Source organism: Pelatocladus sp., assembly GCF_059505505.1.
This window is the reverse complement of the sequence record NZ_JCACKS010000101.1, coordinates 110,336-168,006: the sequence shown is the minus strand read 5'-3', so window position 1 is coordinate 168,006 and position 57,671 is coordinate 110,336. Positions and strand designations below refer to the sequence as shown.

Below are 57,671 nucleotides of genomic sequence, written 5' to 3'. Positions count from 1 at the left end.
CCGCCGAAATTATGCCCCAATTTGTGAGATAAGTTTGTAGTAAGCACTTCAGTGCTTAAATTTAGAGGGCTAAAGCCCTCACTACAAACCTTCAGATTTATTTAATTTATTGAAGATGCTAGATGATTTCGATTTTGACCATTATAATGATTTTTTGGCTAGCTCATCACTACGAAATTGTAAACGGAATAGTACTTTACGATCAGCAGGGTTATCACGAGTTTTATCGGCTTCAATTTCTCCTCTTCCTGCGGCTAAAATTTTCTGACTTAAAGATGCTTTAGTCGAAAAAATCAAATCATAAAATATGAACTTATATACAGATGAAGCTCTCAGGACACTCAATTCCATATTCGTTTTATCATCTCCTTCAGAACTAGTGTGACCTTCGATCACAACACGAGAAATTTCGTTTTCTATTTCTGGTTTGGAGAAAATAACTCGACTATACACAGGAATAAATCTACGAAGGAAATCTTTTCCTTTTGGTTTAAGTTCTGTACTCCCTTGAGCAAAGAGAATTGATTCCTCAATACTAATATCTCCAGTTTCAGGATTAACCTGAACGTTAATATTATTGTTTTTCATTTCTCCAATCACATTACCAATCACTACTCGTTTAGGCTCATCAATTTGAGCTAACGCAGTGATAAAAAGCAGTACAAAGAACATTAGTAATCCAGACATTAAATCACCGATAGAAAGATATATACTTGCATCATCATTTTCGGTATTTTCTGGTTCGTAATCCCATGTAAAATTTTGCATTTTAATGGTTTCCGTTGAAGTGATTACGGTTATCGGTAGCTTTGACGAGAACATCAGCAGAATTATATAAGTTTTGACAAACTTGAGTTATTGCAGTATCTGCTTCATTGAAAAAATGAGTTTGTGTCTGTTCAAAATGATTTTTCCAAGCGTTTAATGAACTTTCAAAAGTGTGAGATAATGCCCGATACTCACGTTGTATATCTCTAAGTTGAGTCCCAAGATCACGAGCAATTTCTTGTAATTGTATTAGCCTATCACTTGAATTTAGTCCCATAGCATTTACCAGTTCGCCCACTTCTCTACTGGTACGACTGACTAAAATCATATCTTTTTGAACTTGCTCAGATAATTCTCTTCTACGCTGATATTCTTCTTGAAAAATATTATTGAGGTGGTTTACCACTCCTGATAAACCATCTCTGTGTTCTCCTAGTGTTTCCTCTAGAAGATTATTTTGCTGTTCAAAAAAATTATGCAAATTTGCGTGATATTCTTCACGAAATGCTGTTAAAGCTTCCTCAATCGTATGATGACAAGCCATAAGTTTATGATCAATATTTCCCAAAGTATTAAGTAAGTTATCTTTGGCTCTATTCATCAGAGAAGATGCTTCATTTCCAGTAGTTTGTAATTCTTCTTTAAAAGACGTATGAGCTTGAGAAAGAATATTAATCATTCCAGTACGAGTTTCTTGTAACATTTCTTTTTCGATCTTTGCTCGTTGTTGCAAAGCTTGTTCCAATTCTTCTCTAATCCCTCTAAACGTTGCGGCTGCATTTTCAGCACTTTCTTGAAATGCGGTTCTTTGTGCAGTCATTCCTTCAATACTTTGATTAACCGCACGATTTATTTCTACTGCTGTTTGTTCTAAAACACCTTTTGTATCTGTTTGAAATTGGCTGAGAGTGTGACTTAAGTCGTTAGCAAATCCTTGGAGTTGCGTCAATGTTTGTTGCTGAAAATGCTGAATTGTTGTGATAGATGTTCCCAAATCTCGGTGAAGAGTCAGGACTGCTTCAGATGCTTGCTCTGTTAATTCAGCACTTCTATCAAGTCTATCTGCTATCGGTTCTAATATCTGAATTCGTAAATCTTGAATTAGGTTCTCTAAAACTCTCTGTCCTTGATTTTCCTGTAATTCTCTTGTCTGATGCTGCTCTTGATGTATAGCTTTCAGTCCCGGTAAAAGAATTGTTCGTATTTGCTGACCAATTGCTTCTCCAATCAATTCTCCAATCAATTCTGCATTTGGTGGTTGTAGCCAAGATAAATTTTTAGCAACACGATTTAAATTATTAACAATCTGTTGAAGACTATTTGCTTCTTGAACTGCTGCTATTTCTTGAGTAGCTATCTCATCTAATTTTTCACGTAGACCGTCACGTTGATTTTGTTTGATAGAATCAGTGGTGAATAAAACTAAGGTAAAAACACTACCAGAGCCGAGTCCCATTAATGATGTTGAAAAAGCTGTTTTCATACCTGCAATTAATTGTTTAATAGCAGGCATTAATTGCTCAATATTTCTGGTATCTAAATTGACATTTTGCAATCCTTGTTGAATACCATAAAAAGTTCCCAAAACACCAATAGCAGTACAAAGAGTTGTGACAAAACGAAGAGAACTACGCGGTACAGAACGAGATAAAATAGCTGGATATTTAATCAGTAGATATTTATGATTTATGCGTTGAATTCTATGCTGTTCATCAGTTCCTAAATGTTCATTCAACCAACTACGAACTTCAACACTTCGATGATTTAAATTTTGACCCTTGAACCATTTAGTCAAAAGATTAATAGCAGTTTGAGTTGTACGAAACTTCAAGCAATAACAAAACATGCTATATAACTCAACACAAATTGCCAATATTAATAATATGGCTGTTGCGTAGTGAAAAGGAGTATTATCCCAAATAATGTCCCAAATTTTGAGCATATCCATATAGCTCTCCTTTTAATTTATATTTATTGATTGTTTAGTAAATTTATGTAATTCTTGCTCTGTGAGAAATTCTTTCGCTACTCTCACAGGGAGGTGTTCTGCATACAAGCGATCGCCTATCTTTTCCCGTAGTTGCAAGCTGTAAATTTCCTCACCTACTTGATTAGATTCAACTGAATCCTTAACTAGATAAACTTGATCAGGAGCATGTTCTCTTAGTAACCGTACCTGCAAGCACGTTTTTAAATCTCGTGTTGAAGTAGAGAGAGGAGAATCATCACCAAATAATTTTCGTGCAGCTTTCCAAGCATGATTAACTGCAACAATCTCTCTTACCAACTGTTCAACAGATGCTTGGAAAAGATGTTCAATTTTATCCATCGATATGTAATATTAATGCTTTGTTTCCGATGGTTTTATTGTTCCCGTAAAAGTATTGAATATAGCTTTAAATTTAAATAAAAAAATCTAAAATTTTTATTAATCCACATCGGTGATAATACTTTCGTCTGCACGACGTAGACTAGGAATCATTTCTAAGTATGGACGATATTGCTTGAGTAAAGCGATCGCACCAATATAATTACTGTACTCAGCTGAACTGTTTTCATAATATGATTCTTTGATAAACATGATTAAAATTATGAATTATAAATTATTATTTTTTTTAATTAAGGATGAAAAAAATAATTTTATCTTTCATCCTTTATCCTTAATTTTTCGACTAACCCAGCTTTTCAAACACCTTAAATAAAGGCAAATACATCGACATCAAAATAGTACCAACCATTCCTCCTAAAACGACAATCATAATAGGTTCCAAAACACTGGTAAGTGCTTTGACTGCTTGCTCTACTTCATCTTCGTAAAAATCAGCTATTTTCATTAACATGCCATCTAATTCACCAGTTTCTTCACCAATGCTAATCATTTGAATCGCCATAGGCGGAAAAACTTGCTCTTTTTGTAAGGCGATGCTAATCATTCCTCCTTGTTGAATTTCTGCCCTTGCTCCATCAATAGCATTTGAAACAACTTGATTACCAGAAGTATCTCGCACAATTTCTAAAGAAGTCAGAATTGGTACACCTGAACGAGTCAAAGCACCAAAAGTACGACTAAAACGAGCAACAGATGACTTTTGAATTAAGTCACCAAACAACGGCATTTTTAAGGAAAGACGATCAATTGTTTCCTTCCCAATACGGGTTTTATAGTACTGTTTATAAGCAATTCCTGATCCTATCAAAGAAACAATAACAACCAAAATTCGCCAACTCCGCAAAGTTTCGCTACAAAACATCATAAATTGAGTCAAGGGAGGTAATTCTGTTCCTAACTCTTGGAAAATTTTGGCAAAAATTGGAATTAGAAATACTGTCATCCCCACAAAAATAGAAACCGCAATAATACTAACCGCAACAGGATAAGCAAGCGCTGATTTAATTTGGTTTTGTAAACGAGCTACATCTTCTAATAATTTGGCTAATCGATTTAGTACTTCGTCTAGCACACCGCCAACTTCACCAGCCTGAATCATGCTGACATATAAACCATCGAAACAATCAGGATGCTTACGCATTGCATCCGAAAGATTTATCCCATTTTGGACATCATTACTAATATCCACAAGAGATTGTTTAAGTTTAGGATTACTACATTGCTCAGACAGTACTCCCAAACTTCTAACAATAGCTACTCCTGCATTCACCAAAGCCGCAAATTGACGAGAAAAAACAGCTTTATCCTTAACTGAAACCTTGACTAATGAAGTCTGAAATTTTTTCAGATCAAAATTTCCCAAACCTTCAGATTTTTTTAATTCTTGGACAACAAATCCTTGCTGTCTAAGTCTTGTACGTGCTTCTACCAAATTTTTCGCAAATAATTTTTCTGTTTTTGATTTCCCTTGCGAATCCCGAACACGAGCAACGAATGCAGGCATAAAATTCCTCTATCCGCATGAAATTAATAATAAATTGTTGCTTGTTATTTGTTGATTTTTGAGAAATACTTAAACAACAAAATTTTTAATGTGCTTTTACAGTTCCAGCAGTACCTACTTTTCCAGCAGCAGGTGATGCAGCAGGACCAATTAGACGTTGCACTTCATCTGACTTAGAAGTTTTAGACATTGCTGCTTCAAAAGAGATAATTCCTGATTTATACAAATCAGCTAAAACTTTCTCCAGAGTTTGCATACCCAATTTGCCACCCGTTTGAATAGCGGAGTAAATTTGTGCTGTTTTGCCTTCGCGAATTAAGTTAGAAATAGCCGGAGTAACTATCATTATTTCCTGTGCCATCACCCGACCAAATTCACCAGGTTTGGGATTTTTTTTAGAAACTAAAGTTTGGCTAAATACTGCTACTAGAGAGTTAGATAACTGTACCCTAACTTGGGTTTGTTTTTCATGAGGGAAAACGTCAATAATTCTGTCAACAGTCTGTGCTGCTGAACTTGTGTGTAAAGTACCAAATACTAAATGCCCAGTTTCAGCAGCAGAGATTGCTAAAGAAATAGTTTCTAAATCCCGCATTTCTCCCACAAGAATAATATCTGGATCTTCCCGCAAAGCAGCTTTTAAAGCATTGGCAAAACTTTTTGTATCCTCACCCAATTGTCTTTGATGAACAAGACTTTTGATTGGTTCGTAAACAAACTCTATCGGATCTTCAACTGTCAAAATATGTTCTGCTCGTGTGCGGTTAATTAAATCAACCATTGCCGCTAGAGTAGTTGTTTTTCCAGAACCAGTGGGACCTGTAACTAAAATTAATCCTCTAGGTTTTTCCGACATTTCTCTTACTACATCGGGCAAACCTAATTTATCAAAGTTAGGTATTTTAGAACTTAATGCTCGCAAACAAGCTGCATAAGAACCGCGTTCTTTATAGACATTGACGCGGAAACGTGCTAACCCCTTTACGCCATAAGAACAATCTAACTCCCAGTTCTGTTCTAATGTTTTTCGTTGGGAGTTATTGAGCATACTAAAAATTAATCTTTGGCATTGATCGCCAGATAGTGGCTCTTCTCCGATGGGCGTCAGTTTACCACTGATACGAAAATATGGTGGCAAACCAGCAGATAAATGCAGATCCGAACCACCCATTTCAATCATTTGCTCCATTAAATCTTCAATCATCATTTCCATAGTTTTTTCCCTTTGTTATTAGTTGGTTGTTGGTTGTTATTCAAATGACCAGTAACAAATGACTATTGACTAATCCTGAAAACGAGGTGTAAGACAATATGGACAATCCAACCATTCAGGCTGCAATCCAGCATTACAAGTCCTACAGGTAAGACTAGTTTTGCGTTTGGCTTTCAATTCTGCTTCTAGTCCTGTGTCAGTAAAGGTGACTCGTTCTACTTCTTCTAGAGTGGTTGAACCTTGACGTACTAAATCCAAGCTGTACGACAGTAGAGTTTTCATACCCTCTTCTACTGCAACTTCTTTGATGCGTTCTGTTGGTGCTTCTTCGTTAACGAGGGTTTGCAAATTTTCGCTGATTCGCATCACCTCATAAACGCCACAACGTCCTTTGTAGCCCACGCCATTACAGCTTGGACATAAATGACCTTGGGTTTTGGCTTCTTGAATTTGGTCTAGGGTCAGAGTATTAGCTTTATAAAAGGTTATTCCTACTTCCTGGGAAGCTGACAAACCATAGCGTGCAAGTTCTTCTACTGTGGGTGTGTAAGGAATGCGACACTCAGAACAAACACGCCGTACCAAACGCTGTGCTAAAACACCGATCAGCGAACTGGAAATCATAAAAGGCTCAATACCCATTTCTCCTAAACGAGCGATCGCACCAGGGGCGTCATTAGTATGTAAAGTAGTCAATACCAAGTGACCAGTTAATGCTGCTTCAATCGCTGTTTTTGCTGTTTCCTTATCCCTTGTTTCACCCACCAGCAGCACATCTGGATCTTGCCGCAAAAATGCTCGTAATGCAGTCGCAAAATCTAATCCTTTTTCTCTAATCACTTGTACTTGAGTAATTCCCGCCAAGCTATACTCAATTGGATCTTCTACAGTACTGATATTGATTCCCGGCTCATTTCTTTCTGCTAGTGCCGAATATAGCGAAGTTGTTTTACCAGAACCTGTTGGCCCAGTTACTAAAATTAACCCAAAAGGACGGCTCACCATTTCCTGGACAATATGTAATGTCTCTGGATCAGTAATTAACTTATCCAAACCTAGTTGAGTTGCAGAGTTATCTAAAATTCGCAGTACAACTTTTTCCCCGTAGCGACTGGGTAAGGTATTAACACGGAAGTCCACTTTACGTCCCTCGAACAATCGCCTAATCCGTCCATCTTGGGGTAAGCGTCGTTCTGCAATATCTAAACTGGCGATAATCTTAAACCGTGCAGTCACAGCAGGAATAATTTTTTTGGGCAAAGGGTCGAAAGCTTCCCGTAACACCCCGTCTTTACGAAAGCGAATCCGGAGGTTTTCTTCTTGAGGTTCTATGTGAATATCAGATACTTTCTCATGTAATGCTTTTGCCAAAATTCTGTTAACCAGATTGATTACAGGAGCATCCTCAGCACCTTTCATCGCTGCTCCCAAATCAGCCTCGGATTCCTCTGGAGCGTCGTCTAGGTTGAGGTTGTCTAGATTTTCTAAATCTTGATTAATATCTGTATATTTTTCTTGTTCTAAGTGCTTTTGCCGAACAGCTAAATCATCCAGGTATACATTGATCAACAATTGGTAGTCTTCTTGGGTAATTACCATGCGCTGCAAGGTCAACCCTTGGGGACGCAAAACCCGATTTAAGTCATCCGAAGCTTCTAGATTATCTGGATCGACCATCGCCACTAAAACAGAGGGTGGGTTTTGCTCCTCGTTTTTCGACAGTGGTACCAAGCGGTGACGACGACAAATATCAATTGAAATGAGACTATCAATCAGATGGGCTACTGTTGTGTTGCCTACTGAACTAATTTCCGGATCGAGGGATTCTACGCCGTAAAGTATTTTAAGTTCAAATAGCTGTTGTTTTTTATACTGCCTAAGTAATTCTGGTGATAATTGCCGTCCCGATATTGATTCGAGTACTTCTGTTAAAGGAATACCAGACTTACGGCTTTCAATCAGCCCTTGTCTCATCTGTTCGCTGTTGACAAAGCCAGATTGTACAAGTTTGTTGCCGAAGGGCGAAAATTCGACTCTGGTAGACAGAGCTGTACTACGCCGTTGTGGTGACGAGTTAGTCATAAATCAGCTATAAATAGCAGGAATCTCTCAATAGAGTATTCCCAAGCTGTGAACAAGAATTTACATACCATTTAATATAAATTGAAAATTGACAGACTACTAGCATCAGTATCTGCACATAATATGTCCAGCATTTGTCAAAATAGATGACGGTGATATCAATTCCAGGAGATATCGGCAACAAAATGCGCCTACTGTTGCAATCTCTAGCAAGAGACTACTTCTTGCGCTCTTGTATAGCAAGGTTAAAGACTCAAAGGCAGAGGTTTTCTCATTTTTTAACCTTTACTTTAGTCCTTAATTTTTTCTCAATTTCTACAAGAAGTTTAATGTATGACTGCAAAGATGGCGATAAATTGTCGTATCAAGCATCTGGGATAAGTACATAATGATGGACGAATATAAAAACAACACAAATCAGCAAGTGGGTGAACCAACAGAGGTCAAGCAAACAATGAATAGTGACTCCTCAGTTCCAATGAATGACAACGAACCTGGCACCGAGGTGACAGACGAAGTGACAACCGAAACTAACCTACCCGAAAACACAGTTACACCCAGCCAAGAAAATGGGGTTGCTGCTAGTCAGACAACAACAGTTGATACGGCTGCATCACCACAGATGAATCAACAAATCGAATCTCTCAAAGCTCAGTTAGAAGAACGTAGCAGCCAGTATATGCGAATTGCGGCAGATTTTGAGAATTACCGCAAACGCACAATCAAAGAAAAAGAGGATCTAGAAGTGCAAGCAAAGCGGAATGCAATTAATGAATTGCTACCAGTAGTCGATAATTTCGAGCGGGCGCGATCGCAAATCAAACCCCAAGACGATGGGGAAATGGGAATTCACAAAAGTTATCAAGGAGTTTACAAATTACTAGTAGATAGCCTGAAGCGCTTAGGTGTATCACCCATGCGTCCTGAAGGACAACCATTTGACCCCAACCTACACGAAGCAGTAATGCGCGAACCTACGGATGAATATCCTGAAGGAACAGTGTTAGAAGAGTTAGTACGCGGATATTACTTGGGCGATCGCGTGCTACGCCATGCAATGGTTAAGGTGGCTGCTCCTAAAGAAGATACGCCATCTTCAGAGGAAAATCAGTCTCCTCCTGTAACATAGTTAAATTGTTGTTTGTCATTTGTCAATAGACTAATAACCAATGACTAACTAGGCGCTCATTGCGTATAAAAACGCATAAAAGGTAGTCCGCGAAATATAACGCCCGAAGTTTTGTCGCCTTCCTCAGTGGAAATGCTTACGGAGAGACAGTTATCAATGGACAAATACCACTGAAATAACTGTCCTCCAAAAGCTGTTGCTTATACTTCGATAAATAAATACCCAGTAAAAATACTGCTATATATATGGGAAAAGTTATTGGGATCGACTTAGGCACTACCAACAGTTGCATCGCAGTTTTAGAAGGTGGTCAACCAATTGTTATTGCTAATTTAGAAGGCGGACGAACTACTCCTAGTATTGTGGGCTTTGGCAAAGGGGGTGAACGCTTGGTCGGTTCACTGGCAAAGCGCCAAGCTGTAACAAATGCGGAAAATACAATCTACAGTATAAAACGGTTCATTGGTCGTCGCTGGGATGACACAGATGCAGAACGCGATCGCGTACCTTACAACTGTGTCAAAGGTCGAGATGATACTGTTGATGTTCAAATTCGTGGACGTAACTACACACCACAAGAAATTTCCGCCATGATCCTACAAAAACTTAAACAGGATGCGGAAAACTTTTTGGGTGAACCAGTAACAAAAGCAGTAATTACCGTACCTGCTTATTTTACAGATGCTCAAAGACAAGCAACAAAAGATTCTGGTACGATCGCTGGACTTGAAGTACTGCGGATCATCAACGAGCCAACCGCAGCCGCTTTAGCTTTTGGTTTAGATAAGCAAGACCAAGAACAATTAATTTTAGTTTTTGATTTGGGAGGTGGTACTTTCGATGTATCCATCTTGCAATTAGGGGATGGTGTGTTTGAAGTTAAAGCAACGAGTGGTAATAATCACTTGGGTGGAGACGATTTTGATAACTGTATCGTCCGTTGGATGATAAATACATTTTTACAACAAGAAAAAATCGATCTTTCCCAAGATAAAATGGCCTTGCAACGCTTGCGGGAAGCAGCAGAAAAGGCAAAAATTGAACTCTCAAGCATGATGAGTACTTCAATTAACTTGCCGTTTATCACTGCGGATGAAACAGGCCCGAAGCATTTAGAAATGGAACTCGCCCGTGCTAAATTTGAAGAATTGACAGGTCATTTTATAGAAGACATCATCAAACCGATGGTGCAAGCACTCAAAGATGCAGACCTCAAACCACAAGATATTGATCGAATTATTTTGGTAGGGGGTTCTACTCGTATTCCTGCTGTCCAAAATGCCTTAATTAAATTTTTTAACGGCAAAACACCAGATCGCTCTATTAACCCAGACGAAGCAGTAGCACTCGGAGCCGCTATCCAAGCTGGGGTTTTGGGTGGCGAAGTTGATAATCTGCTTTTATTGGATGTTACACCTCTATCACTAGGAATTGAAACTTTAGGAGAAGTATTCACAAAAATCATTGAACGTAACACCACAATTCCTACCAGTAAATCCCAAATTTTTTCCACAGCTGTTGATGGACAAACCTCTGTAGAAATACACGTCCTTCAAGGTGAACGGGCGATGGCAAAAGATAACAAAGGCTTGGGTAAATTTCTACTCACAGGAATTCCTCCAGCACCCCGTGGTGTACCGCAAATCGAAGTTAGTTTTGAAATCGACGTCAACGGTATCATGAAAGTCTCTGCCCAAGACAAAGGTACAGGTAGAGAGCAGAGTATTCGGATTACCAACACAGGTGGCTTAAGCAGCAACGAAGTTGAACGGATGCGACAAGAGGCTGAAGTGTTTGCTGAAGAAGACAAAAAACGTATAGAAATAGCAGCATTGAAAAACCAAGCAGACAATTTGTTGTATAGTTACGAATCAACACTCAAAGATAATGGCAACTTAATCAGCAAACAGATGAAAAGTTTGGCAGATGAAAAACTTGCCCATCTCCAAGCAGCGATTTATGAATCAAGCATTTCTGTTGCAGAATTCAAACAGCGCTTAGAAGATTTTCAGCAAACTCTATTTAGCATTGGAGCTGAAGTCTACAACCGTGTTAACGATGGTCAAACAGATGATGTCATTTCATATACAGATAGTTCTTCTAGTCCTGAACAATCTGAACCATTGCATAGCACGCTGACACCGCAATTGAACTTTAATTTTGAAGATGAAAATACTCTACATGCTGATTATGAAGCCATAGAGTAGTGTTTAGTGTTAGTAGTTAGTTGTTGCTGGTTGTTTGGAACAAACAACAAAACTAACCACTATCCTTTTTTGCTAGATTATAGAAATGATTTGCTTTGTCATCAGACTCATGGGGGGTTTTCCACACCTATAAGTGCGGCTAGCCCCTCTAATTGATGGGCAGAGTTTTGCTCTCATACGTAGCACAATTGTAAAAGAGACAGCTTCAGGCTAAAGCTTTTGTCGTTTTTCACGGCATCGCGACAACGGAACCCCCGGTGCAACAAGAGCGGTACGCCGCCCAATGCACTGGCTAAGAAACCTCTAAGGGCGCAGTGGCTCCGCAATTGGCGCTGCTTCACGAAAAAAGTACCTGTTGCTGGCAACTTGCTGGTGATTTATATAAAAGGTAAAAGGTAAAATTATATTATTAAGAAAATTTAACTGTTGCCTTCTGCCTTCTGTTTGCCCAAACTTCTTGAGGCGATATTCGTCTCATGATTTTTAGAGGAAGTTGCAACTCAATAGAGTTGACGCCTTAAGTCTTGTGCGTCTACGAAGTTATACCTGCATAGCTGCTTTCTACCTTTTAACTTTCACCTTTGCTATATGGCCCGCGACTACTACGAAATTCTGGGTGTCTCTCGTGACACCGATAAAGAAGAAATCAAACATGCCTATCGCCGTCTAGCCCGGAAGTATCACCCAGATGTGAACAAGGAACCGGGAGCCGAAGAACGCTTTAAGGAAATTAACCGTGCCTATGAGATTCTCTCAGAACCCGAAACTCGTGCTCGTTATGACCGCTTTGGTGAAGCTGGAGTTTCTGCTGGTGCTGGTGTAGGCTACCAAGATGTTGATATGGGCGGTTTTGCCGATATCTTTGAAAGCATCTTCAGTGGCTTTGCTGGTGGTATGGGTACTCAAACCCAAAGACGACGCAGTGGTCCAGTTAGGGGTGATGACTTACGGCTAGACCTGAAGTTAGACTTTCGAGAAGCAGTATTTGGTGGTGAAAAGGAAATTCGCATTTCGCATTTAGAGACTTGTGAAGCTTGTAACGGCTCTGGTGCTAAACCCGGAACTCGCCCTCGTACTTGTTCTACTTGTAGCGGTTCGGGTCAAGTACGCCGTGTCACAAGGACGCCATTTGGTAGTTTTACTCAAGTATCGACTTGTCCCACTTGTAATGGCACAGGTTCGGTTATAGAAGACAAATGCGATGCTTGTGACGGTAAGGGTGCAAATCAAGTTACCAAAAAACTCAAAATTACTATTCCTGCTGGGGTAGATAACGGTACACGCTTACGGATATCTCAAGAAGGAGACGCAGGTCAACGTGGAGGTCCACCCGGAGACTTGTACGTCTACTTGTTCGTCAATGAAGACCAAGAATTCCAGCGAGAAGGCATTAATGTTCTTTCGGAAATAAAAATTAGCTATCTCCAAGCGATTTTAGGTTCTCGTTTTGAAGTAAATACGGTAGATGGGCCTGTGGAACTAATTATTCCACCTGGCACTCAACCAAATACGGTAATGAAATTAGAAAATCGTGGTGTGCCACGTTTGGGGAACCCAGTGAGTCGGGGCGACCACATGCTCACAGTATTGATTGATATTCCGAACAAGATAACTCCAGAGGAACGAGAATTGTTAGAAAAGCTAGCTAAAATTAGAGGAGACCGCACTGGTAAAAGTGGTATAGAAGGTTTTCTGGGCAATTTCTTTCATCAAAGATGAGTCTATTTTCTGTTTCAACTCCTGATGCTCAACTGGACTTGCGCGGCACCCCTTGCCCGATTAATTTTGTACGCACAAAACTTCGTTTAGAACAAATGCAACCCGGATATTTATTAGAAGTTTGGCTAGATCCGGGTGAGCCAATTGAGCAAGTTCCTGATAGTTTGATAATGGCAGGTTATCAGGTAGAACAAATTACAGATTGTGCGGGCTATTTTTCTTTATTAGTACGCCGTCCCATTAGTACCTCATGACGGAAGTATTACAAAATTCCTTCACGTTGTTGGGTACGGTATTAGCCGTGCAAGCTAATTTTTATCGAGTACAGCTAGATCTAGCAAGTGAGGAAAAAGATAAAGAGGACAAGGAAGACAAAAAGCTATTTTCTTCCTTATCTGTCCCTTCTTCTTTGTCTTGTGCATCCCTCCATCCCCCACTCCTCCTTTGTACTCGTAGAACGCGCTTAAAAAAAATTGGGCAGCAGGTAATGGTAGGCGATCGCGTCCTAGTAGAAGAACCAGATTGGGCTGGTCAACGAGGCGCGATCGCTGATGTTTTACCCAGAAAAAATCAATTGGATCGTCCAGCGATCGCGAATGTCAATCAAATTCTTTTAGTTTTTGCTGTCGCCGATCCCCCTCTAGAACCATATCAACTCAGTCGCTTTTTAGTAAAAGCTGAGTCTACAGATTTAGATGTCGTTTTATGTCTAAATAAAAGTGACTTAATTACAACTCAACAGCAAGATCAAATTAATGAACACCTGATCAACTGGGGTTATCAGCCAAGTTTCATCAGCGTATATAAAAGTATAAATATTGACAAATTATCAATCCAGCTCAAAGATAAAATTACCGTTGTTGCTGGTCCTTCTGGTGTTGGAAAGTCTAGTTTAATCAATGCTTTGATTCCTAGCATCAATCTGCGAGTAGGGGAAATTTCTGGGAAACTTGCTCGTGGTCGTCACACTACCCGCCACGTAGAATTGTTTGATTTACCTAGTGGTGGTTTGTTAGCAGATACGCCCGGTTTTAATCAGCCTGATTTGGATTGTTCACCAGAAGAATTAGCTGTTTATTTCCCAGAAGCGAGACAGAAATTAGCAGTTGCGAGGTGTCGATTTAATGACTGTCTACATCGAGATGAACCTGATTGTGCAGTCCGAGGGAATTGGGAACGTTATCAGCATTATTTAGAGTTTTTAGAAGAAGCGATCGCACGTCAATCTCAACTCAATCAGCAAGCTGATCCAGAATCTACTATTAAGGTCAAAACAAAAGGTAAAGGTAAGCAAAAGTATGAACCGAAATTAGAAAGCAAAAAATATCGTCAGAAATCTCGGCGGACACAATTACAAGAGTTGCAAGAGTTGTATCGAGAGAGTGAAGAATAGGGAGCGGGGATTGGGGATTGGGGATTGGGGATTGGGGAAGGTGAGGTTCCCTTTGCTTTTTTCGAGTGTAGAGTTCAAGCATCATAAAAGAATTGGTTAAAGCCTGTTACGATCCCCAGAAAGTCTTAAAATATTGTTAACTTCTGCCAAATCCCCAACCTTCGATATATTAATACCACCCCGAAATCATTATGGCTATCGGCTACGTTGCGCTAGTACTTCATGCACATCTGCCCTTTGTCCGGCATCCAGAAAGTGACTATGTACTGGAAGAAGAATGGCTTTATGAAGCTATTACAGAAACTTATATTCCCTTACTGCGAGTTTTTGAAGGTTTAAAGCAAGACGGCATAGACTTTAAAATCACTATGAGTATGACACCACCTTTGGTGTCGATGCTGCGTGATCCGTTGCTACAAGAACGCTACGACGAACACTTAGCAAAGTTGGAAGAACTTGTAGAACGAGAAATTGAGTATAATGCTCACAACGGTCATATTAAATATTTAGCCGAACATTACGCCAGTGAATTTAGCTCTACACGAAAAATCTGGGAGCAATATAAAGGTGACTTAGTAACAGCTTTTAAGCAGTTTCAAGATACAAATAATCTTGAAATCATCACATGTGGTGCTACCCACGGTTATCTACCACTGATGAAAATGTATCCACAAGCTGTGTGGGCGCAGTTACAGGTAGCCTGTGAACACTATGAGGAAAATTTTGGATGTCCGCCCAGAGGAATTTGGCTACCTGAATGTGCCTACTATGAAGGCTTAGAGCGAATGCTGGCAGATGTTGGGTTGCGCTATTTTCTGATTGATGGACATGGTATCCTCTACGCCCGTCCTCGTCCCCGCTTTGGCACCTATGCCCCTATTTTTACAGAAACTGGTGTGGCTGCTTTTGGACGTGATCATGAATCCTCCCAACAGGTATGGTCTTCTGAGGTAGGTTATCCTGGTGCGCCGGAATACCGAGAGTTTTACAAAGACTTGGGTTGGGAAGCTGAATACGAATATATCAAGCCCTACATTATGCCCAATGGTCAGCGAAAAAACACGGGCATCAAATATCATAAAATCACTGGTAGAGGTCTTGGTTTAGCAGATAAAGCCCTCTACGATCCCTATTGGGCAAGGGAAAAATCTGCCGAACATGCTGCTAATTTTATGTATAACCGTGAGCAGCAAGTAGGGCATCTCTATGGTATAATGCAGCGTCCGCCAATTGTGGTTTCCCCCTATGACGCGGAATTATTTGGACATTGGTGGTATGAAGGGCCCTGGTTCATTGATTATTTGTTCCGCAAGTCATGGTATGACCAACAAACATATCAAATGACTCACTTAGCTGATTATTTGCGCGCTCATCCGAATCAGCAAGTTTGCCGTCCATCTCAATCAAGCTGGGGGTTTAAAGGTTTCCACGAGTATTGGCTGAATGAAACAAATGCGTGGATATACCCACACTTACATAAAGCTGCTGAACGTATGATTGAGTTATCTAAAAGAGAAGCAGCAGATGAACTGGAATGGAAAGCACTTAACCAAGCAGCAAGAGAGTTGCTTTTAGCACAATCTTCCGACTGGGCATTTATTATGCGGACAGGGACAATGGTTCCCTATGCTGTGAGAAGGACGCGATCGCATCTGATGCGATTTAACAAACTCTACGAAGATATAAATATCGGCAAAATCGATAGCGGTTGGTTAGAAAAAGTTGAGTTTATGGATAACATATTTCCTAGTATCAATTATCGCGTCTACCGTCCGTTGTAATTTAAAAATACGACCACAGATGCACACAGATAGATAACTAGTGTGCATTTTCTCTGTTTAATAGTGTGAAACGCCATATTAGATGATTAACTTCTGGTATCTTTGTAGCTCAACATATATTTTCCATGCCATTGGTGCCATTGCTCGATATGATATTTTTCTGCAAGCTTAAACACTCATTCAATTAAAATTAAAACTAACTATGGCACAGAAATACCGCATTACCTTACTTCCTGGCGATGGCATCGGCCCTGAAATTATGGCTGTGGCGGTAGATGTGCTTAAAGTCGTGGAAAAAAAATTTGATCTTCAGTTTGAATTCCAAGAAGCAATGATCGGTGGTGCAGCAATTGAGGCCACAGGGGAACCTCTACCAGCAGCTACTTTAGATGTATGCCGCAACAGCGATGCAGTATTATTAGCGGCGATTGGTGGTTACAAGTGGGATTCCCTGCCATCTCATTTACGTCCAGAAGCAGGTTTACTTGGACTACGTGCAGGTTTGGAATTATTTGCTAATTTGCGTCCAGCAAAAATAATACCCCAATTAATTGATGCTTCGACTTTGAAACGGGAAATTGTGGAAGGCGTTGATATTATGGTGGTGCGCGAACTCACTGGTGGAATTTACTTTGGCAAACCCAAGGGAATTTTTGAAATGGAAACTGGTGAAAAGCGTGGTGTCAACACAATGGCGTACACCGAGTCTGAAATTGATCGCATTGGTAGAGTCGCATTTGAAACAGCACGCAAACGCCAAAGCAAACTCTGTTCAGTAGATAAAGCCAATGTTTTAGAAGTATCGCAACTGTGGCGCGATCGCATGACAAAGTTAGCAGTGCAATATCCGGATGTGGAACTCACTCATCTGTATGTAGATAATGCTGCTATGCAGTTAGTGCGCGCTCCTAAACAGTTCGATACTATTGTCACAGGGAACCTGTTTGGCGATATCCTTTCAGATGCTGCTGCTATGCTCACTGGTAGCATTGGCATGTTGCCTTCTGCTAGTTTAGGTGCTTCCGGTTTAGGAGTGTTTGAACCTGTTCATGGTTCTGCACCTGATATTGCCGGACTTGATAAAGCTAATCCCCTAGCCCAAGTTTTGAGTACAGCCATGATGCTGCGCTATGGTTTAAACCAAGCCGCCGCCGCAGACTACGTGGAACAAGGTGTGTTGCAAGTTTTAGCAAACGGCGCTCGAACTGGAGATATCATGTCTTCTGGGATGCAACTATTGGGTTGTCGTGCCATGAGTGAGGCTTTAATTCAAGTTTTGGAAGAATAATCTGCCCTAGTAGCAAACGAAAATTTTAGCAATCATTGCTGAAACTTTCGTATACACTATTAACACAAAACCTCATAACTATACTCAATAAGTTGTGTACGCTTTACGACAAGAACAAGTAAACTATACCAACCCTAAGAACCAGCCACCTTTGATTGATCCTGCCCTTATCAGAGCGGCTGGTAAAATTTACTACACTTACTGTGAAGTACACCCTGAAATGGCTGGACAAGCATTTGGTGTAGCAATTAACCGCGATACTCATAGGGGTAAGGTGATTTTTAATGGTCAACCAGCTCTGTTACCCGCAGAATGTTTTGTACCTTTGAATCAAATTGAATCGCATATGTATTAGTCATTGGTCATTGGTCATTTGTCATTGGTGTTGTACAAATGACATAGACGCGCAAGCGGTAAGACAAATGACAAAACACTGATTATGGATACTTTGATGCTTATCCTGGCAAGTTTAATTGTATTTGCCTTGGGTATTTCTATTGGCAGTTTTATTAATGTTGTGGTTTATCGGCTTCCTGCTGGTTTATCCCTGCTTTTTCCTCCTTCTCGCTGTCCCCATTGCTTAACCAAACTTAAGCCATACGATAATGTACCAGTATTAGGTTGGCTATGGTTAAAAGGCTGTTGTCGTTATTGCCAAGGTAAAATTGCTCTGCGTTATCCAGTCATAGAAGCGGTTACAGGATTGTTATTTTTACTAATTTTCTGGGTTTTCAATGTATCGTTGTTAACGATTGGCTACTGGGTATTTTGTAGTTGGTTACTAGCACTGTCACTGATTGATTTAGATACAATGACTTTACCAAACCGACTGACTAAATCAGGATTAGTTATCGGGATAGCATTTCAAACAGTAGTTGGTTTTTTACCTGATGCTAGCTGGGCAAGAGTAGCTAGTAACTTGATGACAGCGAGCCTGGGAATAGTACTAGGATTGTGGCTGTTTGATGCGATCGCTACAGTTGGTTCAATTATTTTTGGTAAAACTGTAATGGGTGGAGGTGATGCCAAACTAGCAGCCATGATGGGAGCCTGGTTAGGTTGGAAGTATTTACTCTTGGCTGCTTTTGTTGCTTGTTTGTTGGGAGTATCCGTCGGTGGCAGTATGATTATCTTATCGCGACGAAGATACGGATACAAAATGCCTTTCGGCCCATTTCTAGCTCTTGGATCTGTAGTGACTTTGTTTGGTGGCGAGACAATTTTGTCTAGCTACTTACGGTTGTTTGTAAATGGAACGTAAAAGGGAATAGGGACTTGCATGGAACATTTGCACATATATTCTTTGCAAAAAGCCAAAACAAAACCTTAGAAGGAGATGGAGAGAAAAAATACCCCATTTCAGGACACCCCCGCTTATCAACTTTCAACTGTAAACTTCATTACCCTTAATAGTATTAAACTTCTGTTAAGATTAATCCTGTAATGATGGATAACCTTCTTTACAAAATTAACAGTGTAAAAACTAAACTAATGCAGCAAAATAAAGCTGTTTGCTATATATCAACAGTTTATTATTGGACTGGGGGTGAAATTCTATCTCAGGGATAGTATATCCATAACTTTACAAGTCACTTTTGGATATGAAAGATTAAAACAAACCAATATTTCCCCTGACACGACTCTGAAATTTACCATGTCCAATAACCAACTTTATATTTTTCATACCTGAAAAGTTATAAACTTCTTGGCATCTCGAACAACACACTTGAACTAGTTTACTTATTTTCGTTAAGCTGACAAGCACAGATGCTCCCACCAGATCTGAAATATTGCTTATAAGACAAAGTTTGTTGTGTAGTCATTAGTGATTGAATCATTAGGACAAACTAAACATAAGTGACAATGACTTCACCAAAGAAATTAACCTGTTTTTGACATACTCTACTGGCATAAGAAAAAAATGGCAAACAACGAAGAATCACGTGGTTTAAAATCTCTGTTTGATTGGTTTGCAAACCGACGGAAATCAGGCCCTATCAGTCTAGAACGCCAAGAACGTGAAATCGCAGATGGACTATGGAACAAGTGTCCTAAATGTGGTGTATTAAGTTATGCCAAAGATTTAAAAGCAAATTTAATGGTATGCACCGAATGTGGACATCATAATCGGGTAGATAGTGATGAGCGCATCCGCCAGTTGATAGATTCTAATACCTGGAGACCACTTGATGAACAATTGCGTCCTGACGATCCCTTGGGATTTCGCGATCGCAAAGCCTATAGCGATCGCCTGCGGGAAACACAAGAAAAACTCGGCTTGATAGATGCTGTCAAAACAGGTTTGGGTGAAATCAACGGCTTACCAATCGCCCTTGGGGTAATGGACTTTCGCTTCATGGGTGGGAGCATGGGTTCAGTCGTAGGCGAAAAACTCACCCGTTTAATTGAACAAGCTACTCAAAGGCAATATGCTGTAGTCATCATCTGCACATCTGGTGGAGCAAGAATGCAAGAAGGAATGCTCTCACTTATGCAGATGGCAAAAATTTCCGCAGCTTTAGAACGGCATAAAGAAGCACGCTTGTTGTATGTGCCGATATTAACTAACCCCACTACAGGTGGAGTTACAGCTAGCTTTGCAATGTTAGGTGATATCATCATAGCAGAACCCAAAGCAACCATTGGTTTTGCAGGTCGGCGAGTGATTGAGCAAACCCTACGGGAAAAACTGCCTGATGATTTCCAAACTGCCGAAGATTTACTCAAACACGGCTTTGTTGATGAAATTGTACCGCGTACCCAGTTAAAAAGTACTTTAACTCAGTTAATCGCTTTACATCAGCCCTCCGCTACAACCAACACTCATAATGTAGTGCTGTGGGAGAAAACTATGAGTTTAAGTTCCACACTTGCAGAATAGGTGAAGGTTAAGGATCAATGTGTCTTTGTGGTGAAAAAATAAATCTTAATTTAACCACCAAGACACCAAGTTGAATCGCAAAGAATCAACCGATGAAAGCAGGTTTTAAGCCATCTTTCCCCACCTATCTAACCTCTAAGCCTTAGCCTAAATGGCTGAAAAAGTTGAAAGGCTTGGATAAAAGACTGTCGTCCACGTGACTCTTGCACAAAAATGAGTGGTAAGAGTGCAACAAGCCTAAAGATTGTGGAGAAAACGAATAATCCTAATAAGCCTCCACAAAAGTTAATTTGTACGAGAAAACCACCAATAATTGTACCGAAAGCACCACACAAGCCAGCGACCGCAGCTATAGTTGCAAAATATATCGACTGATTTTTCAGTGGTGCAACTTCTAGCTGCATATTATTACCGCACAAATCAATAGCCGCTCCACTTCCTCCCAAGAAAATGTGTAACATTGGCAACCATAACCACATATCTAGGGAAGTGTAGCCAATACCCAACCACAACAAAGGTGCGATCGCTACCAAAATTCCCATAAAAAATAGAACAGAACGATTACCGATTTTGTCTGCTAATCTCCCCCAAAGAATTAACATTAACATATTTGCTCCTGCTTGCAGGCTGCTGTAAAGAGTTACCCAAGTGACATCTAAGTCGAGGGTATCTAGCATGTAAAGATTGAAAAAGGGATTACAAAGGTTAACAGCAAACATCCATACACTGAAGTAGAGCAAAAACATTAAAAAATTAGTATCTTTACGGATACTCTGCCAAAATTTTGGTTGAGAGATCAAGTTAACATCTGCTATTTGCCTGTTCGTTGTGACATCTAAATTTTTTGCATCTGTAACTACAGCATTTTGTGCTTGAGGATTGATATCCAGCTTAAAGTATTGACAGCCCAAACTCATAACCCCAAACAAAATACCTATCAACAGTGCTACTCCGTAACCTTGGAGAGTACCACCATACCAATGAGATACAGCCAATCCTGCTACAGGTACGCAAATCAAATTAGTCAAGCTAGCAACACTGTTGCGTATGCCAAAATATCGCCCCCGCAAACGTCGATGCACTAATGTTGCTATCCACGAAAGCCAAGATGCACTACCTAACCCACCCCAAAGATGACTTACTAAGACAATCAAGAGTGTGAGTGTAACTAACTGTTGAGAATCAATTAGTTTCTGACTAAAGGCTGCTATACCAATTACTAAAATCAACCAAATTAGTCGAGAAGGTGCATAAATTAATAGAGAATACTGACAGCGACTGTGAAAACGTTCTGATATATAAGCACCCAAAGGCTGAATTAAATTCACTAGCATCGGGATAGAAGCAAGTAGACCAAATGTCATTGGACTTGCACCCAATTCTACTAAAAAATTACTCAATAAAATACCGCCAGTCGTAATGCCAAAAATGCCTGCAAATATACCATCTACAGTTGAAGCTTTAAGGCTAGTACGAATAGCATCTTTGGTAAATTTGTCTTTAGATTTTGATATAATATCAGAAGAAATTGTTGTCTTTACAATTTCAATTTCAGAAGTTTCTGATATCAAAGAGGAAGAAGTTTCAACCTGAGCATTATTCATGAACTGAGTAAATTGTTAATGCTTAATCGTTAGTTTTTGATTGCTATAAGTTATTAGCCATTAGCTTTTTCTCTTTGATACACAAAAAAACTACTTTGTGTTTTTCTTTGCAATTCTATGATTTAGAGAAAGTAAGATATGTCAAATTTTCGAGACATATGTTTTTTACTCAGTATTAATGCCAATTATTAGTTATTCTACCGTGTATTTATAAATAAAGTTTTAATTTTCCCAAAATTCATTCTAGAGTAAGAGAAGCAATCTAAAGAATGTTTGTGATGGGGTGATTAAAAGAATTTTTGGAACTTTTGTGGCATTAATGGTAGCGATCGCTCTTTGCATGATTGGTTGCCAGGATTCGCCCTTGCCCCATACCACCACAGCTACTACTCCAGTTATACTAAAACTTAGTGGCTGGGGTGCAGATCCAACTGAGCAAAAATTATTGAAACAGGTACTCAAAGATTTTGAGGCACAGCATCCAAGTATCAGGGTAAAGAATGAGGTCATTGCTGACCAATATATGGATGTGATTAAAACGCGCTTGATTGGTGAAGCAGCGCCTGATGTTTTCTATTTGGATGCTTTTGAGGCTCCTTTCTTAATGAGCCAAAACGTTTTAGAGCCATTAGACGCTTATATTAACCCGGAATTTGACCTAGCTGATTTTGAGGAGACAATACTTAACAGCTTTAAGTACGACAATCATATATATGGTTTACCCAAAGACTACTCTACTTTGACTCTTTTTTATAACAAGCAAGCTTTTGTTACCGCAGGTTTAACAAGTCCTCCCACAACATGGGATGAATTGCGTACCTACTCCAAAAAGTTGACAGTAGATCAAAACCAAGACAGTAAAATTGACCAATACGGCTATGGCGTCGTTCCAGAGTTAGCGCGCCAAGCTTACAAAATCAAAGCCTTTGGTGGACAGATCGTAGATGCAAATGGTTATGCAACTTTTGCTTCGGAAGCTGGGATCAAAGGATTACAGTTGGTAATAGACCAGTATCAAAAAGATCATACTGCCGCTCAGAAATCGGACGTTGGGACAAACTCAGGCAGTGAAATGTTTGGTCAAGGTAAAGTCGCAATGGTGATTGAAGGCAACTGGGCTATTACCTACTTGAAGGAAACTTTTCCTCAACTTGATTTTGCTACCGCAGAAATACCAATTGTAAATGACAAAAAAGTTACTATGGTATTTACTGTTGCTTACGTCATGAACAAACAAACACAACACAAAACCGAAGCTTGGGAGTTGATTTCCTACCTCACAGGTAAGGAAGGTATGGAAAAGTGGACAGCAACAGGCTTTACTTTGCCGACACGTAAATCAGTCGCTGAAAAATTGGGTTATGACAAAGATCCGTTGCGATCGCCCTTTGTCGCCGGAGTTAGCTATGCTATGCCTTGGCAAGCAGGTAAATACCCCGCCGCCATTATGAACAACTTTGATAACCAATTCATCAGTGCTTTGCTAGGACAACAACCGCTAGAACAAGCAATGGAACGGGCGCAAACACAAGCAAATAAATTAATTCGAGCGATGGAATAAAATAAGATCATTCCACAAATATGCAAGATCCACACTTAACCATTAACACAACTAATCCCTAGACGGTTGCTGTTATCTTCACGATTTGTTACAAAAATACAAAGAACTTCTAGAGACATCAACCCAAATGTTCGGCGGACTTACTGGTTTAACAAATCCAAAAGGCACAGACTGGGGTGAACAGATGCTCAACACTGTTGCTACCCAAACAATTCGCCACCTGTTCACCAAAAGCGAGTCAGTAGAAGTCTTTGTCCGTTGTCACCCTTCCAGCAAGCTATTGCAAGGCAGCATCGATAGCTTCACAATGAAAGGTCGTGGCTTGGTTATCCGTAAAGATTTTGCTGCTGAAGAAATTTTTATCGAAACCGATGCGGTTGCTATTGACTTTAGCTCTGTTTTAAGTGGGAAACTAAGTCTAAAACAACCCACCCAGGCGATCGCTCAAGTTGTATTGACACAAGCAGGTATTAACCGGGCCTTTAAAGCAGAACTGGTGACAAAGCGACTGTTAAATCAATCTGTACCTGCTTTGACTGCATTATCTGGTGGAAAGCCAGTCTCCTTTATTGACGTTCAAGTAGAACTATTGACAGAAAATCGGCTGCGAATTTTGGCAAAAGCGGATTTAGACAACGGTGAACTTGTGCCAATCAGTATGACTGTAGCTGTGAGTATTGAACGGCGACGGCGTATTTCTTTTACCAATCAAGGAATTGATCTCGAACAAGTACCAGAAGCACAGCGAGAACTTTCGCAAAACTTGAGTCTGGCGTTGGTAGAAATTCTGGATAACATGGTTGATTTGGATCGCTTTGACTTAGATGGAGTCAAAATGCGCCTGAATCGCTTAGAAACCGAGGGAAAACGATTAATTTTCAGTGGATATGCGGAGATTGAGCGTATACCGCGTAGTGGGTGATATGATTCAATATTTTGGATTGGAAAACTTTTTATTGATTGAGCGTAAAACCCCATGACTTTATGGATGGGGCGTTTGACTTTAAATAGCTAGTCTTTTTCTAAGCTCTACCTCTAATTGTTCATCAGTACTGACCACTACACGCCCTGGCTTGGCTCTGATGATGCTGAGGAAATGCTGAAATGCTTCTTCATCTTGAGGATTGGCTTTGACATATTCCCGCAGTTCTTTCTCTGACAAATTTAAATAGTCGGTCATCCTATTATTTCCTCTCCGTTATTAAGAATTTCTACTTGGATGGTTTCCCCAATTAAAACTACGATTCTGCCTGTTCTTTCATCAAATCTAACTAATTCTATATTCCGTAGCAGGTTGCTAGTACAATAAGGCAAAAGTAAAAAGGCAAAAGTAAAAAGAAAGAATGCTTATTTTATAAGCTTTTCGACTATTTTAAATGGTTGCTTTATTTACGCCGTGCTGTACTAGTGCGAACGCATAATCGGAAAAAGGCTTTGAGTTGGTCGATGGTCGGTTCCATTATTTCCTAAAAACCTATGTTTTTGATGTTTTAGCTAATTCGGACAGAAGCCCCACACTTACCACAAAGTGGAAGTGTTGGGATGAATAACTGTAGTTAGAAACTTAAGAATCACCCTAGCTTTAGCCTGGTGAGTGTCAATTGGATATAATATTGACTCGATTCTTTGTTTTTTGAGTGGAGAGGCTAATGGGTCGCGCCAAAAAGGTTGTCCTGGCATATTCTGGGGGAGTAGATACATCGGTGTGCATTCCCTACCTCAAGCATGAGTGGGGTGTAGAAGAAGTAATTGCCCTAGCAGCAGACTTGGGACAGGGAGATGAATTAGAACCAGTCCGAGAAAAAGCCCTGAAATCAGGTGCAAGTGAGTCATTAGTGGCAGATGTTCAAGAGACGTTTGTAAAAGATTATGCATTTCCTGCCATTCAAGCCAATGCCCTTTACGAAAATCGTTATCCTCTAGCAACAGCCTTAGCTCGTCCGTTGATTGCTAAGGTTTTAGTAGAAACAGCAGAAATCTACGGTGCTGATGCGATCGCTCACGGTTGTACTGGTAAAGGTAACGATCAGGTGCGTTTTGATGTATCTATTGCAGCCCTCAACCCCAACCTCAAAATTCTCGCACCCGCACGGGAATGGGGTATGAGTCGTGAGCAAACTATTGCTTACGGAGAAAACTTTGGCATTCCTGCACCCGTGAAAAAGTCTTCTCCTTACAGTATTGACCGCAATATGCTAGGTCGGAGTATCGAAGCTGGAATTCTCGAAGATCCCACAGTGGAACCACCAGAAGAAATTTATTTATTGACAAAGGCGATCACTGACACCCCCAACGAACCAGAATATATTGACATTGGTTTTATTAGAGGTATTCCTACTAGCCTCAACGGTGAAACAAAAAGATCGATTGAATTAATCGAACAACTCAACCAAGTTGCAGGAAATCACGGTGTTGGGCGCATTGATATGATTGAAAATCGCTTGGTAGGGATTAAATCGCGAGAAATCTACGAATCTCCCGCAATGATGGTGTTAATTCAAGCCCATCGCGATTTAGAAAGTCTAACTCTCACGGCAGATATTACCCATTACAAACGGGGTATAGAAGAAACTTACAGCCAAATGATTTACAACGGCTTGTGGTATAGTCCCCTAAAAGCAGCCTTAGATGCTTTTATTCAAAAAACACAAGAGCAAGTATCTGGAACAATTAGAGTAAAACTATTTAAAGGTAACGCTACCATCGTTGGGCGTCATTCCGAAAACTCTTTGTATACTCCTGACTTGGCAACCTACGGAGCCGATGACCAATTTGATCATAAGGCAGCCGAAGGTTTCATTTATGTTTGGGGTTTGCCAACTCGGATTTGGGCGCAGAAAGGTAGGGGATAGGGTATCGGGGATCAGGGATCGGGGAAGGTAGGAGTCCCCTGGAGGGGATTGGGGATTGGAAAGAAACTTGTTAAATAATTCTCCCTTATCTTTCTTGTCTCCCTTGTCCCCAATCCCTATTCCCCAGTCCCTATCCTTTGTTGCCTGGCTTCTAGCCAGAGGGGAATAATGATAAAAGCTGCAAGAATTAATAGGGCAGCGATCGCAAATTTACTAACCCAAGCAACCAACTGTTCTAGGGAAACAACAGTACCAGCAAAAAATGCCAGTGTCACCATCACCCCACCCCACGCAGTCGCCCCGATGATGTTATAAAAACAGAATTTTCCAAAAGGCATTCCAGCTATACCAGCCATAGGTGCAGCAAAAATTCTCAATAAGGCTAAGAAACGCCCAAAGAAAACTGCTTTTGCTGCATTTTCACTAAATTGCTCTTTTATACTCAACAATCGGGCTTCTGAAAATCTAAACAGGCTGCCGAGTCGCACTAGCATTGGCCAGCCGCCAGTTCTGCCAACCCAATAACCGCAAATACCACCAACCGCAGCTCCCGCAATAGCATCACCTAAAACTAGCCAGTAATTTAATTCATGACTACCAGCTAGGAACCCACCGACGAGAGTTACGGTTTCACCAGGAATGGGAATGCCCAAGTTCTCTAACAATATTCCGAAAAAAATTGCCCAATATCCATAATCATGGGCAATTCTTTGGATATTTTCTAACGAGATAAATTCCAAAGACATTCAGCACCGCAGCCTTTACAAATGTTTACTTTTACTATATTTTGTCTCGTCTTCTAGTGATGTGTCAATCGAGTCTGTGAACTACCGTCAAAGATACAATAGTCCATCCCCACCCTATAGAGGTATGGAGGAATTCCGCGATTTCGTTAAATTCCATTTAGGCCTCTATCAGTAATAAAATGCACAGTCCTCGCGTTTCCCCCAAAGGGCAAAACGCTGATCAGTCCTTGGCTTAGGCCAATATATATTTGATAGGGCTGGGCATTTTTTTTTGAACACTCTTAGAGGATGCTTTTACTCACTATTTTAGTGGGATTGCGGGGAAAATATATTTTTATTGATACTATACTTGGTATCAGGTTTGACGAATAGCCACTATTTCTGTACATTAAGTTTTACCACATCAGTACATGTACAGAAGTAAAGCAAAATTTTTTTATGAAAAATTTATAAACATCCCAGTTATTTATAAAAATTTTGTAAAAAGTACATGTAGTACTAAAATTCTTAGAGGCTTATGCCTATATTGGGGAAAGATTAAAATAAATTATACGGCATGAATACTGAAATTATTCGTCTCAACCGTACTACTACAAGGCTACCAAATTTTTAGGTAAAGCAGTATTATTACGGTTGCAAACAAAGCAGTTTTTGTGCCTGCTTTTTTGTTTTTTGATTGATACAATTACCCAGCAAAGATTTATGACTCTCACATCAGAACGCCAAATCATCTTGTTCAAGCCCCAAGGACGCATGGATTTAGAGGGTAGTGTGGCTTTCAATGAAAAGGTGACTGAATTATTACCCCAGCGTGATCAACTCTGGGTGATTGATTTAGCTGAAGTGGATTTTATGGATAGTTCCGGATTAGTTGCCTTGGTTAATGGGTTGAAAGCTGCACGACAAAATGGTTGTCGTCTGGTACTGTGCAACGTACAAACACCTGTAAGATTAGTTTTAGAACTGACTCAACTAGATTCAGTATTTGAAGTTGTTCACAATCAAGAAGAAATATTGGGTTTTGTAAACAAAAGTAATTTGTTACTAGTACGTTAAAAATGCCACTCCATACTTGAAAACTAATGGTTAGGTCAAGCAGTGGCTTTGCAGTACTAGCTTTTTCGCTTTCTAGGCTGCTCAAAGTAGCTAGGGTGGGAACAAATTTTTTGATAAACTTTTTGGCTAAAGCTGTTGATTCTCTAAATAATTTGGTGTTTTGGCTAGTAAGCACTACTGAATCACCAAAAGCAACCATAATCTATTATCAGTTGTAACTGCCATGCCACATGCTGACATAGCCAAAATAAGTTTAAGCATTTTGCACAGTAGAAATATTACCTACCTCAGATGCCATGGGTGGAAAATTTGGTAAATCAATAGCGCTGTGAGAAGTGGTACGAGTTTTCTGGGCCAGGCGATAACTCACACTTTGCAGTTCTGCTTGTAACTGACGGTTTTCTCGTTGTAGCATTGCAATTTTTTCTCTAACTGGAGTCATCCGTTCCTCAAATTTACGGCGATAAATTTGTGGTAGTTCCTGTACTACTTGCTCTAACATCCGACTGCGATCGCTAAGTTCTTGCACCGACTGACGCAACTGATAGATTTCAGTATCTCGATTGGAAATTTGTTCTTGATAAAAAGCTACTTGTTGTTCAACTGCTTGTAGTTGTTCTCGCAAAGCTTGAAGCTGACTTTGATAACGCTCAGACATTTCTGGCTGGGGCATAAAATTAGCATTACCCTTCACCAGTCGGAACAGTTCTTGAGACAGCTGTTGCACTAATTGATCGCGAAGTTGCAATTCTTGACGCAACTTCGATACTTCTGTAGAGAGAGCTTGAATATTGGAGTTATCAGTTTGGCTCACAGTGGCAACTAGCTCCGGTGAATAATCTTTCCCCTTATTAGGTATAAACGCGGTCGTACTGCTTTTGGCTAATACTTCCAAGTACTAGTTAATTTAGCATTCCCGGAGAATTCGGCAAGTAGAAAAACGAATTTTTTTTTACTTTCTCAAAATATAAACTAAGTAAGTAGGCGGAAATAAACATCACTATGTTAAGAAAAATAAAATCTTTGAAACCCTTAACAATGACAAAGGACAAATGATAGATGCCAAATGACCAAAAAAAGAAGGATACAAGCCCCCAGATTTATCCGTGGGGTGATTAATTTTGAATTTTGTAGACGCAAAACAGCTACTTACAGAAGTCGCTTACGCGCCTACCGAAGGTATTTTGAATTTTAAATTCTCCCGAAGGGGGTTGACGATCCTCACGAGTTAGCTTTATTTGTGCCGACCTACTTATTAGTTGCTAGTGGTTAGCGGGTTTTAGCAAACAAATAATAACCACTAACCACTGTACGAGTGTACGAGCGTAGATGCGCTTTGTGAGGTTTCAAGGCAGAGTACGGCCGTTCAACCGTACTATCCACTAACTATCTATGCTGCCTCTGTAGAAGCTTTTGGCTCTTCTACCTTTTGGTTGAGTGTTAGGTAACGAATTACTTCCTCGCTCAGGCGCATAGCGCGTTCCAACACAGCAATCATTTTGCCTGGACCAGTGTAATTCAGTTGAATATATATGCCATCTCTTTGCCTTTGAATTTCATAAGCTAAACGACGCTTGCCTCGATTTTGACTTTGAATTGTGTCAGCACCTTGTTCCCGTAGCAAGTTCTCATACTTAGCAATAATTTGCTCTACTTGCTCATCACCCAAGTCAGGACGCAAGATGTACATTGTTTCGTAAACTGTTTGCATGGTTTTAATCTCCTTTTGGACTATATGGCTGCTTATGTCAATAGGTAGTAACAATTATTTTTATAAAAATTAACTAGCTATACATACAGCAACAAGGAATTACGATCTTACAAGAAATTTGTCAAAGTGTGAAATCCTAATTTGTGATATTTAGGAGTTTTACACAATTTCTGAGCGTAGCGTTTTTTAAGAGTGAAATTAAAATATGATCCAACAAGGAGGTAAATGATAATAATTTTAGATTTTGCGAAAAGTTTGTAGAGCCGCCTTCTTCGGCTTCCCGCAAGGGTGCGCCAGTTTCCGGCAGTTAGTCATCAGTTTATAGACTTTGGACTGTAGGCAATTGACTTTAGAAACGATTTGATTACAAACAGAGGTACTTATCAAAGTTATGGCGCAGCGCTTTGTGCGAGTTCAAAATCCAGAAGGGCAGATTTATTATGGTTTGCTACAACTTTCCATGAAAGTGCAGGTGCTGGATGCTCCCCCCTGGTTACAAGGTCAACCTACGGATTTAATATTAGAACCAGATCACTATGAAATTTTGGCTCCCTGTGCGCCTTCAAAGATCGTGGCTGTTGGCAAAAATTATGCGGAACATGCGGCGGAGATGGGAACTGATGTCCCTGCTGAACCACTGATTTTTTTCAAACCGCCGACATCTGTAATTGCTTCACTAGCAAAAATTCAGTATCCACCCCAATCACAACGAGTAGACTATGAAGGAGAATTAGCATTAGTCATTGGCGATCGCGCTTTTAATTGCACACCTCAAGAAGCCCAAATGAAAATTTGGGGCTATACAATCGCTAATGACGTGACAGCGCGAGACTTACAAAGAAAAGATAATCAATGGACGCGAGCAAAAGGCTTTGATACGTTTTGTCCCCTTGGGCCGTGGATTGTCCGCGAATTAAGCCCAGGAGCCAGACTACAGACTTTCTTGAATGAAGAGTCTGCTCCTGTACAATCTGCAACTATCGACCAAATGGTTTTTACCCCAGATTACCTTGTATCTTACATCAGTCAGGTAATGACACTATTACCGGGAGATATTGTGCTGACAGGTACGCCTGTGGGAGTTGGACCTCTGAAAATAGGCGATCGCGTCCGTATAGAGATTGAAGGTATTGGTCGTCTGGAAAACACGGTAGTAGGTGGTTGAATGCTAGCGTGGCAGTTGCATGTATACTGCATTAGAAATAGCAGGAATTTCTGCATAACGCCCTAATAGCGACTGGATTATAGAATACACAGATGCTGCCACTATTCCGAGAAAAATTGTAGTATACAAGGTTTGGATCGCAAAACCTCCAGATGGAAGCAATCCCACAATATCAGTTAAGATGCCAAATAAGAAAATTACTATGTCCAAAAGAATCGCCTGCATAGTGTTGAAACGAATAAAATGACTGATTTTTTCGTTTCGGACTACAAATATAAATAAAGCAAAGAAAATAATCAACCCGGCATAACGGACACCGTAGTAAATTTGCAATAATGGCAGCAAAGGCAAAAACAACACTCGCACAGGTGGAAACTGTGTCAGAAAAAATTGGCCATAATTAAAAACTTCAATAATAGGAAGCAAATAAGGCAAGAAAGCAAAAATCCTGTCTTTAACGGTTGTAGACCCACGCCAACTCATACTACGCTCTCCTAAGATTAAAATTTAATAGTCATATGACCCTAGAATAACGCAGTTAAGTTATTTATTATTTCTCACAGATTTGCTTCATTCTATGTTGGCAATACGGAAACCCATCATACACTCGTACTGATCTGCTTGACGCTCAGTGATTTTGCTGATCATATGACCGCAGCGTAGTTTACCTTGACGCCAACGGGGTTGACCACTACTATCAGCGAGTAGACAAGATTGACAAACTTGCTGAGGGGCAAGGATCTGATCCTCCATTAAAATTACTAGCATCCAATCCCTCCTGTAACTCCTCAATAGTTTCTTGTATTTCCCCTTAAGCTGGTATTTTGGATTGTAGATTGTAATTTAATAGCAGATGTATTTAATAATGTATTTAGTCTGCTTGACAGATAAACTATCTGTTCATTAATTAAACATCTATGAGTTCTCGCTTTCCAAAGTCAGTTTGGAAATATGCAGTTGATAACAAACCAAAAAAAATGAGTCTAATTGGGCTTTAATTTTATTGTATGTTGGGTCAGATTTTTTGTAGTTAAAACGAATACATAAATTCATGAGAACCAACAAACGCGAGCAATGATTCATACTTGATATGTAGGTTAGGCTAAATAAACATATCACTTGTGGTGGTTGGTTGTTGATTGTTGTTTGGAACAACCACTATAGGGACGCAAGGACTTGCGCCTTTACTAACAACTAACAACTAACAATTAACGATCCACTTGCATACAAATTTCCATTCAAGGATAGCTAAAAGTGACTCTGACCAATTCAGATTTTTTGACCTCCTGCGATCCCGCAGTTGCGAGTTTAATTAACAAAGAACTACAGCGTCAACGTGATCATTTAGAGTTGATTGCCAGTGAAAACTTTACCTCGGCGGCTGTACTTGCTGCACAGGGTTCAGTACTCACAAATAAATACGCTGAGGGTTTGCCTGGTAAGCGTTATTATGGCGGTTGTGAATTTATAGATGAAATAGAGCAAATCGCCATTGATCGTGCAAAACAATTGTTTGATGCGGCTCATGCAAACGTACAACCCCACTCTGGCGCTCAAGCGAATTTTGCTGTTTTTCTAACGCTCCTAGAACCAGGAGACAAGATCATGGGAATGGATTTATCTCATGGCGGACACCTCACTCATGGTTCACCTGTAAATGTGTCGGGAAAATGGTTTAAGGTTGTTCATTATGGTGTCAATCAGGAAACAGAACAACTAGACTATGACCAAGTTCGAGAGCTGGCGCTAAGGGAGCGTCCTAAGCTCTTGATTTGTGGTTATTCTGCCTATCCCCGAATCATCGATTTTGAAAAATTCCGTAGCATTGCTGATGAAATTGGTGCATATTTGCTCGCAGATATTGCCCACATTGCTGGTTTGGTGGTTAGCGGATTACATCCCAACCCCATTCCTTATTGTGACGTCGTGACAACAACTACCCATAAAACCCTACGAGGGCCTAGAGGTGGTTTAATTATCACTCGTGACCCAGAATTGGGTAAAAAACTCGATAAAGCTGTTTTCCCTGGTACTCAGGGTGGTCCATTAGAACACGTAATTGCAGGTAAAGCAGTGGCTTTGGGAGAAGCTTTGAAGCCCGAATTTAAAACTTATTCCGCCCAAGTCATTGAAAATGCTCGTGTTTTGGCTGCACAACTCCAAAACCGTGGGTTTAAGCTAGTGTCTAATGGGACTGATAATCATGTTTTGCTCGTAGACTTACGGAGTATAGGCATGACTGGAAAACAAGCAGAACAGTATTTAAGTGTTGTAAATGTTACTACTAACAAAAATACAGTTCCTTTCGATCCAGAATCACCCTTTGTAACTAGTGGCCTGAGATTGGGTTCGCCCGCGATGACAACACGGGGTATGGAATTAGCAGAGTTTACAGAGATTGGTAATATTATTGCCGATCGCCTGTTAAATGCAGATTCCGAAAGTGTTGCTGCTGATTGTCGGCGACGGGTAGCAGCACTGTGCGATCGCTTCCCCTTGTACCCTCAGTTGGTAATTCCTGTACCAGCTTTAGTATAGGGGGATAGGGGTGTAAGAGGAAGAAAAACAATTAAATATTTACTCTTACACCCCACCTTTACCCCTTAAACTAATATCGTAAAAAACCTACACCTATGTGTCGATCTGCATTTCAAAATCTAAAATGGTATGGACTCCTTTACATGCAAAAACACATCGCACGATCCGATCGCGTCACCTATTTGAACGTAACCAGCATTTACTAGTAGCAGTTTCCGGTGGTCAAGATTCTCTGTGTTTAATTAAATTACTGTTAGATTTACAACAAAAATGGGGTTGGTACTTAGGTATTGCTCATTGTGATCATCGTTGGCGTCCTGACTCACAAACTAATGCTCAACATATAGAAAATTTGGCTAAAAATTGGGGTATATCATTTTACTTAGAAACTGTAGAAACATCAGAGCGAGAGGCTGTACAAACAGAAGCTGCTGCACGTGAATGGCGGTATAAAGTTTTGAGTGCGATCGCCCAGCAGCACAACTATCAATATGTGATTACAGGCCACACAGCAAGCGATCGGGCAGAAACCCTAATTTACAACTTAATTCGTGGTACTGGGGCTGATGGTTTACAAGCTTTAACTTGGCAACGTCCGCTTGTTGATGGCATCATGCTAGTACGCCCACTTTTGGAAATTACGCGCACAGAAACCGGGCAATTTTGTGAGGATTTTCAACTACCGATCTGGGAAGATTCTACAAATCAAGATTTAAAGTACGCCCGTAACCGTATTCGCCAAGAATTATTACCATATTTGTGCGAAAATTTTAACCCGAAAGTAGAATCAGCTTTAGCCCAAACAGCAGAACTACTGCAAGCAGAAGTGGAATACTTAGAAAAAGCTGCTCAGGAGTTGCGAGAAGAAGCAATGAGAACAGAAGGAAAAGACGCGGTGAATCTATCAACAATAATCTCTGTGTCCCCGTGTCAGAATATTCCCGTGTCCTCTTCTTCTTTTCCTTTTAAGCTCAATCGTCATGTATTACAAAAAGCCCCTCTTGCTCTGCAAAGACGAGTAATGCGGCAAGTGTTACAACAGATACTTCCTGCAAGTCCTAGTTTTGAGCAAATAGAAAAACTTACAGCCTTAATTACAGCACCAAATAAATCGCAAACCGATCCATTTCCCGGTGGTGCAATAGCGAGAGTAGAGAGTGATTGGATCTGGATTATAAACTAGAGGCTAGAGCTAATTTAAGTTCAGAGCTATTTCATTCTTGCTATTATCCGCCCAGAAATAAATTTCCGGACTAACAGCAAAACTCCACTAAAAAAAAGTGGACTAAAAGACTTTGGAGTTGTCTAAAGACACTTAAGCTATCAGCCAAGAATTAAAATTATTGGCCGAATAGACGAGAATTAAATAACCCTGATTAATAGACTTATATATCTGATTTTCATCTACTCCATATTAAGTGTATAGCTATATTTACTTAAGTTATATTTTGTACTTTTTATGTTACATTCAGCAGCTTGTGATATTGATTTTTTTATAATAGGCAGAAGTATATTTAAACAAATCAACTATCTATGGTAAGATTTAAGTACAAAAAATATTTATTTTTCTTTCATAAGTTAATTGTCATAGCGGTAATGTTATTTATACTCATTACCACTATGACAGTTAGTTACTCTCAAGAAAAAAATCCTACTGTTAATCAGACTCCAGAAGCTGTTAATAAGATAGATGGTACTCCTGTAATTTTGGGAGACAAAACATTATTTATTATTAAAAAAAATGTCGGTTCTTTCTCTCCGCAAGAGCGATCGCAAGCAATTACAAATAGAATCGAAACCATAGCTAATGAGCCATCTATTCGTCTTGATGGTTTAAAAGTTTTAGACCAGCAAGACACTACAAATATTGTCTTAGGAGAAAAACTAATATTTACTCTTACCAATAGTGATGCAAAAGCGGCAGGTAAAAGTAGACAGGAACTGGCTCAAGAATATGTGCAAATAATCGGTGATTCTATTGCTCAGTATAGAGAAGATCGTAGCTTAAATAATATTTTAAAAGGTCTCCTTTACAGTTTTATTTCTACTCTGGGTTTATTCATATTTTTGAAAATTTTTAATCATATTTTCCCAAAAATTATTACTAGAGTACAGAATTGGCGAGCAATTAGGATTCCTGCTATCAGAATTCAAGATATCGAACTTTTACCTGCATCTAGAGTCAGTAATATTGTAACTAGGGTAGTAAAGATCCTCCGCCTGATTCTAATGCTAGGGATTTTATATATCTATGTTTCTTTAGTGTTGGGCTTTTTTCCTTGGACGAGACAGCTTAGTTCCAGACTTGTGAGTTATTTTCTAGAAACTCTCTATCAGGGTTGGTTAGCATTTGCATCTTATTTCCCTAATCTGTTCGCTTTGGGATTAATTTTCTTTGTCACCTACTATGTTTTGAAAATTATTAGACCAATATTTACAGAATTACGTAATGGAAGTATATCTGCTCCCGGTTTTTATCCCGAATGGGCAGAACCCACATATAAACTAGTATTCTTTTTAATCATCGCCTTAGCATTTGTGCTGGCTTTTCCCTATCTACCAGGATTTGGTTCACCAGCTTTTCAGGGAATATCTGTGTTTTTAGGTATTCTATTTTCTTTAGGTTCCACAGCAGTGGTAGCAAACGTTGTTGCTGGAATTATTTTAATTTATACCCGTGCTTTTCAGATTGGCGATCGCATTAAAATTGGTGATGCGATCGGCGATATTTTGGAAAAAACTCTGTTAGTAACGCGAGTTCGTACTATCAAAAATGTGATAATTACTATTCCTAACGGCACTGTACTAACAAGCCAAATTATTAACTACAGCGCTCTTGCTCAAGACCCTAACTATCACTTAATTTTACATACTACGGTAACACTTGGCTATGATTTACCGTGGCGCAAAGTTCATCAAGTTTTGATTGATGCTGCGCTAGCAACGAAAGAAATTTTAGCAGAACCTGCTCCTTTTGTATTGCAAACTAGTTTAGATGATTTTTATGTAAGCTATGAATTAAACGCCTATACTAATAAGCCAATGCTGATGGCGAGTATTTATTCACAACTGCATCAAAATCTTCAAGATAAATGCAACGAAGCAGGAATTGAAATTCTCTCTCCTCATTATTCGGCTATTCGGGATGGGAACCAAATTACCATACCAGAAAATTATCTTTCTCAAGATTATCAAGCACCAGGATTTCGTCTATCTCCTCTGGATAACTTATTTAAGCAGTTCAACGGGAAAAATACACCAGAGTCGAGTGAATAATCTCAGTTTGACAAGTGAGGGTAAATAACAATCAATGATACGAATTCTCACAATTTTAGCCTTATTTATTGCCATCGCCGCCGTAATTTTTGCACTCCAAAATTCTACTCCTGTTTTGGTGCAATTTTTAGCTTGGCAAACTCAAGAATCAATGGCGCTAGTGCTATTGCTGACTTTTACATTCGGTGTGTTGTTTGGTTTACTCGTCTCTCTACCAGCAGTGATTAAAAATATCAGAAAATTATCCCATCTCAGACGAAAAATTGAAGAACAAAACTATGAAATAGAAAATTTGCATAACAATCTTATGGAAGCAACAAATCAAATTAAGGCGCTGCAAGAAACACAAACACATTCTCAAACAGAAATCAAATATTTGAATTATTCAGAAGACATGCCTATTAATGACAAGACAAATTAATTTTTTCATGAACTTATCAAATAAGGATTAACCTGTGGTAAATGCTTTGAGTACCATCCAACGCTTACTTGCCGATCCTATGGCAATCAAGTTGATTGAAGTGGTTGTAGGTATTGCGATAGTAGCATTGATTTTCCGGCTTCTAGCTCAGACTTTACCACGACAAGTTCAAGACACAGATTTGCGCTATCGCATCCGCAAGGCAATTAGCTTTGTTGGGTATGCGATCATGTCGTTGTTAATTGTATTAGCGTTTAGCGATAGCCTGGGAAAATTAACAGTCATCTTTGGGGTTATCGGTGCTGGTGTGGCTTTTGCACTACAAGAGGTCATAGCCAGTTTTGCTGGTTGGGCGGCTATCTCGCTGGGACAATTTTACAAGCCGGGAGATCGGGTATTACTCGGTGGGATTATGGGCGATGTCATAGATATTAGTATCCTGCGTACCACTTTGATGGAGTGTGGCGACTGGGTGAAAGCTGATCTCTACAACGGACGAATTGTGAGAATTGCTAATAGTTTTGTGTTTAAAGAACCAGTATATAATTATTCTGCCGATTTCCCCTTTGTTTGGGATGAAATTACTGTGCCAGTGAAATACGGAAGCGATCGCCATTTAACTAGAGAAATTCTCCAAAAAGTAGCTGATGAAGTTATAGGTGAATATGTGCTTCAGGCAAAGGCACAATGGGAACACATGGTACACAAGTATTTAATTGAAGATGCCAGAATTGAACCAGCAGTCACTTTGATTGCTAATGATAACTGGATGGAATTTACGCTGCGGTATATAGTGGACTATAAAAAACGTCGAGGCAAAAAAGATTTAATTTTCAGCCGTATTCTCGATGAGTTTGACAATTCCGAGGGTCGGGTGAGTGTTGCTTCTACAACTATTCACATAGTTGAAACACCTGCATTTAATGTGAAACTTGTAGATAGCAGAAATGGAATCTCAAAAAAAACTGAAATGGATTTATCCAAAGAAACTATGCAATAATTTAGGCTGTAATTTTGACTAAATTCCCACTGTTAGTTACTTAATTTTTTTCTGTTCATCAATCCAAATAGCTATTACCTCGTTTTTTAGATATAACGATTTTGAAAACACGCTTTAGTATAAAAATAGTTTTTCTAAATATTTAATCCCTAACCCCCAGTCCCTGCTATCTATGTTCCCGCTAATTCTGGTTGAGAAATGAAATTGAGGATGAGTTGACGTATTTGGGTAATGGCGTCGAGTTGAGAATCACCAATTTGTTGAACTTCAGCCAAAGAATCAGAAAGGCTTTGTAGTTTATGTCGCAACCCATCCAAGGTATCCTGAATTGGTTGTAATGCTTGTTGATATAAATTTAGCTGACCTTCGGATTTGGCTGTTGTCATTCGTAAAGACAGCAAGTTCTGCTCCATTGTTTGCAGTTCCTCACGTTTCATCGCCTGTTGTTGAGTTTGCTGCTCAATGTTTTCTTGCATTTGATGAATGCTATCTTTTATCTGTTTAATCTCTGTTACTAAATTTTGTAGTATTTCTGACTGTTGTTGTCGTTGTTTTTGGATTTGTTCGAGTATGGGATTTAAATCTAATTTTTCATTTTCCTGAATATTTGTGAGGTTTTGTCCTTGTCGCCGCATAAGTATTATTTTGTGCTGCTTGAGAAGTCCTTGACGTTCAATTAAATGACGGCGTTGTCCCACCAAAGTCTCATTCAGCATTTGGTAATGGTCTTTTTCATCAGCTAATTCAGTTTCTAATTGACTTTGTTCAGTTACTGATGCTTGATTTATTTTTTGTTGTATCTCTTCTATAGTTTCTTGTTTATATTTCAGTTCTTGTTCTTGATCGTTAACAAAACTAGAGTCTATATTTAACTTGTCTTGTAAGTCCTGCACTATTTTTTGCAGTTCTTCTAAAGACATTTTTTCTAAACTTTCAATATCAATCTCACCAGAGAAAATTACATCGCCAGAAGTTGCAGATAAAGCAGAAATTTGTTGGTATAACTGTTCCTGATATTGCAGTTGCTCTTCCAGTATCTGAAGATACTCTTGTTTACTATTAAAAGTAGCTGTATTTGTTTGCAAATGGACTGTTTGTTGTTCTAGAGAATTTTGAGCTTGCTGCCATTCATTTTGATGTTCAAAAAAAATTTGCGACAAATGCTCAATTTCAGACTGTTGTTCCTCAGCTAATTTTTTTTGTTGTTCTAGTTGTTCCCAGTGGGGATTAAGTAGAGCTTGCTGTTGTTCCACCATTTCAAATGCTAGATGTAGATTTTCCCGCACTATTTCTGTCGGAGCAACACTACTAGAAAGGCGATCAAGCAACTCTTTTAAGGTGCGACTTTGTTCTTCATCCACCACAGTTTCTTGCTGCAAGTGTGCTTGATGTTCCTCTAAGCGACGCTGCTCACCCCGTAAATGCTCCCAAGCTCCTTCCAATTCCTGGCGGTTACGCTCAATTTCTTGTTGCAATTTTTCGATCTCAGTACGAGAAGTTTCTACTTCCTGTTTTTCTGTATCTAAGCGTTGAAAATCATCTTCCATCTGTTGGAGTTGTTCTAAGCGCATTTCCATTTCTATTTCACGGCGGTTCAGTTCCTGCGCTTGAAATGTCAGTGACTCTTTCCATTGATCAATTTCTTCTTCCTTCAGCTTAAATTTTTCTAGCTGACGGGAAAAATTCTGCAAAATATTTACTAGCGGCCGTCCCGCCTCTTGAATTCGCTGCACTTGACGCTGAGGATTCAATTCTACGAGTATGAGCGCGCCATCATTTAATTTACTAGCTTCTTCAGCTGTAATAATTTCTTCTGATCCAGCACTCCAATTTTGGTCTGTCCGTTGACAAGCCAGAAGTTTTAGCTCGGTTTTGCTACCACCACCAAGTAAACCACCTTTTTGTTTTTGTACTTCTGCTAAATAAAGCACTCCTTTAATCCTTTTGATGCAATTAATAATTGTGTTTTTGCTTATACATTAGATAATCGCGTTAACCTGTCTTGTATAACCCAATTTTTAGGTAAACAAGACAGGCAAAATATATGTACAGACAGGAAAGTTCATGTCTGGATCTTCATACAACCAACTCGTTGTTTATCCAATATTTTCTACTGTTGTGAGTTATGATGACTACCGTGTGATCACTAGCTCGTTCTCAGTATGTTAAAGAATATTAAATTTGATTTGTTAGTGGTTGCTCAAGGGTCAAGAGTCATTAAGAGTACTCCCATCTTCCGTGTTCCCCACGTCTTTGTTGATCCGTCTTCCCAATTTTTAATTTTTAATTTTTAATTGTTTTGTCCCCCTTCCCAATCCCCAGTTCCCAAAAAAGGAGCATCTTTTCACTAAATGCAGGGAAATTTATATGAAATAGATATCCGCAGTATCCTGCAATTAATAGAATTGGGGCAGCGTACTGGACTATTATTTGTAGAAGCTCATAGCTTTCACAAGTATCCCCAAACTGGGAGAAATCAAGATCACAAAAATCTGTCTTGGTTTATCTTTTTTGTAAACGGTCAGATTATTTATGCAGTCAATGGCGATCGCACTTTATCTCGCTTGAGCGATTATTTGCGTCATTATCAAGTCAAGCTACAGTTTGATGATGAACAACGAGCTTGCTTAAAAACATTGAATGCACCAGAATATGCCTATTTATGGACACTATTAGAGCAGAATATTATTAATCCAACTCAGGCTCGGAATATTATTTCTAGCCTAGTGCATGAAACTCTGTTTGACCTAGTGAATTTACAGCAAGGTAGTTTTGTTTTTGAAGTGGGTTCTGCACTGACACCACAATTAACGACCCTAGAAATTGCTCCTTTACTTACCAAAATCGTTAAGCAGGTACAACAGTGGAAGCAATTTTACCCTCATATTCAGTCGCCAGATCAATTTTCCATGCTTACTGACGTAGTAAAGCTACGCTCGTCACTACCAGAAGTAACTGTTAATAAGCTACAGCATTGGGCAGATGGTAAAACATCTTTACGCCAATTAGCTCGTCATCTCAACCGCAATCTTATAACTGTTGCTCAAGCAATATACCCGTATGTACAACAGGGTTGGATACACTTAGTATATTCAAATACAGAGTTTTTATTGACAAATCCACAAGACAATGCATTTTCTCTACAACAAAACCACAAGCAACGCATATTATGTATTGATGATGCACTCAGTATCTGTACCAATATAGAGACTGTTTTGAAAACGCAAGGTTATGAAGCGATCGCCATCACAAACCCTCTAGAAGCACTCGGTCTTATTTTTCAATTCCAACCCAATTTAATTTTTTGTGACATTGTTATGCCACAGTTGAATGGATACGAGATTTGTGCAATGCTGCGACACTCTCAATCGTTTCGGAATATACCTATTATTATGCTCACTGCCAAAGAAGGATTTTTTGATCGAATCAAAGCCACAATGGCAGGAGCTACAGATTATTTAACCAAACCATTTGGGGATACTGAATTAGTAATTCTTGTGGAGAAATATTTAAACTAGAGTGGATATTAAGGTAATAAAACAAACATAGCACTTGTTGATCTGGTAAAAGATAGAGTAAAAAATAATATCCACAGAACCAGCCAGCCTAAGGAACCTCATTATCTAGTGAAAAATAAAATTATTTTATACAGTAAATGCTTACGGGGAAAGCAGGACATGTTCCAAGTAGGGACGTCTACATCAGGAGGTAGATAGGGGCGTTTATGAGTATAGTTCTGATCGTGGAAGACAGTATCGCACAAAGGGAGATGATCACAGACCTCCTGAAAGCGAGTGGCTTAACAGTAACTCATGCCAGTGATGGAGTAGAAGCTTTAGAAGCAATTCAAACAGCTGCTCCTGATTTAGTGGTATTAGATATTGTCATGCCCCGAATGAATGGCTACGAAGTTTGTCGCCGCTTAAAGTCCGATCCCAAAACCCAAAATGTCCCTGTGGTGATGTGTTCTTCCAAAGGGGAAGAATTTGATCGTTATTGGGGGATGAAACAAGGTGCAGACGCCTACATAGCCAAACCATTTCAACCAACTGAGTTGGTGGGAACAGTCAAACAACTATTGCGAGGATAAGGATCAGCAGAACATGGTTAATAAACCGGACTTTTTAGGAGGTGATGGACAAGATCACTTTCGTCCTGAATTACAAGTAGAAAGTCCTGAAGGTGAGTTACATTTGCGGTTTCTTATTCCTTCGCATCAGGAGTTTGCACTACCAGCAACTGGTATTCGGGAAGTCATCGAACTGAGTCCTGATCGAATCACCCCAATCCCTAATGCTTCTCCTTTACTTTTGGGTACTCTAAATTTACGAGGTCGAGTTATCTGGGTGGCTGATTTGGGTCAATTTCTAGGGGAAGCAACAGTATTAAATACGGATCGCGCCGAAATTCCGGTGATTGCCATAGAAGAACAAGACACAATTGTAGGTTTAGCAGTAGAAGAAATTGGCGGTATGGATTGGTTAGATGTACAGCATCTTTTGACACCAACAAATGTACCGGATATAATGATTCCCTTTTTGCGAGGAGAGTGGTTATTAGATACTCAAAACAAACAGTGTTTGCGACTACTAGATCAAACGGCAATTTTACACAGTGCGCGTTGGGCAGGATGAAACAGGGAGATTAAGAAATGGCAGCGAGTATAGATGATAACGCGCAGATATACCAACAGGCTTTAACAGCCTACGCGCAACAAGACTACCAACAAGCAGCCATCCTCATCGACGAGGTGGTGCAAAATCTACCAAATGACCCTAATACCCATTTGTTACGGGGTCACATCTACTATGTTTTACAGCAGTATGATGTGGCAAAAGTAGAATATCAAAAAGTGTTGGAACTAACTGAAGACCCAGAAGTAACTGTTTTTGCGGAAACAGGACTGGAGCATATCAATCAATATCAACAGGCATTAGATAATTTCACTGATGATGATAACAAATTCCAGCAATCTGCACAAGATGCTTCTGTGTTTGACAAAGAAAAGCCAGCAGAACAAGAGTTAGAAATATTAGAAGACTTAGAAAATTTAGAAAATTTAGAGGGTTTAAATAGTAATTGCTTTGAGTTGAATGCGATCGCTAATCATGAGAAGACAGCAGAAGAGATACAAGAGCTTTCCTTGGCGGAAAATCCATTTCATACACCTATCGATATTAGTGAACCTGCTCCAAAAACAGATTACTCAGAAACTCTCAACGATAATCCATTTACCTCATCTCAACAAGAATTAGAGCTAACTTCACAAGCGAATATCTGGGAAAAAGCAGAATTAGAATTACCTGATTTTTTACAGGATGACCTTTCATCGTCTACAGAAAAAACCGAAATTAATAGCTACTTAGAAACAAATAATCCAATTACTGATCATCATAATTTGGTGGTAAATAAGCCAAATATTAGTGGTTCAGAGTTGGCAAAAATTACTTTCACTCCTAGTCCAAATAATCCAAATTTTGATAGTCAAGAACACGATTCTGCGGAGCAAATCTCACCAAAAACTAGTGATGATAGTTTGCAGAACATGAAAAAAGTTTATTCCGAGGATGAAACTTTACTGGTTAAAAAACTAGAAACGGACATTGAAACAACAGAAATTAATCGTGTGGAATATAGCAGTAAATACTTAAAAAGTAATTTGACTATTGAAGACAACCAACTAAACTCCAATTCCCAGACGAAGCAAAATCACAACTTTGATGATGACAGTTTTGATTTAGAGGCCTTTGAATCAGCTTTTGGTTCCGAATCATTTTCTGAAAATGAACAAGAACAGCTCAACAGTCAACTAAATAGCAAGATTTCTCAAGGTAGCAACATTGAGTTTTTAGATGACTTTGGTGAATTTGATGATTTGGGAAATATTCAGGCAGAGTTTGATTTTGTCACTAATTATGGTTTCGGTGACTCGCAACTAAATTCTGGTTCACTCACATCAAACAGCAAGAGTTTCAGTCAACCTGTGGAAAATTCTGGGAGTACTGAACAAGGAAATGAAAATGTGGATAACTCCACAGAAGGCGATCGCGATGATGAATTGTTTAGTATCACCGGTTCCCAAGAAGCAGTCCCAGTCTTTTCTCAAACAGACGTTAACAACATCAAAGCTCAAGTCAGCGTTGAACAAGGAATTCTCGCACCTCTAGAAAATGCCACACTAGGCAAAAAGCAATGGATTGTTGCTAGCTGTGTCGGTGTAACTTCAGCAGTAGTTGTAGCTTTAGTTAGTTTCACTGCTACGACAGTTTCTCCGCCCCAACAACGGGAGTCTGTACGTAATACTGGCTGGGCAATGGCATTAGCAGCAGGAATTGTAAGTTTTGCTATCACTGGTATTATGGGCAATCTCACTCTCAGGCAAATCCGGCGCACGACCAAAGATTTGCAAAACCAATTTGATGCAGTGCAAAAAGGCAATCTCAATGCCCAAGCCACAGTCTACTCAGAAGATGAGTTAGGCAAGTTAGCTGCTGGCTTCAATGAAATGATACGGGTAATTTTTATTACCAATAATGAAGCCACACGCAAAGCCCAAGAACAGGAAGAAGCCAAAGAAAACTTGCAACGGCAAGTAATTCGTCTATTAGACGACGTAGAAGGAGCCGCGAGGGGAGATTTGACTGTCCAAGCCGAAGTGACAGCTGACGTATTGGGAGCAGTTGCTGATGCTTTTAACTTAACAATTCAAAACCTACGAGATATTGTCCAACAGGTGAAAGTCGCAGCACGGGAAGTAACCAAAGGTGCAACTAACTCGGAAACATTTGCCAGAGCCTTATCTAGCGATGCTTTACGCCAAGCTGAAGAGTTAGCAGTCACACTCAATTCCGTGCAAGTAATGACTGATTCTATCCAACGCGTAGCAGAAGCAGCACGGGAAGCAGAAACAGTTGCTCGTGAAGCCAGTGCGATCGCTCTCAAAGGAGGGGAAGCAGTAGAAAATACCGTAGCAGGGATTTTAGAAATTCGCGAAACCGTCGCTGAAACCACCCGCAAAGTCAAGCGACTAGCAGAATCATCACAAGAAATTTCCAAAATTGTGGCGTTGATTTCTCAAATTGCTTCCAGAACCAATTTACTAGCTCTTAACGCCAGTATTGAAGCAGCAAGAGCAGGGGAATCGGGACGTGGTTTTGCGATCGTTGCGGATGAGGTACGCCAATTAGCTGATAAATCAGCCAAATCTCTCAAAGAAATTGAACAAATAGTCATGCAAATCCAGAGTGAAACAGGTTCAGTGATGACAGCGATGGAAGAAGGTACTCAGCAGGTAATTCAAGGTACAAAATTAGCAGAAGAAGCCAAGCGATCGCTAGAAAATATTATTCAAGTAGCAAATCGTATTGATATTCTTGTGCGCTCAATTACTTCCGACACTGTCGAACAGACAGAAACTTCCCGCGCTGTAGCTCAGGTGATGCAATCAGTCGAACTCACAGCCCAAGAAACATCACAAGAAGCTCAGCGAGTTTCCGGCGCACTACAAAACTTAGTAGGCGTCTCCGGTGACTTAATCGCCTCCGTAGAAAGGTTCCGGGTAGAAACCTCAGAAACGAGATAATTAGTTCATAGTCCATAGTTCATAGTCCATAGTTCATAGTCCATAATCCAAAAGTTTTTAGCCATTGACTCTTGACCCTTGACCGTTGACTCTTGACCATTGACCCTTAACCCTTGAACCTTGACTATGCTTCCAGAACAACAACAGCGCATTCTCGGTTACTTTATTGAAGAAGCCAAAGAACACCTGACCACAATTGAGCAGGGGTTGCTGAATCTGCAAAGTACTATTAAAGACCCAGAAATGCTGAATGAAGTTTTTCGGGCGGCTCACTCGATCAAAGGAGGGGCGGCGATGCTTGGTCTGAGTAGTATTCAGCATACTGCTCACCGCCTAGAAGACTGTTTTAAAGTCTTAAAAGAATGTCCTGTTAAGGTTGATCAAAAGCTTGAATCTTTATTTTTGGGTGTATCTGATACCCTCAAAGCACTCTTAGAGAATTTAACCGGGCCGTTTGGTCTGACAGAAGAAATTGCCGACCATATCATGTCAGAAGCGGAACCTGTGTTTGGGTGGTTAAATGAACATCTGGATTTGCTGGTCAAACAAGGAGCTACAGGATTACCACTTGCCGATACAGATCGCTGGCAACAACGCCAAAACCTGGTATTGCAAAATCTCCGGGAAATGTTGCAGCTATTTAAGCAACCAGCAACACCTGAAACGCGCCAAAGTTTGCAAGAATGCTGTAGGCAATTAGTCGAACTTGGTAAACAATTAGATTGTGCATCTTGGTGCAATTTGTGTCAAGCCGCTAGTCAAGCGATCGCCAATCAAGAAAATAGCTATTTAACATTAGCAAAAATCGTTATTACAGAGATCAAGCAAGCTCTAGAATTAGTTCTTGCAGGTAGAGAAGCTGAAATCACTATTAGTCAGCAACTAGAAGCATTACTTCCACCTCAAATAGAACTATTAGACATCACAAATGATGTTACTAAGGAAGAAGCTGACATAGAAGTAGCGCCATCAACAGCATTAGAGGAAACTTTACTCACTATACCTGTTGAGAACACAACTGCTGATAATAATACATCAAGTATAAATAATATTACTGAATTAATCACTCCATCAGATTCAATCGAATTTGCACAAGCAGATAGAATCACCAATCTTTTAGATTTATCTGAACAATTGGATAGTAATATAAATAATTTAGTTGAATTAACAACACAAACAGAATTAATAGAATTTGCACAAGCAGATAGAATCACCAACCTTTCAGATTTATCTGAGCAACTTCATGGACATACAGATAATGTTGCTGACCTGATAAATCAATATCAATCCCAGGAATTAGAATTAGAAAACACTATTATTAGTTTATCTGGAGTCTCTAATCAATTTCATCTAGATGATGAAAACGAAGATTTAGAGCTTCAAAATTTAGAAATTAACGGCCCAGAAGTCGGATTAGCAGAGTTAAATACTCTTGCTCAATTATTTGAAAGTGACACCTCTGACTTTAACGAAACATGGGATATTGAAGAAGAAATTAGTGAACAAGATAGCACAAAGAATCAAATTGAGGTTGAGATCAGCGATCCAAGAGATACTATCAACGATTTAGCAGAGTTATTGTCTGTAGAAGGCAATATCGGTATTCCAGATAGACAAATAATTAATTTTAAAGAAGAGTTAACTCTTGTACAACTTTTTGGTGATGAGTTTTTAGAAGAAGAGAGTTTAGACTCGTCATTAAAATCTCCAATAAATGAAAAGATAAAATCTCAACAATTACAATCTAAGAACGAGACAGATGAAATAAAAACATATCAGCAATTACAAAGTAATTCTGATGATTTATTTGCAGAATCTGAGAATCCAACTTCAATACAGGAAATTACTCAGTTAATAGAAGAAAATTCGACGATAGATAGTCTGTTTGATGAAGAACAGCAAGATCATAGTCCGACTATTGGCATTAATGGATCAGAATATGATGATTTATTTGATCAGCTTAGTGTCACAAACACAGAGTTTTCATCTACTACAGATGATTTAGTTTCATCGACACAGACAGAAATATCGGGACTAGGAGAATTAGAATTTTCTGCGGAAGAAGATGCTGCTAAAGCATTAGAAGAAATTTTGTTTGCTGCTGCTGCTGATGATGATATTTTTAGCGATCGCCAACAGCAAAAATCAGAGTCAGTTAAAGATTTTGAGTTAGAAGATTTAGATTTAAGTTTTCCCCAAGACTTAATCCTCTCTACGGATACTAACGATGATTTCTTTGCTGAATTAACAGGACATGACTCTACAATTACATCTCCTGTTGATGAAGCATTGTCTCCTCGAAATCTTCGTAATATTTCACAACAACCAGAAGCTCTAGAATTCACTCCCGAATTTACTCATTTTTCCACAGAAATACAAGCTTTCGATTTACATCAACCAATCACTGAACAAGAACTTAACTGGTTAGATGCGCTCAGAATAGAAGAAAATAGCAACGAAACTCTAGAAGTTTTATTTAATGATTTGCCAGTACCAGACTCTCATGAGTTGCAAGTTGATAGTAAAAATAATCCTTTTGCTTTTCAACCTAACTCTGATGATGATGCATTATTTACAACAGATGTAGCAGATATAAATTTTGCAGATATGATTGCATCTCAAACACAGGCAGATTCAGAAATTGATTTTCTAGATAAACTAATTGCTGGGAATCAAGAGGTAATAGCAGAATATTTTAACCTAGATTGGAGTGAAAATATATTACTGTCAAATTTGCAAAAAGAAGAATTACAGCCGGAATATGAACAACATAATTTCCAATTGGAAATAACAGATACTGAATTAAATTTACAAGATTCAAGCTACGAGAATGAGATAAAAATTGCGAATTTGATTGAGGAAACCTCAGAAATTGTAGAAACAGAACTAGAAAGTGATGCTTTTGCAGAAAATGCATTTACAGAGTTAGGTGAATTACTCAACGAAGAAGCACCACTAAAGGCTTATACTTCCGCAATTCCAGATCTTGAATTTGCTGCCTTAGAAGAAATTCTGACTTTGGAGGAAAATGAAGATGCGGTAGTAGCAGAGCAATCTACGCCACGATTTTCTAAAAAAGATGCAAGCAACCCGATTTTATCCCCAGAAATTGAGAATGAATTTAAAGAATTAGAAGGGATGGTAGGGGGAGCGGGAACACTTAGTACAGTCAATTTAACAGGTGGACGTAACTCTGGTTGGAATACTACTTCCAGATTTGAGCAATTAATGAAAGTACCTGTTAAACATCTGGATGATTTGAGTAATTTAGTTGGGGAGTTGGTAGTCAACCGTAATACTCTAGAGCAGGATCAGGAACGTTTACGCCAGTCATTAGATAACCTACTGCATCAGGTACAGTATCTCTCGGATGTGGGAACAAGAATGCAGGAATTGTATGAGCGATCGCTACTAGAAGCATCTTTGTTAGCTAGTCGCAAAAATAGCAATTTCGGCACATCAGATACAGATAGGGGTTTTAGTGAACTGGAAATGGATCGCTTCACACCCTTCCATACTTTGTCCCAAGAAATGATTGAACTGATCGTGCGGGTGCGTGAGTCTGCAAGTGACATTGATTTTGTCACCGAAGAAAGCGAACGTGTAGCACGACAATTCCGACAAGTTACAGGCCAACTGCAAGAAGGACTGACAAGAGCGCGAATGGAGCCTTTTTCCCAGGCTACCGATTTATTACCGCGAGGTGTGCGCGACAACTCTATTAAGTATGGCAAGCAAGTAGAGTTGGTGATTCAAGGTCGAGATACCTTGATTGACAAAATGATTTTGGAACATCTCAAAACACCACTGACACATTTGCTTAACAATGCGATCGCTCACGGTATCGAAACGCCAGAACAAAGACGCTCTCAAGGAAAATCTCCTGTGGGAACCATTACTGTTTGTGCTTTCCATCAAGGTAATCAAACCATAATTTCTGTCAGTGATGACGGTGCTGGAATTAACTCGGATGCGGTAAAAGCAAAAGCAATCAAAGTTGGTTTGATTACTCCCACCCAAGCCAAAACTATGCCCCCGATAGAGGTTTATGATCTACTGTTCCGACCAGGTTTTAGTACCAAAGACCAAGCTGATGACTTAGCAGGTCGTGGTGTCGGTTTAGACGTAGTTTATACAAAAATAAGTGAAATCCGAGGGGGAGTTTCTGTTGATTCTGCTATTGGCAAAGGTACCAGCTTTACGATTCGTTTACCATTAACACTCAGTATTTGCAAAGCGCTTTTCTGTGTTTCTGATAAAGCTAGAATAGCTTTTCCGATGGATGGCGTAGAAGATACCCTAGACGTACCTGTAAAAAATATCCAAGCGGGCGGCGCAGGTGAAAAACTCATTCCTTGGCGGGATAGAATGCTGCCATTCAAACCTTTAAAAGAACTTTTAACTTTCAATCGGCTACTTAGTCGAGGTAACGTCTACGGCGGGAACCGAGACGATGATATGATTTCCGTGGTTGTAGTGCGATCGGCAAATACACTAGTTGCCTTACAGGTTGACCAAGTGCTGAGTGAACAAGAAATTGTGATTAAGCAATTTGAAGGACCCGCCCCCAAACCAGTTGGCGTAGCTGGTGCTACTGTCTTAGGTGATGGTCGAATTATGCCGATCGCTGATGTACTAGAAATTATTGATATCTTCCAGGGACGGGCTTCTAAACAAAGCACAGTTGGTATTTTGAGTCAAAAATCAACTCAAAATCAGCCAGATACGTCTGTAACTAAAATTGATCCAACAGTGCTGATTGTCGATGACTCAATTACAGTTAGAGAGTTGCTTTCTTTAACCTTTAACAAAGCGGGTTATCGGGTAGAACAAGCACGTGATGGACAAGAAGCCTGGGATAAATTGCGTTCCGGTTTACCTTGCGATCTCGTGTTCTGTGACATTGAAATGCCTCGCTGCGATGGTCTAGAATTACTTTCTCGCATTCAAAAAGACTCAAATCTTAATCATTTACCCATAGCTATGCTCACCTCACGGGGTGCAGACAAGCATCGACAAATGGCTATTAGCTTGGGAGCAAGTGGTTATTTCACCAAACCTTATCTGGAAGAAGCCTTATTAGAAGCAGCATCGCGGATGCTCAAAGGTGAGAAACTACTGTCTAGCTAAGGGTGTTGACTTTGTACCTTTTTAGAGGGTCAAAATTTATGCAAAATATGTGGTATTTATTTGGGCAAAAGCCTATGTAACATAGCTTTTGCGATCGCAGGGACACAAAAATTACATGAACAAAAAATGAGGAAATTCCATCAAAGTCAACACCCTAGGAACAACGGGGGAAACGGGGGAAGGAGTTGAATAATTTATTTTTTGGAGTTCCCTAAGTTAGCCATCACAGGAATTTCCCATACTCCCAATCCCTTAGCAATACAAAGGTTTAATCCTCCGCTTGCTACTGACTTCTGCCAAAATGCCAAATGATGCTCAACTACTCCTGTTAATCTGACTGCTTTTTGTAGAAGGAATTAACAGATAATTCGAGGGCATCTTATGAAGTTTGAAAATGACGATCGCGGTAGCGGTAGATAAATATAAGAAAATAGATTTTGCAAAAAGTCTATAGTTATTTCTGTTAATTCTGTTAATTAAAAATAGATTTTCATAGACAGATATTTTGAATAAAATATCAATAATCACTTGATTAACTCTGACGCTTTTGAAGCCTATTACCTGTCAATCAAGCTTGTAGTAAGGACTAGCCTGCGGGAATGCTGCGCTTACAGTCCTTTTTTTAAGCACGCGCATTGCTTACTACGAAACTTAATTCAAACATAAAAAAGCGCCTACTTTAAGTAAGCGCTTTTTTATTTTCGTAGAGGCCCGATTTACCACACCTCAGTTATTTAATGATTAACCGTTGATCGCAGGAGCGCTGATTGCAACGGTCGCAGATTCAGCAGCAGCCAAGTCGAGAGGGAAGTTGTGAGCGTTGCGCTCGTGCATGACTTCCATACCCAAGTTAGCGCGGTTGATGATGTCTGCCCAAGTATTGATGACGCGACCTTGTGAGTCAATCACTGATTGGTTGAAGTTGAAACCATTCAGGTTGAACGCCATGGTGCTGATTCCCAGTGCGGTGAACCAGATTCCCACTACAGGCCAAGCAGCTAAGAAGAAGTGCAAGCTACGAGAGTTGTTGAAGGAAGCGTATTGGAAGATCAAGCGACCGAAGTAACCGTGTGCTGCAACGATGTTGTAGGTTTCTTCTTCTTGACCGAATTTGTAACCGTAGTTCTGAGATTCGGTTTCGGTTGTTTCACGAACCAAGGAAGATGTAACCAGAGAACCGTGCATTGCACTGAATAAACTTCCACCGAATACACCTGCTACACCTAATTGGTGGAAGGGGTGCATTAAGATGTTGTGTTCTGCTTGGAATACCAACATGAAGTTGAATGTACCAGAGATACCCAAGGGCATACCATCAGAGAAGGAACCTTGACCCAAGGGGTAAATCAAGAATACTGCGCTTGCTGCTGCTACTGGTGCAGAGTATGCTACTGCGATCCAAGGACGCATTCCTAAGCGGTAGGAAAGTTCCCACTCACGTCCCATGTAGCAGAATACACCGATGAGGAAGTGGAAAATTACCAATTGGTAAGGACCACCGTTGTACAACCACTCATCTAAGGAAGCTGCTTCCCAGATGGGGTAGAAGTGCAAACCGATCGCATTAGAAGAAGGTACTACTGCACCAGAGATGATGTTGTTGCCGTAAATTAAGGAACCTGCTACAGGCTCACGGATACCATCGATGTCTACTGGAGGTGCAGCGATGAAAGCGATGATAAAGCAGGTGGTTGCAGCCAACAGAGTTGGGATCATCAACACACCAAACCAACCTACATAAAGGCGGTTTTCGGTGCTTGTTACCCACTCACAGAAACGCTCCCACGCGTTGCCGCTTGTGCGTCTTTGTAATGTTGTAGTCATTTGCTCTTATAAGTGCGATGAATGAATTTTTGGAAGAATGTATTCAGACAAACATTAACGTTGCCTGTATTAATAAACTTTACACAAAAATTTATTTATTACAAGCGTTTATACACTCATTTTTGTTAATTTTTATATCTTTACACTGCGTAATATTTAGTTTATTAAATTCATGTATTTATGTAAACTTAAAGTTCAACAAATAACTCTAACGGGTAAAAAGCAATAGTAAAGTGTACTGGGTTTTTCAAAAATCAAATAGAAATTTGATATTAAAAATCAAAGTAAATATATGGCAAACTTCCTTCTGGAGCAAGTATCCAGACAGCGTAGAAACAAGGAAGCACGAACAAGAGTTTGACAGGCCAATTGAACTGTAATTTTAATTGACGATTGAAGAAATAAACTACTGTCATACAGCTAGCAATCACGCCCAAAATTATTGCTAATTGATACTGACTAATATTGAGGGCTTCTACATAGACTTTTTGAGTAAATTGAGTATCAGCAGGATAACCCCAAAGGTGTTTAAAGACAAAAGAAGAATCTTGGAGATTTGGTAGGCGAAACCAAATCCAAGAAGTAAAAACCATAAATTGTGTGAATAGCCAAGCTATCAGCGTACCCAAAGGATTGTGCCAAAAATGTTCCAAATATTCAAAGTGATCGCTAAGGGTATCAGTGAGTCTGTGTATAACTAAAGCTAATCCATGAAATGCACCCCAAATTACAAAGCCTAATGCTGCACCATGCCAAATACCTGCAATTAACATTACAATCATTAAATTTAAGCAGGTGCGATTTAAACTCCGACGAGAACCACCTAAAGGAAAATAAATATAATTACGTAACCAATCTCCCAGTGTTATGTGCCAGCGCCGCCAAAAATCAGCAATACTAGTGCTGAAATAGGGAAAGTCAAAATTTTCTGGTATAACCAAACCAAATAGTAAAGCAGTCCCACGGGCAATATCTACATAACCACTAAAATCTAAATACAACTGAAAACCGTAGGCAAATATTGCTAACCATAAATCATTACTACCAGCCCGTTGCAAATTACCGAAACATAAATCTACATAAATTCCCAAATGATCAGCCAGAATAGCTTTTTTGAATGTTCCTTGAGCAATTAACCAAACACCTTCTGTCAGAATATTGCTGGAAGGAAAGTGTAATTGATGAAATTGATGGGCGACGTGATGGAAGCGAGTAATAGGGCCAGAAATTAATTTTGCAAAGAATAATTTGTATGATGCAAATTGAATAAATTCTTTACTAGCAGGCGCTCCACGGTAAACATCAACTAAATAGGAAATACACTCAAATGTGAAAAATGAAATTCCTAAAGGTGCAATGAATTTCAAAGATTCAATTCTTAAACTTGTGGCAGGATGATAAATAAAATTATATAAAGGTGGAATATATTTAAAACCCAAAAGTAATAAAATATTTATACTTATACCCAATACTAATAGTTTTAAACGTTGACTATTCCAATCAGCCTGAGACAACTGCAACTCTTCATTAAACTCTTGAACATTGGAAGAATTGGGATTAGATGAATTATACGGATCTAGTGCTATTCCTATACGGAAATTACAATAAGTTAGTGCTAGTAAAAGCGGGATATATTGAATTTGCAAAGATGCATAAAAAGCAAGACTCGCAATCAATAGCACCCATATCCTTAATTTCTGTTGTGCTAATAACCAATAAATCAAAAGCACACTTAGTAGAAATATTGCGTATAAAATTGATATAAAGTTCATTTAATCTCCAATGCAACCACTAACCACTAACCATTAACCAAATAAACTATTTTGTCGGCCAAGGAATCATGGGATCAATCGCAAGTTTTCTGGAGACTTTTTCTGCACCATAAAGATTCAGATGGCTGGGGTCAGAAAAATTTTCATTGGCTTCAGGCCAGATTAAACTCAAATCCCGATAAATTAAATTGGAATTTTCAGCTAAATGTAACATGTATTGCTGAAATTCTTGTTCATAATTTTTGCGTACTGAATCAAGATATTCTGCACTCAAAGGCATATTAACAAACACTATTATAATTTTTTTTGATGCACAAAATTTCAATATTTCTTGTAGTGCGGCGTCTTGCTCACCCACTAATTGGAAAGATTTATAGTCATTGTCATAGCTCCCACTGACTTTGGGGTGTTTTTGATAGTATATAGCTGGGTCAAAACGGATAGGTACTGATAAAAATCCATCAAAATCAACAGCTTGCTCAAAAGCATCCTGTTCTGGTTCTGTTGATGTTTTTGAATGAATTGCAGAATTATCTTTCACTAAGGATAAAGACTTCAGTGTTTTATTCAATAAACTCTTGAGTTGACCACGCTGGTGATAGGTTGTAGAAATATTTGCTAGAGCTTGGTTTAACAATTCATCTAATGCTTGATAATTATTATCTGTATGAGTTGTGGTTTTAAAGCTTTGCTCCGGTTTGACAGATCCAGGAGTCATTGGTGAATTGTTTGAATCTTTGTTTGCTGAGGCTTTTTGCAATACTTGTTGATAACCGGGGGATGCTGCGATCGCATTAAAGGTAAGATCCTCTCTACCATTATTAAAAGCACGCGCACCATCAGCCCAAATGATCATTTTTGGCAGTTCTGATCCTTTTAGCACTCGACGCAGGGTAAAATCTACAACTTGAGCTGTCGCTCCATTAATCCCAAAATTAAACACATCGATATTTGAGTAACCCTGAGTTGCCAAAGTTTTAGAAAGTGTGGTGGGATCTACTCCCCTTAAAGCACGAGAGGAACCAATAATCAATACATCTGGTGGTTTACCATTTTTAGCAACACGCTGTTTGTAGAGTGCTAGTTGTTCATCTAATTGGCGAACGTTGAAACTTGGCATTTGCGATCGCGCTGCCAATAAAATAGCAGTTGCAGTTGCTTTTCCCCTAGTAATAGATTCATGTTCTTGTTGAGTGAATCCAGAAGCGTTAAATACTTCATTTCCAGAAGCAGACGATGTACTAGTAAAAAAGACTGTTCTTTGCAACTTCTGAGTTTCATCTTCAGCAGAAGATAACTTGGGTGGAGTACTAGCAATTTTTGGTGTTTCGAGAATTAAACGAGAAGTGATGTAACCTAAAACCCAGTCTGATTGGAGAGTTAGCAAAAACCCAAGCAAACCCCAAACTAAAGCTACTCGCCAGCCATTGTCTTCTGCTTGTTGCTCTTGCGATTGTTCTTTTTCAGCAAATAGCTGTGTTGCTAAAAGCCACCTTTTAATTCTTGCACCCCAGTCTTGAGACACTTCTGCAAAAAGACTTTGTATATCTTGGCTGGTTAAATCGGGACGTAGCAAAGACTCGTTAGCCTCACTTGTTAAAAGCTCACCAACATAAGCAGCAGTAGCAGCAAATTCTGGAGTAGCCTCTGGTACTAAGCGTTCACGATTTGTAAAATCGACGCCGTAGTTCCAGAAAGGTTCCTTGTTACCAGATCGACGGCCATATACTCGTACACCTGCAATTCCTACTATATTTAACTGCTTAACAAAATCAGTAACCTTATTTGCTACTCGTTTACGTGATGGACACACAAGTGCTTCGCACATAATGTGTAATAAATCGCCTTTACGTAACAACAGGACACGAGTTCCACCTGTTTTGAGGCGAATATCTAAGTCAGGGTTGAGCAAACGCTCAAGTAAAAAAATAATAGCAGGTTCATCGCCAGCTGAAGCTAATTCTAACCCGGATACTGCTAAATCTGGGTGTTCTGTTGCAGGTAAAGATTGCCAATCAATCCAAGCGGGTTCGTGATCAGTTGTTTTGTGTCCATAAACTGTAGCGGCGAGAATTCCTTGGGGCGCAAGGGCTTGAAGTTGAGTCAGAATTGCATCTAAGCACTGAGATTTATCTGGAATTTGGTTAGTTGCCTTGGAGTTAGCAGGACTGCAAAATAGATGTAGCGTCGATTCTTTGAGATTTGCTGTGACTTTGATTGTCAGATCAGACAGCTTTTCATTTAAAATCCAGGCGATCGCCTGGACATCTCCCCAACGCGCCCATTCTTTCAACATGATTTCTGGAGGCGTCAAATCTACTCGCAGCATCCAGTCAAAATCTATTTCACCATCAACTTGTGTGGCGATCACAGCATCTTGATAACCAGATAGTTTGAGACTACGTAACTTCTGAGCTACTGGTTCCGCAATTAATGAAGGATCGGGAGTATAGCTAGACTGACAGTAAATCAGTAATCGGTTTTGATTGATGGGATTTTCGAGAGTAACTTGTTGCTTTCTAGCTTTGACTTCTACCCCAATCCCAAAACTACTGAGAGTTTCGCTCAAATAGCGAGCGATCGCCTCTGGGTTGCCTTGACGTGCCAAACTTTCATTAGAAAGAATTAGCGCCTCACCCGTGCGATTGGATTTTTTCGTATCTGCAATTAAGGCTTGTTCTACCTCTTTTAAGTGTCGATCCAACTGATTTAAGAAAACCTGATGACACCACTGCGGTTGGTTTTCCCCCTTCTTCCGACCGTAGACGAAAACTTGGTATATTGAGGGTTGGTCATTTTTAGTTAGAGCATCCAAGTCTGTATGTTGGAGTGCGTGCAGCAAATCCAAAAGAGTACGCCAACGTTGAGGACATTCTGGACTTTCACAAAGAATGTGTAAGTCATTTCCCCGCAACCGGACTTTCACGCCCAAAGAACTGATTCCTGTTGCTTGGCTTACCCACTGTATTAAGGACTTTTGACTAACTGGTAACGCTATTTTCATGGAAAAGGGGAAAGGTGATTGGGGAAAGGTGATTGGGGAAAGGTGATTGGGGAAAGGTGATTGGGGAAAGGTGAT

At 39.6% G+C, this 57,671-nt stretch carries 44 protein-coding genes and 1 pseudogene (1 of these 45 cut by a window edge); 26 read left to right on the top strand and 19 right to left on the bottom strand.

Annotation, left to right across the window (positions count from 1 at the left end; all coding sequences use genetic code 11):
* Positions 1 to 32: the final stretch of a (S)-8-amino-7-oxononanoate synthase BioU gene (gene bioU, locus AC5JMK_RS09745; RefSeq protein WP_096674471.1), read on the top strand. Its footprint begins 991 nt before the window's first position; the window shows 32 of its 1,023 coding nt (coding positions 992-1,023); the start codon falls outside the window, past its left edge; it ends in the stop codon at positions 30 to 32.
* Positions 33 to 141: 109 nt separating this feature from the next.
* Here bioU and AC5JMK_RS09740 read toward each other — a convergent pair whose 3' ends face one another.
* The 7 genes from AC5JMK_RS09740 to AC5JMK_RS09710 form a co-directional block, all read right to left on the bottom strand.
* A complete protein-coding gene (locus AC5JMK_RS09740) occupies positions 142 to 768 on the bottom strand; it encodes an OmpA/MotB family protein (RefSeq protein ID WP_096674473.1) in 627 nt (208 codons plus the stop codon).
* A gap of 1 nt (position 769) precedes the next feature.
* Positions 770 to 2,716 carry a hypothetical protein gene (locus tag AC5JMK_RS09735; protein ID WP_495909962.1) on the bottom strand — a complete coding sequence of 649 codons (1,947 nt, stop codon included), beginning with the start codon at positions 2,714 to 2,716 and terminating at the stop codon, positions 770 to 772.
* Positions 2,717 to 2,728: 12 nt separating this feature from the next.
* Positions 2,729 to 3,097 (bottom strand): hypothetical protein, encoded by a 369-nt coding sequence (locus AC5JMK_RS09730; protein ID WP_096674475.1) that lies wholly within the window; start codon positions 3,095 to 3,097, stop codon positions 2,729 to 2,731.
* 99 nt (positions 3,098 to 3,196) lie between these two features.
* Positions 3,197 to 3,349 carry a hypothetical protein gene (locus AC5JMK_RS09725; RefSeq protein WP_495909985.1) on the bottom strand — a complete coding sequence of 51 codons (153 nt, stop codon included), beginning with the start codon at positions 3,347 to 3,349 and terminating at the stop codon, positions 3,197 to 3,199.
* Positions 3,350 to 3,440: 91 nt separating this feature from the next.
* Positions 3,441 to 4,661, bottom strand: coding sequence for a type II secretion system F family protein (locus AC5JMK_RS09720; protein ID WP_096674477.1), 1,221 nt, complete (start codon positions 4,659 to 4,661; stop codon positions 3,441 to 3,443).
* Positions 4,662 to 4,746: 85 nt separating this feature from the next.
* Positions 4,747 to 5,874, bottom strand: a complete 1,128-nt coding sequence (locus AC5JMK_RS09715; RefSeq protein ID WP_096674479.1) for a type IV pilus twitching motility protein PilT — start codon at positions 5,872 to 5,874, stop codon at positions 4,747 to 4,749.
* Positions 5,875 to 5,943: 69 nt separating this feature from the next.
* Positions 5,944 to 7,956, bottom strand: a complete 2,013-nt coding sequence (locus AC5JMK_RS09710; protein ID WP_096674481.1) for a GspE/PulE family protein — start codon at positions 7,954 to 7,956, stop codon at positions 5,944 to 5,946.
* 391 nt (positions 7,957 to 8,347) lie between these two features.
* Between AC5JMK_RS09710 and grpE the strand changes: the two genes are divergently transcribed.
* From grpE to accD, 10 genes are all read left to right on the top strand, one after another.
* Complete coding sequence (gene grpE, locus AC5JMK_RS09705; protein ID WP_096674483.1) at positions 8,348 to 9,085, top strand: nucleotide exchange factor GrpE; 738 nt, start codon at positions 8,348 to 8,350, stop codon at positions 9,083 to 9,085.
* Positions 9,086 to 9,330: 245 nt separating this feature from the next.
* Positions 9,331 to 11,292, top strand: a complete 1,962-nt coding sequence (gene dnaK / locus AC5JMK_RS09700; protein ID WP_096674485.1) for a molecular chaperone DnaK — start codon at positions 9,331 to 9,333, stop codon at positions 11,290 to 11,292.
* A 588-nt stretch (positions 11,293 to 11,880) separates the two neighbouring features.
* Entirely contained in the window at positions 11,881 to 13,011 is a 1,131-nt protein-coding gene (gene dnaJ / locus AC5JMK_RS09695) for a molecular chaperone DnaJ (RefSeq protein ID WP_096674487.1), read from the top strand.
* Positions 13,008 to 13,265, top strand: a complete 258-nt coding sequence (locus tag AC5JMK_RS09690; protein ID WP_096674489.1) for a sulfurtransferase TusA family protein — start codon at positions 13,008 to 13,010, stop codon at positions 13,263 to 13,265. Before dnaJ ends, AC5JMK_RS09690 begins: the two co-directional genes overlap by 4 nt.
* Positions 13,262 to 14,404 carry a small ribosomal subunit biogenesis GTPase RsgA gene (rsgA, locus tag AC5JMK_RS09685; protein ID WP_096674491.1) on the top strand — a complete coding sequence of 381 codons (1,143 nt, stop codon included), beginning with the start codon at positions 13,262 to 13,264 and terminating at the stop codon, positions 14,402 to 14,404. The genes AC5JMK_RS09690 and rsgA overlap by 4 nt, the downstream gene beginning before the upstream one ends.
* Before the next feature lie 191 nt (positions 14,405 to 14,595).
* Positions 14,596 to 16,185: a glycoside hydrolase family 57 protein gene (locus AC5JMK_RS09680; protein WP_096674493.1), complete on the top strand. Its 1,590-nt coding sequence runs from the start codon at positions 14,596 to 14,598 to the stop codon at positions 16,183 to 16,185.
* A 202-nt stretch (positions 16,186 to 16,387) separates the two neighbouring features.
* Positions 16,388 to 17,473, top strand: a complete 1,086-nt coding sequence (gene leuB / locus AC5JMK_RS09675) for a 3-isopropylmalate dehydrogenase (protein WP_096674495.1) — start codon at positions 16,388 to 16,390, stop codon at positions 17,471 to 17,473.
* Between the two features lie 94 nt (positions 17,474 to 17,567).
* The gene (locus AC5JMK_RS09670; protein ID WP_096674497.1) at positions 17,568 to 17,828 is read left to right on the top strand and encodes a hypothetical protein; all 261 of its coding nucleotides are present in this window, start codon (positions 17,568 to 17,570) and stop codon (positions 17,826 to 17,828) included.
* Positions 17,829 to 17,912: 84 nt separating this feature from the next.
* Positions 17,913 to 18,734 (top strand): A24 family peptidase, encoded by an 822-nt coding sequence (locus tag AC5JMK_RS09665; RefSeq protein ID WP_096674499.1) that lies wholly within the window; start codon positions 17,913 to 17,915, stop codon positions 18,732 to 18,734.
* A 660-nt stretch (positions 18,735 to 19,394) separates the two neighbouring features.
* A complete protein-coding gene (accD, locus tag AC5JMK_RS09660; protein ID WP_096674501.1) occupies positions 19,395 to 20,354 on the top strand; it encodes an acetyl-CoA carboxylase, carboxyltransferase subunit beta in 960 nt (319 codons plus the stop codon).
* A gap of 128 nt (positions 20,355 to 20,482) precedes the next feature.
* Here the strand turns inward: accD and AC5JMK_RS09655 are convergent, their stop codons facing one another.
* Positions 20,483 to 21,958 (bottom strand): MFS transporter, encoded by a 1,476-nt coding sequence (locus AC5JMK_RS09655; protein ID WP_096674502.1) that lies wholly within the window; start codon positions 21,956 to 21,958, stop codon positions 20,483 to 20,485.
* A gap of 319 nt (positions 21,959 to 22,277) precedes the next feature.
* Here AC5JMK_RS09655 and AC5JMK_RS09650 point away from each other — a divergent pair, with 319 nt between their 5' ends.
* Both AC5JMK_RS09650 and AC5JMK_RS09645 read left to right on the top strand, forming a co-directional pair.
* On the top strand, positions 22,278 to 23,519 hold the full coding sequence (locus AC5JMK_RS09650; protein WP_096678748.1) for an ABC transporter substrate-binding protein: 1,242 nt from the start codon (positions 22,278 to 22,280) through the stop codon (positions 23,517 to 23,519).
* Between the two features lie 127 nt (positions 23,520 to 23,646).
* Positions 23,647 to 24,441 carry an LmeA family phospholipid-binding protein gene (locus AC5JMK_RS09645; RefSeq protein ID WP_096674503.1) on the top strand — a complete coding sequence of 265 codons (795 nt, stop codon included), beginning with the start codon at positions 23,647 to 23,649 and terminating at the stop codon, positions 24,439 to 24,441.
* An 81-nt stretch (positions 24,442 to 24,522) separates the two neighbouring features.
* Here the strand turns inward: AC5JMK_RS09645 and AC5JMK_RS09640 are convergent, their stop codons facing one another.
* On the bottom strand, positions 24,523 to 24,699 hold the full coding sequence (locus AC5JMK_RS09640) for a DUF6887 family protein (RefSeq protein WP_495909961.1): 177 nt from the start codon (positions 24,697 to 24,699) through the stop codon (positions 24,523 to 24,525).
* A pseudogene (locus AC5JMK_RS09635) lies at positions 24,696 to 24,818 on the bottom strand (DUF6888 family protein); the annotation flags it as partial. The pseudogene AC5JMK_RS09635 and the gene AC5JMK_RS09640, both read right to left, overlap by 4 nt.
* A 350-nt stretch (positions 24,819 to 25,168) precedes the next feature.
* Between AC5JMK_RS09635 and AC5JMK_RS09630 the strand changes: the two are divergent.
* The gene (locus AC5JMK_RS09630; RefSeq protein WP_096674504.1) at positions 25,169 to 26,371 is read left to right on the top strand and encodes an argininosuccinate synthase; all 1,203 of its coding nucleotides are present in this window, start codon (positions 25,169 to 25,171) and stop codon (positions 26,369 to 26,371) included.
* Between the two features lie 116 nt (positions 26,372 to 26,487).
* On the opposite strand, the gene AC5JMK_RS09625 is transcribed toward AC5JMK_RS09630, so the two are convergent.
* Entirely contained in the window at positions 26,488 to 27,117 is a 630-nt protein-coding gene (locus AC5JMK_RS09625) for a DedA family protein (RefSeq protein ID WP_096674506.1), read from the bottom strand.
* 702 nt (positions 27,118 to 27,819) lie between these two features.
* On the opposite strand from AC5JMK_RS09625, the gene AC5JMK_RS09620 reads away from it, so the two are divergent.
* Positions 27,820 to 28,173 (top strand): STAS domain-containing protein, encoded by a 354-nt coding sequence (locus AC5JMK_RS09620; RefSeq protein WP_096674508.1) that lies wholly within the window; start codon positions 27,820 to 27,822, stop codon positions 28,171 to 28,173.
* Positions 28,174 to 28,426: 253 nt separating this feature from the next.
* Here the strand turns inward: AC5JMK_RS09620 and AC5JMK_RS09615 are convergent, their stop codons facing one another.
* Positions 28,427 to 28,987, bottom strand: a complete 561-nt coding sequence (locus AC5JMK_RS09615) for an Npun_F5560 family protein (protein ID WP_096678750.1) — start codon at positions 28,985 to 28,987, stop codon at positions 28,427 to 28,429.
* Positions 28,988 to 29,563: 576 nt separating this feature from the next.
* Complete coding sequence (gene rpsF / locus AC5JMK_RS09610) at positions 29,564 to 29,884, bottom strand: 30S ribosomal protein S6 (RefSeq protein WP_096674512.1); 321 nt, start codon at positions 29,882 to 29,884, stop codon at positions 29,564 to 29,566.
* 391 nt (positions 29,885 to 30,275) lie between these two features.
* Between rpsF and AC5JMK_RS09605 the strand changes: the two genes are divergently transcribed.
* Positions 30,276 to 31,049 carry a fumarylacetoacetate hydrolase family protein gene (locus AC5JMK_RS09605; protein ID WP_096674514.1) on the top strand — a complete coding sequence of 258 codons (774 nt, stop codon included), beginning with the start codon at positions 30,276 to 30,278 and terminating at the stop codon, positions 31,047 to 31,049.
* Positions 31,050 to 31,052: 3 nt separating this feature from the next.
* Here the strand turns inward: AC5JMK_RS09605 and AC5JMK_RS09600 are convergent, their stop codons facing one another.
* Together AC5JMK_RS09600 and AC5JMK_RS09595 are read right to left on the bottom strand one after the other, a co-directional pair.
* Positions 31,053 to 31,532 carry a Tic20 family protein gene (locus AC5JMK_RS09600; protein WP_096674516.1) on the bottom strand — a complete coding sequence of 160 codons (480 nt, stop codon included), beginning with the start codon at positions 31,530 to 31,532 and terminating at the stop codon, positions 31,053 to 31,055.
* Positions 31,533 to 31,619: 87 nt separating this feature from the next.
* A complete protein-coding gene (locus AC5JMK_RS09595; protein WP_096674518.1) occupies positions 31,620 to 31,817 on the bottom strand; it encodes a hypothetical protein in 198 nt (65 codons plus the stop codon).
* A gap of 486 nt (positions 31,818 to 32,303) precedes the next feature.
* On the opposite strand from AC5JMK_RS09595, the gene glyA reads away from it, so the two are divergent.
* The 5 genes from glyA (at position 32,304) to AC5JMK_RS09570 (ending at position 38,284) form a co-directional block, all read left to right on the top strand.
* Positions 32,304 to 33,587 (top strand): serine hydroxymethyltransferase, encoded by a 1,284-nt coding sequence (gene glyA, locus AC5JMK_RS09590; protein WP_495909960.1) that lies wholly within the window; start codon positions 32,304 to 32,306, stop codon positions 33,585 to 33,587.
* Positions 33,588 to 33,711: 124 nt separating this feature from the next.
* Positions 33,712 to 34,770 carry a tRNA lysidine(34) synthetase TilS gene (gene tilS / locus AC5JMK_RS09585; RefSeq protein ID WP_495909959.1) on the top strand — a complete coding sequence of 353 codons (1,059 nt, stop codon included), beginning with the start codon at positions 33,712 to 33,714 and terminating at the stop codon, positions 34,768 to 34,770.
* 437 nt (positions 34,771 to 35,207) lie between these two features.
* Positions 35,208 to 36,863 (top strand): mechanosensitive ion channel family protein, encoded by a 1,656-nt coding sequence (locus AC5JMK_RS09580; protein WP_495909958.1) that lies wholly within the window; start codon positions 35,208 to 35,210, stop codon positions 36,861 to 36,863.
* A 34-nt stretch (positions 36,864 to 36,897) separates the two neighbouring features.
* Positions 36,898 to 37,284, top strand: coding sequence for a LapA family protein (locus tag AC5JMK_RS09575; protein ID WP_096674526.1), 387 nt, complete (start codon positions 36,898 to 36,900; stop codon positions 37,282 to 37,284).
* A 34-nt stretch (positions 37,285 to 37,318) separates the two neighbouring features.
* Positions 37,319 to 38,284: a mechanosensitive ion channel family protein gene (locus AC5JMK_RS09570; RefSeq protein WP_495909957.1), complete on the top strand. Its 966-nt coding sequence runs from the start codon at positions 37,319 to 37,321 to the stop codon at positions 38,282 to 38,284.
* Between the two features lie 170 nt (positions 38,285 to 38,454).
* Here the strand turns inward: AC5JMK_RS09570 and hmpF are convergent, their stop codons facing one another.
* On the bottom strand, positions 38,455 to 40,215 hold the full coding sequence (hmpF, locus tag AC5JMK_RS09565; RefSeq protein WP_495909956.1) for a pilus motility taxis protein HmpF: 1,761 nt from the start codon (positions 40,213 to 40,215) through the stop codon (positions 38,455 to 38,457).
* A gap of 420 nt (positions 40,216 to 40,635) precedes the next feature.
* Here hmpF and AC5JMK_RS09560 point away from each other — a divergent pair, with 420 nt between their 5' ends.
* The 5 genes from AC5JMK_RS09560 (at position 40,636) to AC5JMK_RS09540 (ending at position 50,996) form a co-directional block, all read left to right on the top strand.
* Positions 40,636 to 41,802 (top strand): response regulator, encoded by a 1,167-nt coding sequence (locus AC5JMK_RS09560; protein WP_096674530.1) that lies wholly within the window; start codon positions 40,636 to 40,638, stop codon positions 41,800 to 41,802.
* Between the two features lie 206 nt (positions 41,803 to 42,008).
* Entirely contained in the window at positions 42,009 to 42,374 is a 366-nt protein-coding gene (locus AC5JMK_RS09555) for a response regulator transcription factor (protein ID WP_096674532.1), read from the top strand.
* Between the two features lie 13 nt (positions 42,375 to 42,387).
* A complete protein-coding gene (locus AC5JMK_RS09550) occupies positions 42,388 to 42,918 on the top strand; it encodes a chemotaxis protein CheW (RefSeq protein WP_096674534.1) in 531 nt (176 codons plus the stop codon).
* A 17-nt stretch (positions 42,919 to 42,935) separates the two neighbouring features.
* Positions 42,936 to 45,866 (top strand): methyl-accepting chemotaxis protein, encoded by a 2,931-nt coding sequence (locus tag AC5JMK_RS09545; RefSeq protein WP_495909955.1) that lies wholly within the window; start codon positions 42,936 to 42,938, stop codon positions 45,864 to 45,866.
* 126 nt (positions 45,867 to 45,992) lie between these two features.
* Positions 45,993 to 50,996: a response regulator gene (locus tag AC5JMK_RS09540; protein ID WP_096674538.1), complete on the top strand. Its 5,004-nt coding sequence runs from the start codon at positions 45,993 to 45,995 to the stop codon at positions 50,994 to 50,996.
* 741 nt (positions 50,997 to 51,737) lie between these two features.
* Here the strand turns inward: AC5JMK_RS09540 and psbA are convergent.
* The 3 genes from psbA to AC5JMK_RS09525 all read right to left on the bottom strand — a co-directional run bounded on the left by psbA (position 51,738) and on the right by AC5JMK_RS09525 (position 57,596).
* Positions 51,738 to 52,820 (bottom strand): photosystem II q(b) protein, encoded by a 1,083-nt coding sequence (gene psbA, locus AC5JMK_RS09535; RefSeq protein ID WP_495909954.1) that lies wholly within the window; start codon positions 52,818 to 52,820, stop codon positions 51,738 to 51,740.
* Positions 52,821 to 53,092: 272 nt separating this feature from the next.
* A complete protein-coding gene (locus tag AC5JMK_RS09530) occupies positions 53,093 to 54,592 on the bottom strand; it encodes an MBOAT family O-acyltransferase (protein WP_096674542.1) in 1,500 nt (499 codons plus the stop codon).
* Positions 54,593 to 54,638: 46 nt separating this feature from the next.
* Entirely contained in the window at positions 54,639 to 57,596 is a 2,958-nt protein-coding gene (locus tag AC5JMK_RS09525; protein ID WP_495909982.1) for a DUF1574 domain-containing protein, read from the bottom strand.
* Positions 57,597 to 57,671: the final 75 nt, after the last annotated feature.

Bases quoted from the DNA above. Each gene is read 5' to 3' on its own strand.
- AC5JMK_RS09555 (WP_096674532.1), top strand. From the start codon at position 42,009: ATGAGTATAGTTCTGATCGTGGAAGACAGTATCGCACAAAGGGAGATG.
- dnaJ (WP_096674487.1), top strand. From the start codon at position 11,881: ATGGCCCGCGACTACTACGAAATTCTGGGTGTCTCTCGTGACACCGAT.
- AC5JMK_RS09620 (WP_096674508.1), top strand. From the start codon at position 27,820: ATGACTCTCACATCAGAACGCCAAATCATCTTGTTCAAGCCCCAAGGA.
- AC5JMK_RS09595 (WP_096674518.1), bottom strand. From the start codon at position 31,817: ATGCTAGTAATTTTAATGGAGGATCAGATCCTTGCCCCTCAGCAAGTT.
- grpE (WP_096674483.1), top strand. From the start codon at position 8,348: ATGGACGAATATAAAAACAACACAAATCAGCAAGTGGGTGAACCAACA.
- AC5JMK_RS09525 (WP_495909982.1), bottom strand. From the start codon at position 57,596: ATGAAAATAGCGTTACCAGTTAGTCAAAAGTCCTTAATACAGTGGGTA.
- AC5JMK_RS09630 (WP_096674504.1), top strand. From the start codon at position 25,169: ATGGGTCGCGCCAAAAAGGTTGTCCTGGCATATTCTGGGGGAGTAGAT.
- AC5JMK_RS09720 (WP_096674477.1), bottom strand. From the start codon at position 4,661: ATGCCTGCATTCGTTGCTCGTGTTCGGGATTCGCAAGGGAAATCAAAA.
- AC5JMK_RS09545 (WP_495909955.1), top strand. From the start codon at position 42,936: ATGGCAGCGAGTATAGATGATAACGCGCAGATATACCAACAGGCTTTA.
- AC5JMK_RS09550 (WP_096674534.1), top strand. From the start codon at position 42,388: ATGGTTAATAAACCGGACTTTTTAGGAGGTGATGGACAAGATCACTTT.
- AC5JMK_RS09560 (WP_096674530.1), top strand. From the start codon at position 40,636: ATGCAGGGAAATTTATATGAAATAGATATCCGCAGTATCCTGCAATTA.
- AC5JMK_RS09645 (WP_096674503.1), top strand. From the start codon at position 23,647: ATGTTCGGCGGACTTACTGGTTTAACAAATCCAAAAGGCACAGACTGG.
- AC5JMK_RS09655 (WP_096674502.1), bottom strand. From the start codon at position 21,958: ATGAATAATGCTCAGGTTGAAACTTCTTCCTCTTTGATATCAGAAACT.
- AC5JMK_RS09580 (WP_495909958.1), top strand. From the start codon at position 35,208: ATGACAGTTAGTTACTCTCAAGAAAAAAATCCTACTGTTAATCAGACT.
- AC5JMK_RS09625 (WP_096674506.1), bottom strand. From the start codon at position 27,117: ATGTCTTTGGAATTTATCTCGTTAGAAAATATCCAAAGAATTGCCCAT.
- AC5JMK_RS09740 (WP_096674473.1), bottom strand. From the start codon at position 768: ATGCAAAATTTTACATGGGATTACGAACCAGAAAATACCGAAAATGAT.
- psbA (WP_495909954.1), bottom strand. From the start codon at position 52,820: ATGACTACAACATTACAAAGACGCACAAGCGGCAACGCGTGGGAGCGT.
- AC5JMK_RS09540 (WP_096674538.1), top strand. From the start codon at position 45,993: ATGCTTCCAGAACAACAACAGCGCATTCTCGGTTACTTTATTGAAGAA.
- AC5JMK_RS09710 (WP_096674481.1), bottom strand. From the start codon at position 7,956: ATGACTAACTCGTCACCACAACGGCGTAGTACAGCTCTGTCTACCAGA.
- tilS (WP_495909959.1), top strand. From the start codon at position 33,712: ATGGTATGGACTCCTTTACATGCAAAAACACATCGCACGATCCGATCG.
- rpsF (WP_096674512.1), bottom strand. From the start codon at position 29,884: ATGCAAACAGTTTACGAAACAATGTACATCTTGCGTCCTGACTTGGGT.
- AC5JMK_RS09575 (WP_096674526.1), top strand. From the start codon at position 36,898: ATGATACGAATTCTCACAATTTTAGCCTTATTTATTGCCATCGCCGCC.
- AC5JMK_RS09680 (WP_096674493.1), top strand. From the start codon at position 14,596: ATGGCTATCGGCTACGTTGCGCTAGTACTTCATGCACATCTGCCCTTT.
- leuB (WP_096674495.1), top strand. From the start codon at position 16,388: ATGGCACAGAAATACCGCATTACCTTACTTCCTGGCGATGGCATCGGC.
- AC5JMK_RS09605 (WP_096674514.1), top strand. From the start codon at position 30,276: ATGGCGCAGCGCTTTGTGCGAGTTCAAAATCCAGAAGGGCAGATTTAT.
- rsgA (WP_096674491.1), top strand. From the start codon at position 13,262: ATGACGGAAGTATTACAAAATTCCTTCACGTTGTTGGGTACGGTATTA.
- dnaK (WP_096674485.1), top strand. From the start codon at position 9,331: ATGGGAAAAGTTATTGGGATCGACTTAGGCACTACCAACAGTTGCATC.
- AC5JMK_RS09530 (WP_096674542.1), bottom strand. From the start codon at position 54,592: ATGAACTTTATATCAATTTTATACGCAATATTTCTACTAAGTGTGCTT.
- AC5JMK_RS09650 (WP_096678748.1), top strand. From the start codon at position 22,278: ATGGTAGCGATCGCTCTTTGCATGATTGGTTGCCAGGATTCGCCCTTG.
- accD (WP_096674501.1), top strand. From the start codon at position 19,395: ATGGCAAACAACGAAGAATCACGTGGTTTAAAATCTCTGTTTGATTGG.
- AC5JMK_RS09730 (WP_096674475.1), bottom strand. From the start codon at position 3,097: ATGGATAAAATTGAACATCTTTTCCAAGCATCTGTTGAACAGTTGGTA.
- AC5JMK_RS09640 (WP_495909961.1), bottom strand. From the start codon at position 24,699: ATGACCGACTATTTAAATTTGTCAGAGAAAGAACTGCGGGAATATGTC.
- AC5JMK_RS09725 (WP_495909985.1), bottom strand. From the start codon at position 3,349: ATGTTTATCAAAGAATCATATTATGAAAACAGTTCAGCTGAGTACAGT.
- AC5JMK_RS09715 (WP_096674479.1), bottom strand. From the start codon at position 5,874: ATGGAAATGATGATTGAAGATTTAATGGAGCAAATGATTGAAATGGGT.
- AC5JMK_RS09600 (WP_096674516.1), bottom strand. From the start codon at position 31,532: ATGAGTTGGCGTGGGTCTACAACCGTTAAAGACAGGATTTTTGCTTTC.
- AC5JMK_RS09665 (WP_096674499.1), top strand. From the start codon at position 17,913: ATGGATACTTTGATGCTTATCCTGGCAAGTTTAATTGTATTTGCCTTG.
- AC5JMK_RS09735 (WP_495909962.1), bottom strand. From the start codon at position 2,716: ATGGATATGCTCAAAATTTGGGACATTATTTGGGATAATACTCCTTTT.
- AC5JMK_RS09690 (WP_096674489.1), top strand. From the start codon at position 13,008: ATGAGTCTATTTTCTGTTTCAACTCCTGATGCTCAACTGGACTTGCGC.